The organism is Embleya sp. NPDC008237, from assembly GCF_042956465.1.
Taxonomy (GTDB): domain Bacteria; phylum Actinomycetota; class Actinomycetes; order Streptomycetales; family Streptomycetaceae; genus Embleya.
The window spans coordinates 288,358-342,987 of the sequence record NZ_JBIBGL010000009.1; the positions used below are offsets into that span (position 1 = coordinate 288,358).

Here is a 54,630-nt window from a genome sequence, read left to right on the forward strand (position 1 = left end):
TGCTCGGGCTGGTCCGGCACATGGCCGAGGTCGAGCGCAACTGGTTCCGGCGGGTGATCAACGGCGAGGACATCCCGCTCGTATGGTCGGACCAGGGCGACTTCCAGGTGGCGTACGACGCGAGCCGGTCCACCCGCGCGGAGGCGTTCGCCGCCTGGGAAGCCGAGGTCGAGCACTCGCGCCGGATCGAGGCCGCCGCCGAATCCCTCGACGTGATCGGCCGCAACGCCAAGTGGGACCAGGACGTGTCGCTGCGCCTGGTCATGTTCCACCTGATCCACGAGTACGCCCGGCACAACGGCCACGCCGACTTCCTCCGTGAGGGCATCGACGGGACGGTCGGTCCCTGACCCCCCGCCGACCGCGGCATCCGCCGTCGCGGCCGGCCCGCTCGCCACGCCCGTTCCACCCACGGCGGCGGTGGGCATCCGGGCCCGAGGGCTCGGATGCCGACCGCCACCGAGTCGTTCCCGGCCGCCGAAACCGGGGGCACTTCCGGCCTGCCCAACGAGACACTTCACGCCGGACCAACCGGACCCATCACACCGGGCCAAGGGGACACTTCACGCCGAACCAAGGGGACACTTCACGCCGAGTAGGGGACCATCCACGACACCTCCCGTATCTGTATTGCGCTTGACCGTCCGGATATGCTCCGCCCGTGATCGACTACACGGTTTCCTCGCACATGGCACACGTTGTGCGAGATGCCGCGCTCCGGGCCGGGGTGGCCCACAGTGAACTCGCGTACCTGCCGGGCCTGGAACCCGAAACCCTGGCGGATCCGCTGTTGCGCGTGCCCACCGCGACCCTGATCCGGATGTGGGAACTGATCGCGCACAGCAACCCGACGGGTGCGGGCATCCGGGCCGCGGAGACGGCCGCGCGCGGGCGGCTGCACGTCTGGGACTACCTGTTCACCACCGCCGGGACGTTCGCCGAAGGCTGCCGCGACGCCGCCCGCTACCTGCCGACCATGACCGACCCGGGCGTCGAGATGACGGTGATCGAGGAGGATCGGCGGCTGACCATCACCTACGGCATCGCGCTCTACTCGCCGGCCGCGGTGACCGCCATCGACGAGTTCGCCATGGCGCTCATGCTCAGGCGGGCCCGGGACGCACGTGGACCGGGGGTGGTCCCGGTCCACGTCGCCCTCGCACACGAGGCCCCGAAGGACCATCGGCACCTGATCGAGGCCTTCGGCACCCGGTCCATCGACTTCGGCACCCGGGCGAACTCGATGACCTTCCTCGATCTGGACGCCGGGCCGCCGCGCCCGGCCGGCCCGGACGACGAACTCGGCCTGATCCTGCGCCGCTACGCGGACAACGTGCTGGAGAACGCCCGCCCCGCATCGGGCTGGCACGGCAGGTTCCGGTCCGAGGTCGCCCACGCCCTGGGCGAGGAACTCAGCCTCGAACTGGTCGCCCAACGCATGGCGATGAGCCCGCGCACCCTACAGCGGCGACTGAGCGACCTGGAGACCACCTGGCGCGACGAGATCGAATCCGTCCGCCACGAACGCGCCGGCACCCTCCTGCGCGAGACCGACCTGCCGATCCAATCCATAGCCGGTCGACTCGGCTACACCGACGCCCGCGCCCTACGCCGTGCCTTCCAGCGCTGGACCGGCCAAACCCCCGACGCCTACCGCCGCGCCACAGCCCCCCGCCCGTAGCCCGGGAAGGTGATCCGGCCCCACCGGCGTTCGATTCACCAACAGGTCGCCGCCGTCGGCACGCCGCGGCCACGTTCTGCCACGTACGACGGCCGAACAGCGGCGCCTCGGCCGAGCCGCTCGCGTGGCATCGACGCATCGCGCCCCCGGGAACCCACCCCACAACGGACGCGACCCCGCCCGAGGCCACCACCGCGACCGTCGCCACCACGGCGCGCGGCCGACGACCGCGATGTCGTCCGCGGCCCGTAGGGTCGACCGCCATGGCAGCACTCGGTATCGACGACCCCGTGGCCGCCCGCCCGGCCCGGCTCCCCCGCACCTACCTGGTCTGGCTCGCCGGCACCCAGGCCTCGCTGCTGGGCGACGCCGCCCTGTACTTCGCCCTCGGCTGGGCCGCAGCCGCACACGGCGGCAGCACCGCGGCACTGGTCCTCACCGCCGTGACGCTGCCACGCACCCTGCTCCTGCTGCTCGGCGGTGCGGTGGGCGACCGGTTCGGCGCGCGCCGCGTACAGATCGTCGGCGACGCCGCGATGCTCGTGGTCACGCTCGGACTCGCGATCGCGGCCTACCGGTTGGGCACGCCCGTCTGGCTGCTCGTCACGATCGCCGCGCTGATCGGCGTGGTCGACGCGTTCCACCTGCCGGCCTCCGGCTCGATGCCGCGCCGGTTGGTCGGCCCGGCGCAACTCCCCCGGGCCTTGGCCATGCGCCAGGCCGGTGGTCAGATCGCCGCGCTGCTCGGCGCGCCGCTGGGGGCCGTACTCATCGCCTCCGGCGGACCGGCCGGCGCGGCCCTCCTCGACGCGGGAACCTTCGCGGTCGTCCTGGTCGTACTGGTCTGCGTCCGGCCCGCCTTCGACGTCGAACGCGCCCCCCGGGACGAGCGCCTGACGACCGGAGCCGTCGCCGGGGTCAAGCTCGCCTTCGCCGACCCCGTCCTGCGCCCCGCACTGCTGATGACCGCCGTCGCGGCCGGATTCCTGCTGCCCGTGGTGTCCCTGTTGAACCCCTTACTGGCGCGCCGCCACGGGTGGGACGCGGGCGCCGCCGGGCTGGTGGCCGGCGGCCAGAGTCTGGGGATGATCGCGGTGGCGCTGCTGGTCACCCGGCGGGGCCAGATGCAGCGCATCGGCGTGGGCGCGGCCGCGGGGTTGTGTGTCGCCGCGGTCGGGATCGCCGGAGTCGCCTTCGCCCCGACCGTCGTGGTCGCAACGGTCGCGGGCATCGTCGTCGGCGTCGGCTCCGGGATGTTCGCCTGCCACATCGGCCCCTTGGTCCTGACCGGCGTGCCCGACACCCATCTGTCCCGGATGCAGGCACTGCTCACCCTCGTCCAGAGCGCGGCACTGCTCCTGGCCAACAACGCCCTGGGCGCACTCGCCGACGGCACCGGCCCGACGACCGCAACCGCTCTGTGCGCCGCCGCGATCGGGGCCGCGGGCGTCGCGGGCCTGTTCAACGGACCGATGCGCGGTCTACTGCGGTCGGCGTAGGGGACACGTTGTTTCCGGTTCTGTGTCCGCTTCCGGCCGGCTGATCGCGTAGTGCTTGAGGTCGGCGTCCTCCTTGGTCAGCCGCATGCCGACTGCCGTCATCACGTGTTGGGAGGCGATGTTGTCGTGCGCGGTGTCGCCCTTTACCCGGGAGACGCCCGCCTCCCAGGCGAAGCGCAGGAGTTCGCGCAGGGCCTCGGTCGCGTAGCCATGGCCCCGGGCCGCCGGGATCAGGCCGTAGCCGATGGTGACCGTACCGCTCGCATCGGGCGCTCCGTGAAAGCCGAGCCCACCGATCGCCCGTCCGTCGGCACGGCGGCGGATCTCGTAGTTGCCGAACGGCCCCGGATCACCGCTGCGCGCACACGTGTCGAGGAACCGCCGACCTCCGGCGACGTCGCCCTGCGTCGGATAGTCGGACGCCCAGTGCGCGTCGTCGGCCGGCGTACCGGCCACCACCCGCTCCGTCTCCGCGACCGTCAGCGGATGCAGCACGAGCCGTGTGGTTTCGAGGTCTCCCATGGGGGTCCGGGCTATCACGGCGAAGTACCGGGCCGCATGCGAATTTCGGGCCCGGCTCCCGCCGCCGCGCGCTCGGGCGGCGGCACCCGGGACCCGGTACTCCGGTACCACTCGGTCACAGAGCACCGGCTCACTCGACAGCTCGGCCACTCGGCTGCCCGGCCCCGGGCGCCCGGCTGCCCGAGCGGCCCCCGCGCGCCCGAGCACGGCGCACCGAGGTGTCGGGCCCCTCGAAGGCGAACAAGCGTCGTCCGTCACTCCTTGCGCGCCACCAGCACCTGCATGCCGCGCCGTCCGGGTTCGTTGCGTTCGAGGGTCAGGCCGACCGCGCGACAGCGGTCGGCGAGCCAGGTCGGGTCGATCCGGAGCTTGGAGTAGCTGCCGACGTGCTGGGTCCAAGCGGTGCCGTCGTGGATGTGCAGGAGGTCGTATACGAGGACGGTGTCGTCGTCCGGATACTCCAGGAAGCACGTGAGCACCCGGTTGTCGGTGCTTCGGACCGGGATGAATCGGTCTATTCCGTGCAGTGTTTCGGTCAGGTCCCGATACGTGACGACGAGCCGACCGCCGGGCGCGAGGGCCTTCGCGATGTCGCCGAGCAGCGCCGTCACGTCGTCCTTCGAGGGCAGGTGGGTGAGGGTGTCGCCCATGCATACGACGGCTGCGACCTCGCCCGGCGCGGTGAGCCCGGGCAGTACGGTGCGGATGTCCTCGTGGACCGGCTCGATCGCCGGCAATCCGGCCGCGTGTTCGGCGAGTTCGGCGAGCAGGATGCGACTGGTGTCGACCCCGAAGACCCGGGTGAAGCCCAGGCCCGCCAGCGCCAGGCTCTGATTGCCCGGCCCACACCCCAGGTCCACCGAGACCGCGGATGTCTCCGTCGGCGCGATACCCAGTTCGGCGAGCAACTCGGTCTGCTCGGCGACGATCGGCGCCAGTTCGCCGCCCAACATCCAGGTGTAGTTCTCGGCGAGTAGCCGCTCGTAGTGGTCGGCGGCGGCGCTGGTCATACCGGGACTCCCGTTCGAACGTTCCAGGAAACTTCGAGACCTACGCGGTGGCGACGAGCGAGGCGCGGGTGAGCACGGCCTGCTCCCCGCTCGTCGGGAGCGCAACGGTGGTGGCGGACACCCAGGTCGGCGCGGCCGCGGGCACGAGCACGGGGGTCGGGATCGGCATCGGGATCGGCATCGGAGCCGGAATCCGAGTCGACGTCGGCGCGTCGGTCGAGACAGCGGCGGCGGCAGCCGTACCGGCCACGACCGTCGGCTCCACGGTCGGCGTGTCGACGCCCGCGCTCACGACCGCCGGAACGACCGTCGCCGCGACCGCCTTGGGCGTCACCACGAACCGCAGGAACAGGAACCGGGCGATCCCCGCGGCACCGGAGGCCGTCAGGTAGACCGCCTGCTCCTTGAGCACCCCCGGAGCGGACTGCAGCGCGTGCAGCGCCAGCATCGCGCCGGTGGTGAACAGGTAGGAGACCCCCGCCGAGAACGCCGACTGCAGGTGGACCCGACCGCGGGCCCGACCCGCGCCGAAGGTGAACCGGCTGTGCAACTCGGTGGCCAGCAGCGTGAAGACCACGGTCACCACGGCATTGGCGACGACGATGGACATGTGACCGGACAGGGCCACGAGCACCGCGCTCGACGCCAGCCCGGTGCCACCACCGAAGAAGACGAAACGCATGAACGCGGCTACTGTCCCCGACTTGGTTGCGGCGTTCATGGGTCCCCCGGTCGTCTTCTTCGACTGATCCTCGTCTTCGGCTCCTTAAATCTAGGGGCGATCAAGGGGCAGGGAATCAGTCGTGTGTAGGTACTGCCGTTACTGCTTGGGGAGGACTCGCCCCTAGGGGTACTACTCCCGACGACGCACTGAGGGGGTGACCAAAGTACGCCCTCGCTCCTACCCCGAGCGTCACCTACGTCCCCGGGATCAGCACCCCCCGACCGGTCGTCCCTCTCTCGCCCCGGAACGGCCGCGGCGCGACCGACTGTTCGCTCCGGCACGTAAACAGCCCGGTCCCCGGGTGCGGCCCGTACGTTGCAAGGGTCTACCGAACCGATCGGGGCAACGCCGGCGGCCGGTGAGTACGGGCAGCGCCACGCGGAGTTCCACGTCGTCCTCGGGGCGGGGATCGCCGATCGTGCCGGGAGTTGCACCTCAGGGTTCGAGTAAGGGATGTCGCGGTGAGGGGTGTCCTCGGCGCTGGTCGATCCGAGGGACGGGCGGCAAGGGGGCGGTGCTCGGCCGAGCCGGCATCGAAGCCGACGCCCCTGGCCGCATGTCCGCCCGCGCGATCCGGCCCGCCCCTGCCCAGCGTCGCCCGCTCAGCCTGGCCTGCGCGGCCCACCGCCACGGCCGCACCGCCCACGGCCACGCCCGCGGCGCACGGCCCGTGCAGCCCCCATGATCATCCCGATCCCGCCGCCCGGAGAATTGGCGGGCGACGTACCGGCCGCCGCACTCGACGAGGAACAAGGAATGAGGACCCCGGCATGCCCTTGAGCGACCTGCCCTTGACCGACCTGGAAGATTTTCGCCCGGTGATACCGCGACCGGACGACTTCGACGCCTTCTGGGCCCGCACGCTCGCCGAGGCCGACATGCACCCCCTCGACCCGACCTTCACACCCGAGACCGGCCCGCTGACCGAGGTGGACGTGTACGACGTGTCCTTCGCGGGATACGCCGGTCAGCGCGTACACGCCTGGCTGCTCCTGCCCACCCGTCGAACCGGTCCACTCCCGTGCGTTGTCGAATTCCCGGGATACGGCGGCGGGCGCGGTCTGCCTCACGAGCAACTCCTGTACGTCGCGGCCGGGTTCGCCTACCTCGTGGTGGATGTACGCGGTCAGGGCGGCGTTTGGCGCAGCGGCGACACCGGCGACGACGCCCCGGCGGGCAGCGGCTCCACCCATCCGGGTTTCATGACCCGTGGCATCATCGACCCGGACCTGTACTACTACCGCCGGGTGTTCGTCGACGCGGTACGCGCCGTCGCCACGGCCCGCAGCCATCCGGCCATCGATCCGACCAGGATCGCGATGGTCGGCGAGAGTCAGGGCGGCGGCATCGCACTCGCCGCTTCCGGCCTGGTCCCCGACCTGACCGCGGTGGTGGCCGAAGTCCCGTTCCTGTGCCACTTTCGGCGGGGCGCCGACATCGCCGCGACCGGCCCGTACGGCGAACTCGCCCGCTACCTCGCGGCCCACCGTGACCACACCGATCAAGTGTTCCGCACACTGGGCTACTTCGACGCGGTCAACCACGTCACCCGCGCAACCGCACCGGCGTTGTTCAGCGTGGCGCTGATGGACACCACCTGCCCGCCGTCCACGGTGTTCACCGCCTACCACCACTACCCGGCGGCCAAGCGGATCGAGGTCTACCCCTTCAACGACCACGAAGGCGGCGGCGCCTTCCAGGACGGGGTACGCCTTACCTACCTCCACACCGCCTTCAACGCCTGACCACCGGTCGGGCACGCCATCGAATCAGCGGTGGGGGCCGTGTCGACCGAGGGTCTGCACGGGGGTCGCGTCGGGGCGGGTCCACTGCGGCACCGGGCGGCTGGTCGGGCCCCAGGTGGCGTTCCCCTCGTGGTCCGAACGCCAGTACCAACACGGGCTGTGCCCCTCGGGCCGGTCCTCGGGGTTGTCCTCCCACGCCTCGCCGCGGCCGTAGGGCGTCATGTCGAGCAGGCCGAAGGACCCGGTGACCGGCTCGTTGCCACGGCCCGTCGTGGAGTAGGTGAGGAAGGCACGGTCGCCGTCGCGCAGGAAACCGGTGATGAAACCCATCGGGCCGCCGACCGGCCCCTCCACGTCGCGAACCGAGTACCAGGGCTGGGTGTAGCCCATGAACTCGACGTACGAGGCCACCTCGTCCCAGCGACCCGTGGTCAGGATCGCGAACGAAACGCCGCGGGCGTTGAGGTAGACGGCGTCCTTCAGGTGCCAGGCCACCATGGTGCAGCCCTCGCACTGCCCCTGGTGCGGTGCGCCGTCGTACCACATGTGCTTGTAGACCACGAGTTCGTCGCGGCCCTGGAACAGGTCCAGGAACGGGACCGGGCCGTCGGGTCCGACCACCTCGACCGTCCCGTCGAACTCCACCATCGGAAGCCGGCGCCGGGCCGCGGCCAGGGCGTCGCCTTCGCGGGTGTGGGCCTTCTCCCGGACCAGCAGCTCGTCACGGGCGGCCTGCCAGGTGGCCGGATCGACGATGAGCGGGCGGCCGGGCAGCGCGGCGGCCGGATCACTCGGCGTGTTCGTCATGGTGTCCTCCGTGGTGTCTCGTGCCGGTGGCGTCGTCCGACGTCCTACAGCCGTCCCCGGTCGACGTCTTCTTGCAACGGTCAACGGTCACCGGAAGAGACTCCCGACCCGACCGAAACTCATCGGCGTCGGGCCGACGGGTGCACGGACACGCTCTCGATGCCGAGGATGGCGGCGCACTCGACGCGGTGTCGGCGGTAGCCGGCGTCGACCCGGATCTTGCGGATGCACGGGTCGGCGCGCTTCCGGTCCCGCGCGTTCCGGGTGACGCCGACGCACCGACGGGCCGACGGCAAGCGGGCACGGCCAAGGGCCCCGGTCGGGTCAGGGATCCCGAACGAGGCCCTTCAGTGCGGCGGCTCAGCCGCAGCAGCCGCCCGCCGATTCGCCGGCGCCCGCGGCGACGGGCACGCCGGAATCGGTGCCGGCGGGGAGGCAGCAGGCGCTGTCGGTGTCCTTGGTCAGGGTGTCGGCGTCGCCCTTGACGACGTAGACCTCCCACGGCTCGTTCCCGGGGCCGTGCACCCACACCTTGTCCTGCACGGCGTAGCAGCAGGAGGTGTCGTTCTCCTCCAGGGTGATCAGGCCGGACTCGGTCAGCCGGGTGGTGGCGGCGTCGACCTCGTCGGTGGTCTCGACCTCGACGCCGAGGTGGTCCATGACGGTGTCCTGACCGGCTTCGCCCTGGATCAGGACGAGCTTGAGGGGCGGGGTGGCGATGGCGAAGTTGGCGTAGCCCTCGCGGAGCTTGGCGGGCTCGGTACCGAAGAGCTTGGTGTAGAAGGCGATCGAGGCGTCGAGGTCGCCGACGCGCAGGGCGAGTTGGGCGCGGGACATGGTGATACCTCCGGGCATGGGGCCGGTCACGGGGATGCACGGCGAGAGGCCGCATCCCTGCTTCGACGGTTGTCGATACAGAAGAGCTTGGCTCCTGGATCGACATCTGTCAATATCGACGTATGTCGAATCAGATGGCGGTCGAGACGGTCGGACCAAGCGCGGCGCCGTGCTGCCCTCCGGTGGCGCGCGAGCCGCTGGCCGCACCGGCGGCCGAGCGGTATGCCGCGATGTTCAAGGCACTGGGCGACCCGGTCCGACTGCGGTTGTTCTCGATGATCGCCTCACGCGGCGGGGACGAGGTGTGCGTGTGCGACATCCTCGACGTCGGGGTCTCCCAGCCCACGGTCAGCCACCATCTGAAGAAGCTGCGCGAGGCCGGGCTGATCACCGGCGAGCGGCGCGGGACATGGGTGTACTACCGGCCCGTCGCCGGGACCACGTCCGCCCTGTCCGCGTTGCTGGCCACGGACGCCTGACCGGCGGGCGCGCGCGACCGGCCTTCGCGGGCGACTGCGGTTGCGGCCGGGCCGGCCGTTGCAACCGACGCAGTCGCGTACGACCGGCCACCGCGTCCGACCGGTCACCTGGCCGCCGGTGCCTGGTCCCGCCGTGCGCGGCGCCCCAGCGCCAGGGAGACGTAGACCAGCGCGACCAGGACGGGCACCTCGATCAGCGGCCCCACCACGCCGGCCAGGGCCTGTCCGGAGGTGACGCCGAAGGTGCCGATGGCCACCGCGATGGCCAGCTCGAAGTTGTTGCCCGCCGCGGTGAACGCCAGCGTCGCGGTGCGGTCGTACGGGAGGCCGATGCCGCGCCCGATGGCGTACGAGCCGAACCACATCACGGCGAAGTACACGAGCAGGGGCAGCGCGATCCGCGCCACGTCCCCGGGCTCGTCGGTGATGGTGTCGCCCTGCAGGGCGAACAGGACCACGATCGTGAACAGCAGCCCGTACAGGGCGACCGGTCCGATCCTCGGGAGGAACCTGTTCTCGTACCAGTCGCGGCCCTTCGCCCGCTCGCCCTGACGACGGGTCAGGTACCCGGCCAGGAGCGGGACGCCGAGGAAGACGATCACGTTGAGGGCGATTTTTCGGAACGACACGTCCAGGTGTTCGCCGTCGCCGAGTCCGAGCCGGCCGGGGAGCACGTCGAGGTAGAACCAGCCCAGGACACCGAACATGACGACCTGGAAGACCGAGTTGAGCGCGACCAGGACTGCGGCGGCCTCGCGGTCACCGCACGCGAGGTCGTTCCAGATGATCACCATGGCGATGCATCGCGCGAGGCCGACGATGATCAACCCGGTGCGATACTCGGGCAGGTCGGCCAGGAAGATCCAGGCCAGGGCGAACATGACCGCCGGGCCGACGACCCAGTTCACCACGAGCGACGACGCCATGAGCCTGCGGTCGCCGGTGACGGTGTCGAGCCGGTCGTAACGCACCTTCGCCAGGACCGGGTACATCATCAGCAGCAGCCCCAGGGCGATCGGCAGCGAGATCCCGCCGACCTCGACCTCGGCCAGCACGTCGTCCATGCCGGGGACGGCCTTGCCCAGGCCGATGCCGATCGCCATCGCCAGGCCGATCCACACGGGCAGGTACCGGTCGAGGGTGGAGAGCTTGCCGGCGACCGCGACGGACCCGTCGGGCGTGCCCGATCGGTTGTCGGCGGCGGTCATCGGACGGGCCGGTACGGCGCACGCGACCGGTTGTCGGTGGCGGTCATCAGCAGGGCCTCTTCCGGGCGTTGGCGACGGTGTCGCGTGCGGTGTCGGCGAGTTCGCCCAGGGCGGCGGCGACGACGCCGATGCCCTCGGGCCTGAGCCGGTAGTAGACGAATCGTCCGCACGGCTCGGTGTCGACAAGGCCGGCCTCGCGCAGCACCTTGAGGTGGTTGGACAGATTCGTCTGCTTGGCGCCGGTCTCCTCGATCAGGTGGCACACGCACAGCGACTCGCCCGCCAGCAGCGTCACGATCCGCAGCCGCAGCGGGTCCGCCAACACTTTCAACACATCAGCATCGACTGACATCATCATGGGCTGATACGTTACCGGCACCGGGTGCCGGAGCGAACCCCGCCCCCGCCGCTCCCCGCCGTTCCCTGCCGGCCGCGCCACGCGTCGGCGGCTCGTTTTTGGAAGGACCTCCCCGTGGCCGAGAAGCCGTCCGTGCTGTTCGTCTGTGTCCACAACGCCGGCCGCTCCCAGATGGCCGCCGGCTTTCTCGAACATCTCGGCGCCGGCCGCGTCGAGGTCCGCTCCGCCGGCTCGATCCCCGGCGAGCGGGTCAATCCGGCCGCCGTCGAGGCCATGCACGAGGTCGGCATCGACATCTCCGCCGCGACGCCGAAGATGCTGACCCCCGATGCGGTGCAGGCGTCCGACGTGGTGATCACCATGGGCTGCGGCGATGCCTGCCCGGTCTTCCCCGGCAAGCGATACCTCGACTGGGCCCTCGACGACCCCGCCGGCCGGGGCATCGAGGCCGTACGCCCGATCCGCGACGAGATCGAACGCCGCGTCCGCGCACTCGTCGACGAACTCCTGCCCACCCGCTGACCGCCCGGGGCGGCGCGGCCCTTCCGCATCTCCCATCCATCGACTATCGTCGATTGTCGATGAATGAAAATGTGCCGCGCCCTCGGACCCTGGATGCCGACACCGCGACGACCTACGCGACCTGGTTCAAGGCACTCGCCGACCCCACCCGAGTGCGCCTGCTCAACCTCCTCGCCGTCGAGCGCCGACCGATGACCGTCGGCGAGATCGTCGAACGCTCCGAGGTCGGCCAGTCCACCGTCTCGCACCACCTCAAGCAACTCGCGGAGGTGCGGTTCGTCCTCACCGACAAACGCGGCACATCCGTGTACTACCGGGTCAACGCCGCGTGCCTGTCCTGCTTCCCCTCCGCCGCCGACGCCGTCATGGGCAACCCCGTGCCGGACCCGGCCGCCACACCGTGCGAGGAGACACCATGAGCGACAGCCTCCCGGTCGACCTCTCCCCGGACGCCATCCACGATCGCTACACCGCCGCCGCCCGCCGAGCCGCCGCCGGGGAACACCTCACCGACCCGTGCGACATCGACCGTTTCGGCCCCGCCCTCTACGACGACACCACGCACGTACCCGCGGGCGCCGCCGCCGCGAGCCTGGGCTGCGGCAATCCGCTCGCCGTCGCCGACCTGCACGAGGGCGAGACCGTCCTGGACCTGGGCTCCGGCGCGGGCCTGGACGTCCTGCTCTCCGCCCGCCGGGTCGGTCCCACCGGCCGCGCCATCGGCCTGGACATCACCGACGAAATGCTCCACCTTGCCCGTCGCCACGCGGCCGAAGCAGGCGCCGACAACGTCGAGTTCCTGCGCGGTCGCATCGAGGACATCCCCCTGCCCGACGCGTCCGTGGACGTCGTCGTCTCCAACTGCGTCATCACCCTGTCCCCCGACAAACCGAGGGTGTTCGCCGAGATCACCCGCGTCCTGCGGCCCGGCGGTCGACTCGGCGTCAGCGACCTGATCGCCGACACCGAACCCGACGCCCGCCCCAACCCGGCCGACCCGACCGGCTGCCTCGCCGGCGCCATCACCGCGACCACCTACACCGCGATGCTCCGCGCGGCCGGCCTGAAGGAGGTCACCGTCACCCCCACCCACCAGGTCGCCCCGGGCATCCACGCCGCAATCGTCCGGGCCCACCGCCCACACCCCCACCCGGCCTGAGCCCACCCCCGTACCCGCGCCGGCCGCGCCGGCTCCCCGATGCGGCACGGCAACCTGCCGGGTTGCGCCCGCCGAAGGGGATGCCACGGCAGTGCGAGAACCTCGCCGGTCAGGCGTGGAGGTCCACCCGGGTATCGCCGGCCCGAAGCCACAGCACGCCATCCCGCCCCTGATTCGCACCCCAGGGCAACCGACCGGACGTTCGAATCCCGCGGCTGGGCTGATGGCATGATCTCGGGGTGGTCGGCGAACTTACGCAGCGGGGTTCCGCGAGGTATGTCCTCTTTGATGTCGACGGGACGTTGATCGACGCGGTGGCCAACCAGCGCCAAGTCTGGGAGGCATGGGCGGTGCGTCACGGACTCGACCCGGCCGCGGTCTACCAAGTGGCGCTGCGAACACGGCCATTGGAGACTTTCGCGGCGGTGGCCCCGGAGCAGGATCCGCAGGACAGCCTGGCCGCGTTGCACGAGCTTGAGGATGAGGATGTCCGGTCCGGTGTCTATACCGCTTTCGACGGCGCATCCGAGTTGCTCGCCGGCCTGCCCTCGGGGTGCTGGGCGCTGGTGACCTCGAACTACGAGCATCGGGTGCGCGGACGGTTTGCCCGGACCGGGCTACCGGTTCCGGACGTGCTCGTGGATGCCGCCGCAGTCGCGGAAGGCAAGCCGTCACCGGTTCCCTATCTGCTTGCCGCCGAACGACTCGGTGCCAGACCGGAGGACTGCCTGGTCATCGAGGACGCCCGATCCGGAGTCGAGTCCGGGCTGCGGGCCGGCATGACGGTGTGGGGAGTCAACGCCTCCGTCCCGCTGGACGGCGTGCACCGCCACTTCGCGAGCCTGTACGAGGCGGTGCCCGACATCCTCGCCTTCACCGCGGGCTCACACCGGGGTTGCCCGGCGCCTCCTTGCGCAAGCTCGGCCTCGCCGGATAGCCGACGAGTTCGCGCAGTGGCGACCGCATCCGCATCTGCATCCGCGTCACCTCGAAGATCACTTGCGGGACAGCCTTTGCACGATGCCTCGCCCGCACCCCAGCGACCCGCGCACCGCCAGGCCGGCCCGGCACGAATATGGGGCGCGATCGGGCGGATCACTGTGTGCGGGGCCTGGTTTCGCCGGCCAGGGGCGGCAGGTCGACGGTGTCCGCCGCGGGCGGCGCGGTGACGTCGACCGGTTTGCCGAGATCGGACCAGTCGATGGTGCCGTACTCCGGATCCGTCAGCCGAACGGGCACCGGATTGCCCGTGGCGGGCACGTACAGGCGCGATTCGTTGCCGTCGTCGCCGTTGGGGACGGCCACGACGATCGTTCGCGTACCACCGAGGGACTCCTCCGAGCGTCGTTGCGTGTCGGACTTCCAATCCGAGACGACCGTCGCGACGTTGCCGTACTCCGCGGTCTCGGTGACGTCCTCGAAACGCGAGTTGTTCACCTTGATCCGGACGTACTTGTCGTGGAGCAGGGCCGCGGCATTCGGGTCGGCGAGCCTGCCGGAGGCCGTCCAGTAGTTCCCGGTGGCCTTGAGGTACAGGTCCGGGCCGACCCGGCGCAGGTCCAGCCGATGTTCGCCGTAGGTCATGGAACCGACGTAGTTCTTCCTGCGGTGGTCGTAGCGAAGGTCGAAGCCGATACGCGTGTTCGGGTGCGAGGATCGGATGTCCCCGACGGCACGCACGGTCGAGATCCCGGTACCCGCCGCCTGGATCTTCGCCTTCAACGCCGTGTCGTCGAGCTTCGTGTTGTCCTCGCCGGGATCACCGACCGGGGAAACAGTGGGGGCACCGGTGGAGCCGACGGCCGACGGAGTGCCGACGATCGCGTTCGAGGTCGAGATCGAGTCGTTCCCGCACCCGGCCGCGAGCAGAATCCCGATTACCACCGTGACGCCAAGGCTGTACTGCCGTGTACGCAATTCATCGCTCCCGGGTGGATCCGTGTCGGCGTCGACCCGACGGTGTTCGGGCCCGCTCGGCGCTCCGACGCACCCCGAGGATTCCCGGTTCCCACCGCCGCGGTAATGGCCGCCCCCGAGCCGATGCCGGGCACCGAGTCCGGTGAAGGCTTCCGGTCACAGCACCGGTGCTCCCCGCCGGGTCGCGTCTCGGATGCCATTCCGGTCAACGGCCGCACCACACCCCGACACGCCGTATCGCGGTTCCGGTTCCGCTGTCGCCGCCGAAGGCAACGGCAACGTCGAGTCGAGGGCCCCTATCGGGATCAGAGCGCGAGATGCATGATGTGCAGCCCGACATAGCCGTGCTTCGGATGCTTGAAGCCCTCCGGCAACGTACCGACCACCTCGAACCCGAGGTCGCGATACAGCCGCACCGCATACACATTCGTCTCGACCACTGCGTTGAACTGCATCGCCCGATACCCCTGCGCACGAGCCCACTCGATCGAGTACTCGCACAGCGCCCGCCCGACCCCCTGACCCGAGCGAGCGGGATCGACCATGTAACTCGCACTCGCGATATGCGAGCCGTTGCCCATGTGATTGCGATTCATCTTCGCCGTACCGAGAACCGCCCCGCCCTCGTCCACCGCAACCACGGTCCGAGAAGGCGCCGGCAGGCACCACCACCCACGAGCTTCCTCCGCCTCCAGATCGAGCGGATACGTAAACGTCTCGCCTGCGGCAACAATCTCGTGAAAGAACGGCCAGATTGCCGCCCAATCACCCTCGGTGGCTTCCCTGATCAACATCGCCCCAGCATGCCGAGCCACCGACCGCCCTGCCAACCCGTTTCGAGCATCATCCGCAGCCTCCAAAAGCCGCCCGCCATCCGCTTCCCCCGCCGCATACAAAACGCCCGCCCTCGACCAGCGCTCCGCCTCACACATACGGGGATGCCTTCTTGGTGCCGTTGCGTTTGCCGGGCGTAGGTTTTTGGCGCCGTTTTCGGAGATGGGGCGATCGCCGGCACGCCTGCCCTGGTGTTCGCCGTGGTGGCCATCCGCTCATGACACCGGGACGCTGTCAGCAGTGGTCCTCGACGAAGAGCATGCGGCGACCCGGCTCGGCTCGGAACTCACGCGCCACGTAGCGCCCCATCGCCCCCGCTCCGCCCGGGCCCGAGTACTCGCCCTTGATCCGACCCCGGAGCGCGAGGCGTTCGCCGGAGCCGGCGACGGACGTGGTCGGTAATGTGCCGGGTATGAACAACGAACCCGCAGAGGCAGTCCCGGCGAGTGTCGAACAAATCGCGGCCGCGCTGATCGCGTTGGGCGCGTACAACGGCGCGAACACCCCGACCGGACACGCCCAGGAGGCCGCGCGCGTGGGCGGCGAGGACGTCTACCGCATACGGCTGCTCAACGCACTGCTCGGGGTGGTGCAGGGGCAGGCGATGTCGGCCGACAGCCGGCCGCTGGACGACGACGCCAAGATCGGCGCGTGGGACGAGCAGTACCACGTGATCGGCGCGGGCGAGAATGACCTGGCCCGGATGATCGCGTTCATGCAGTGGCAGGTACTGCGCGCCGCGATGCCGGTCCGAAGGTCCGCCCAACACCCGGAGACCGGGCCGATTCCCATCGCGGCCGCGCACGCCCTCGACGCCGTGCAGATGCTGCTCGGCGTCGTCGCGGTGAGCCGGGACGCGGCGGCAACCGGCGACGTGGACACCCTCACCGCGCAGGCCGATCGACTCCGCGACGCGCGCGTCTCACTGGAGAACACGATCGGCAACATCGACGCCCTGCTGAACATGCTCGACTCGGTCGACCTGTAGCGGGTGCCGGCCACGACGCCGGGGCCGCCGCATGCTCGTGATGGACTCCGTCGCGTGCGCGATCGGCGGCGTGTCTCGGCGTCGGCCGGCACCGTGCTGCCGCCGACCGAAACCCCGGGGCACGGCCCGGGCGGGAGCCGGCTCGCCCGGCGAGCGGCGCAGCCGAGACGCGGGACGAGCCACTGGCCGGGCGGAGGTGCGCGGCATACGCTGCGGGCATGATGCGAAAGGGGCGTACGTCTCCGCGTGGGCCGTCGACTCCGGACAATCCGGGGCGTCCGCCCGGGCCGAGGTCGCCGGACAAGAACCCGCCGGCGCCGCCCGAGCATCCGCCTCCCGAGCGTCCGCCGCCCACGGCACCGTGACGATCGCCCGGGTGGCATGGGATCGGCTTCCCGTCGAGGCACTCGACGCGGTGAGCGGACGGCTCGGAGCGGAGCCGGCGGCGGTGGATACGGTCGGCGGCGCGAACTGCGGTGCCTCGGCGCTGCTTTCCCTCCCCGACGGGCGAACCGTGTTCGTCAAGGCCCAGCGCGAGCGCGACGCCGTGCCCCTCGGTGGCGTTTCCGTCGGTGGCGTTTCCGGCGAGGAACTCGGCTGGTGGGGCTCGGCCTGGGGGCCGGTCGACGAACTCGGCCAGGAGGAACGGGTGAACGCCTTCCTGCCCGCGAGCGCTCCGCGCGTGCTGTGGCGGCTGGAGGTCGCGGGTTGGCATCTACTGGCGTTCGAGGGGATCGAGGGTCGACACGCCGACTACACGCCCGGATCGCCGGACCTGCCCCTGGTGGTTGCCGCGCTGGCGGAGTTGGTCGAATGTCCGGCACCAGGGCTGCGGTTGCCCAGTGCCTGGGATCGCTGGGGCTACTGGTGCGACCCGGCGCAGGAACCGCTCCTCACCGGAACGTCCCTGCTGCATACCGACCCCGCCGCGTGCAACGTCCTGGTCGACGGCGTGCGGGCCCGCCTGGTCGACTGGGCTTGGCCCGCCCTCGGCCCGGCCTGGATCGACCCGGCCCTGTGGGGCCTACGGCTCATCTCCGCCGGCGGCCACACTCCCGAACGAGCACGGTCCTGGGTGTCCCGAACCCCCGGCTGGCGTACGGCAACCCCGGACGCCGTACGTATGTTCACCCGGGCCGAGGCAAGGCGCTGGGCGGAGTACGCGACGGACGGCGTCCGGGGCGCACCCGAAATCGCCCACGCCGCCCACGCATGGGCGGAGCTGTGGGCATGACACCGCCACGCCGCGAACCCGCAACCTTCGAACACCGCCGACCCCGCACCACGAACTCCGGTCGTCGAACGAGCGGTCCCCTCGCATGCCCCAACGATCAGGGCAGGCGCGGTGGTGCGTACACGCCTCCCGCCCAGCGCCCTTCGCGATCCACGCCCGGCAACACCTCGCCGCCACCCTCGGGAAGCCCGGGGTGATTCCCGAACCCGGCCCGCCCACATCGACCCGCCCCCGCTCCGGATCGCTCCACCAGTGCGCGCATCAGGCCGATCGGACCCGCGGTTGCGGGGACATGCCCTACCGCCTCCGACCACTCTCGACTCCGGATCGCGCCGGGGGTGGTGTTCGACGTGGGGGTGGGACGGATGTCGGAGTCGGGTCAGCGGGTGGCGAAGTGGGCGAGGGTGGAGTGGATTCGGGATCGCATGGTGGAACTGCCGAGGTGGCCGGCGTCGGGGATTACCGTCAGGGTGGCCTTGGGCCAGGCTTTGGACAGGTGCCAGGCCGTGTCGAGTGGGCTGCCGAGGTCCAGGCGGCCGTGGATGAGGGCGCCCGGGATGTCGGCGAGGCGGTCGGCGTTGGCAAGGAGGATGCCTTCGGGGAGCCAGGCGCCGTGGGCGAAGTAGTGGGTGACGATGCGGACCAGGGCGACACGGGCGGCCGGGGGGCGCCCGGAGTAGGCGTCGGGGCGGCCGTTCGGTTCGGTGCCGACCACCGCGTCCTCCCAGGTGCACCAGGCGTTGGTGGCGTGTTCGCGGATCGCCGGATCCGGGTCTTCCACCAGGCGGGCATAGGCCGCGACGAGGTCGTCGCGATCGGAGGGTGGGACACCGTCGCGGAAGCGTTCCCATTCGGCGGGCAGAAAGCGGCCGACGCCGCGGTACAGCCAGTCGATTTCGGAGCGACGGGTGGTGGTGACGGCCGGGATGACGATCTCCGACACGCGTTCGGGATGGCGCTGTGCGTACGCCAGGATCAGTGTCGAGCCCCAGGAGCCGCCGTACAGCAACCACCTGTCCAGTCCCAGGTGTTCGCGTAGTCGCTCCATGTCGGCGAGCAGGTGGTCGGTGGTGTTGAAGCGCATGTCCGTGCTGGGGTCGCCTGCGTGTGGGGTGCTGCGACCGCAGCCCCGCTGGTCGAAGAGCACGATGTGATAGCGCTGCGGATCGAACAGTCGCCGCACTCCCGTCGAGCAGCCGGATCCCGGTCCCCCGTGCACGACCAGGGCGGGTTTGCCGACCGGATTGCCGCAGGTCTCCCAGTACACGTGATTGCCGTCGCCGACGTCGAGCATCCCGTGGGCGTAGGGCTCGATGGGGGGATGCGGAGGAAGCGGAGGATGTGGAGGAACCGGCAGACGCTGGGGCGATGCGGATGGGGACGAGGAGGTCATTGGTGGGTCCTTTGGGGGAAGGGCATTGCCCGGTCGGGTGGATTGCGCGAGTTGAGTGGGTGGGGCGGCCACCGGTCGCCCAACGATAACTACAACAGCGCTGTTATATTGTTCGGCATGACCTCCTCCGTCCCCGGCCCGGAGTTGCTGGGTACGCGTCTGCGGCAGTTGCTCGACCTGCTCGACGGGGATGTCGCCTCGGTCTACGCCGACCTGGGTCTGGCCGGGTTCCGCCCGCGCTACACACCGGTCGTCCGAGTGTTGGTCGCCCGGGGTCCGGCCTCGATTCGCGACCTCGCCGCTGCGATCGGTGTCACCCACTCGGCGGCGAGCCAGACCGTGGCGCACATGGTCAAGGCCGGCCTGGTCACGCTCACCCCCGGCGCCGATGCCAGGCAGCGGATCGTCGCGGTGACGTCGGAAGCCGAGCGCCTGCTGCCGATTCTGGACGCCGAATGGGCGGCCACCACCGCGGCTGCCCGCGCGTTCGAAGCCGAACTGCCTTATCCACTCAGCCACTTGATCGAGGACGCGCTCACCGCCCTGGTCCACCGCCCGATGCGCGACCGCATCGCCGACGAACTGCAGACCGCCCGGCAGCTTCCCGACCTCGGCCGCCCTACGCCGCCGCCGAAACCCGAGGCGGAAGCCCCTCCGGAGGGCTGAGCGTGTGGCCCCACCGCTCGTCGCGGGCCTGCGCCACCGCATCCGGGACGCCTTGCGGTTGGTGCTTGCGCGATGTCCGTGCCCGGGCGTTGCGTTCCGCGATGGCCACCTCGCCATCGCCGTCTCGGCACGGCTAGGCACCGCCCCGGCAGGACTGCTGCGCCGATCGTTCGACCCGTGGCGCGGGTGAAACGGGCGGCCCACTCCCGGACGAAGTCGACGAATTCGGGTGGCCGAGCACCTGGAAGCGGACGGGACCACGCTCGTGGGGCCCGGCCACGGAGCCTGCGCGAAAACCGTTGGCGGACCGCGGGGACCACTGCTACTTTTCCGGAGGCCGTGCGAGACAACGAGGAGGTGGTACCCGTGAACGCAGTATCGACATGGGTGCTCCCCTCCGGGGTCACGGTCGGGCGATAGGTCGTCCGGGAGCGCCGTTCAGGAGCACTCCCGAAAGGCACGATCATGCAATTCACTTCCGAGCAGCGCCTCGACGACGGCGTCCTGGAACGCGAATTCACCCTGGGCGAGATCCCCGGCATCCTGTGGACGCCCGCATCCGCATCCGCACCGGCGCCACTGATCCTGGTCGGCCACCCCGGCGGGCTGCGCCGGATGTACCCCCGACTGGTGGGCCGGGCCCGGCAGTCCGCGGCGGACGGCTTCGCCGCGGCCACCATCGAACTCCCCGGAAGCGGTGACCGGCCCCGTTCCGCCGCCGCCGAGCAGGCCCGCGCGGACCTGCGCCGGGCGCTGGAGGCCGGCGAGCCGGTCGGCGAGGAGATCGTGGACCGGCTCGTCCTCCCCCTGGTCGAAAAGGCGGTCCCGGAATGGCGGGCCGCCCTGGACGCCCTGCTTCTGCTGCCCGAGATCGGCGGCCCGGTCGGGTACTCGGGGGGAGTGATCTCCATCGGGATCCGGCTGGCGGTGGTCGAGCCGCGCATCTCGGCAGCCGTTCTGTTCGCCGGAAGTTTCGTGCCTCGCGCCCTGTTCGAGGAGGCCCGGCAGGTCACCATCCCGCTGCACGTCCTGTTGCAGTGGGACGACGAAGGGAACGACCGGCAGTCGGCCCTGGACCTGTTCGACGCCTTCGGCTCCAAGGAGAAGACCCTGCACGCCAACATGGGCGGGCACACCGGCGTCCCGCAGTTCGCGGGGGACGCCGCGGCCCGGTTCTTCACCCGGCATCTGAGCTAGCCACCGACCACCCCGGCCGTCGGGCCGGCAGCAGACGGTAGGCGGTGTCGGCCGGGGTGCCGCTCATCGAGGAGGGCCGCGACCCTCCTCGATGGCGGTGGCCGACAGATGCACGACCGCCCCGATCGCGGCGGCACCGGCCATCGGCCGTACCGCCGCGATCGGGGCGGCGCTCGACCCCAACAGCCTTACCGCCGAGGCATATCGGCGCAACCTCGGGCTGATCACCGACGGCGCCGCCGAAGTCGGGCGGGATGTCGCGGGGACACGAGTCTGGCCTACACGGTCGAGCCGATCGTGCGCTTCGTCCGCGCGTTCGGAGCACATCGTGTGGTCTTCGGCAGCGACCTGTACTCGCATCCACTCGGCTACACCCGCAGCCGCGTGCTCGCCGACCTGCGCGAGGCCGATCTGTCCGCCGCCGACAAGGCCGCGATCCTCGCCGGCACCGCCGAGACCCTCCTCGGCCTGTCGCCGCCGGCCCGGGCCCCGATCCCGACACCGCTCCCGCCGAATCGCCCTCGAGGCCGACCTCGGCCCCCTACTGCCCCTCCACGTACGACTCGACCCTGAACCCGGCGGGCAACACCCCACCGTCGAGGGTCCCGGCGAGTTGCCGTGCGTCGGCCTCGTCGTACGTGCCGGAGATCACCGCTTCGCCCGGAATCACGGACTGCACGCTCGGTGCGACCAGCACCCTGCCGTCGCAGACGATCGCGATGCGGTTGGTGGGCAGCCGACCTCCGGCGGCCTCGGAGGTGAGCTGGGTGAAGGCGTTCTGACCTTTGTTCGTCCACTTGACGGTCACGGTCCAGCCCGAATTGCCCGCTTCCGGCGCCCTGGCCTCGGCCCCGGCGACGTCGGTCCGGGTGATCACGGCGGGAGCGAGTACATACCTCTCCGTCAACTTGCCGTCACACGCCACGACTTCCGCGTCGGGTGGAACCGTCTGTCGTGCCTCCGCGTTTTCGCATTCGGGCCCGCTCGTGGAGGTGGTGGCGCCCCCGGGGCCTGCGTTCGCGGGCGGGAGTGCCGTCACCGCGGCCACCGGACGCACGGTCAGCTGCCCGATTCCGGCGATGGCCGCGAGGCGTTGCTTCGTATCCGCGCCGAACTTCGTCGACGAAATGCGCACCACGAGCGCGCCGTTCCGGACCGTGATGTCCTTCACCGGCAGGCCGGCCGAGGTCGCGCGCTTGCGAATGGTCTCTCCGGCGGTGGTCAACTGTGGTGCGCCCAGTGGGGCTTCCGGTGTCAACGTGGCCTCGGCGATGCTCCGGCCGGGGGTGCCTTCGACGGAATCGGAACGGTCGCCGTCCTTGAACCCGACCGGATCGTCCGATGAGCAGCCCGCCGCACCCAGCAACACGGCGGTGACGGCGGCCGTGGCGACGAGGGACCGGGCGAGTCGATGGCGCGAGGGCAGAGTCACCCGCCCCACAATGCCGGCTCGTCGGTCGACTCCGCAGCCGCTCGACACCTCCACGTTCCACCGCCGGGACCGGCCTCGATTCCCGCCGAACGGGCACATGTCCCCCATGACCCTTCGTGTCGGACCCACAGTGCTCACCACCACCGACCTTCCGCGCGCCGTCGCGTTCTGGACCACCGCGCTCGGCCTGCGCACCCGCGACGCGGTCGGCCCGGACACCGATTTCGTGGTCCTGATCGACCCGGGCGCGCGCCCCGACCAAGCCCCGGACGGCGACGCCGATCCCGGCCCGACCCCCGGCGCGGAACGACTCAGCCTCCAACTGGGCGAGGTCCGAGAGCGCACCGAACCGGTCCGGGTGCACCTGGACCTGTACGCCGACGACCAGGCCGGCGAGGTCCGGCGCCTGGTCGGCCTGGGCGCCCGCAAACTGCCGTGGGACTACCCGGAAGACCCCGACTTCGTGGTCCTGGCCGACCCGGACGGGCACCCCTTCTGCGTGGTGGCCAAGGGATGATCCGGCCCGAAAGGGGCAGTGGCACGGGGTGTGGTCGCCGCCGGTCCGCGCCGACGGCCGCATGAGCCGAGTCGACGCGCAAGGAGACAACCGTGCTGGACAACCGCAACCTTCGTGAGCTGATCCGCCGGTGGCGGGCCACCCCGCAGAGCACCGTCGCCCTCTTCGACGAGGCCGACGACGCGATCCGGGCGACCATCGCGACCAAGGAGCGCGTGCTGTATCCGGCGATCCGGGACGCCGACGGGCACCGCAGCGGGTACGTCGACGACGCCATCGCGCAGGGCCGCCGGATCGAGGGCTTCCTGGATGCGGCCGAGCGGCTCGGTCCGGAAGGCCCCGGATTCCACGACGAGGCACAGGACGCCGCGTCCGCGATGGACGGCCTCCTGGTCCACGAGCAACGCGACCTGCTGCCCGCGCTCGAGCACCTCTCCCAGGACGATCGGGACCGGCTCGAGCGCGAGTACGGCAACACCTGGGTCGACGTCTCCGCCGAAATCACCGCCGCCCGCACCACCCGCCGACGCCCGTACGGCGGCGCACCGGACGCGACCCACTGAGCGTCGACCATCCACGAACGGGACGCGACCCACGGACCGGCCACGGCCCACGAACGGGACGCGACCCACCGACGACCGGACGCGGCGCACGGATCGACCACGACCCGCCCGGCCGGACACGCTCCCGGCGGCCCGGTACCCCGAGAGCCTCGCCGACCCGCACCCCACGGCTCCGAGCCACCCCCCGACGGCACCCCCGTACGCCGCCGCCCCCGGCCGACATCCGCCCCCGGCCGGGCGGCTGCTCCGTCGGCCCACCACGCAGCCACCCGGCCGCACCCGCACCTTCGCCCCACCCCTCGCCTTCTCCCCGCCTCTCGCCCCACACGTCGTCCTCGGCCCCGCCCTCTCCCCGCGCGCCGCCCCCGCTCACCCCTGACCGCCGGCCACCGGCCGCCAACCGCGCCGATATTCGCAGGCAAGCTCGCTGCCGGCCCACTACCCTCGGCCGCGTGAACCATCGCGAGCGCAAGCGGCTGTCGAAACTGCTGGTGGGAGCGGCCGGTCTGGGCCGGCTGACGGAGGCGAGCGCCGCGCTCCGGGCCGGCGCCGATCCGGGAGGCGCCGACCGATACGGAACCACACCGCTGTACGCGGCCTCCGTCCACGGGGCCACCGACGTGGTCCTGCTCCTCCTGAACGCGGGCGCGGCACCCGACACCGAAAGCGGTACCGGGTCCGAGGGCACCCCCCTGTGCGCGGCGGCCTGCTGGGGCCACACCGACACCGTCCGCGCGCTGCTCGCCCACGGAGCCGATCCCAATCTCCGCGAGGATCACGGCACGGGCCATTCCCCGGTCGACTGGGCCGCCAGAGGCCCCTACCCGGAGACCGTGGCCGCCCTCCTGGCCGCAGGCGCAGACCCACCCCGCTCCGACTGAGCAATTCCCTTCCGGGACCGGCCTGCCGACGAACGGCCCGACCGGCGGCAGCCGTCGGAGCGCTTTCCCGCATTCACGTCGGAGAACCCTCCTCGCTTCACAACGCAATCGCGCGATGGGCCAACGCCATGTCGACGATCTCCTCGGCCGCCCCGAGCGGATCGTCGGTGGAATCGGTCGAACCGTCGGTGGACCCGGGCGGATCCTCCACCTCCGCAGGCCGACCGAAGATCAGGTCGCTCACCGCCGGGTGCGGTACGTTCGCCATCAACACCTGGAAATACCAGTCGAGTTCGGCATCGCCGGCCAGGATCCGCCGGACGATCTCCACCAGTTCGGCCCGGGTGATGTCGGCAACCCTGGGCCGGGCCGGTCGGGCCGCCTCCAGAGCGAACTCCGCAAGCGTGCGGGACCCGTGGTACTCGACGAAGTCCCCGATCGAGTAGTCGTGCCCCGTCGCCGCTCGGAAGGCGGCCATCGCCGCCTCCGCCGCGCCCGCTCCGCCGTCGCCCCGAATCAGCTCACCGATCCGCTCGATCTCGGCGGCCACCTCGGCCAGTCGCTCCGAACCGACAACCGGCGGCGACAACTCCGTCCGCAGGTCCATGCCCCTCCTCGCCCGACACATGTCACCGGCAGGCGACGGAGCCGCAGGCCCCGACCCGATCGAGCCCGCCTCCCCGCCCCTTCGCTCAGCCGAGTTGCTGCTTCTCCACCTCGTCGACCACCAGTTCGCACAACTCGTGCGTACGCAACGCGTCGTCCAGGTCGGGAAATACTCCCGTGCGGACCCCGTCCAGGAAGGTCAGCACGACCTGCTCGATCCCGCGTTGGCGTGCGATCGGGGTCCAGTCGCCGCGCCGGTGGGTGGTCGGGCGACCGTCCCGGTAGTCGACCACGTCGGCCAGGTTGTACACCTCGCGGGTGGCGTCCCGGCCGGAAACCTCCAGGATCTCCTCGTTCGATCCGCTGCGCAGGTTGAGCGTGCCGATCGCGCTGAAGCCCGCGCCGGACAGGTGCAGCACGAAGTGCTGGGCGAGACCGTCCACGACCCGGGCCCGCACATCGACATGCTCGATCTCGCCAGGGGCCAGGAAGCGCAGCGTGTCGACCACGTGGATCAGGTCGTCGAAAGCGACCGTACGCAACTCGCGTGCGGTGTCGACGCGGTTGCGGCGGATCATGATCAGGTCGCGCGGCAATGTGCGGCTCTCCACGTAGGCCGGCACGTGTCGCCGGTTGAAGCCGACCATCAGGCCGACGCCGCGCGCCCGGGACAGATCGATCAGCCGCGCGCTCTCGTCCAGGCTGTACGCCAGCGGCTTGTCCACGTACGTGGGCACGCCCGCCTCGATCAGCCGGGTCACGATCTCGGGGTGCACCGAGGTCGCCGCGTGCACGAAGGCGGCGTCCAGTCCCTCGGCGAGCAGCCCGTCCAGGTCGGCGTGCCGGTGCTCGACGGGCACCCGGTGGGTCTCCGCGACCCGGCGCAGCGTCGCGGGCGTGCGGGTGTGCAGGTGCAGATCCAGATCCGGCAGGGTCGAGACGACCGGCAGGTACGCCTTTTCCGCGATGTCGCCCAGACCGATGACGCCGACCTTCATCAGGCCACTCCTCCCGACGGTGCCGCCGGGCCACGCGTCCGGTTCACGGCCCCGTCAGCATATGCACACGCGTTCGGGTGGATCCTTCAGCGCCGACCCGGATCGTCGCGCTCGTGCGGGTCGACCGGGCCGCCCGGGGTGTGCGATGTCGGCCCCGTTTCCCGCCCGTACCGCCGCCGGGCGGCGATCTCGACCACGGCGGACCGCTCGGTGGAGCGGTGCCGGACCACGACGTCGTCCGCGGCCACGTAGTGATCGTCGCCGGTCACCACGACCGTGATGCCGGTACCCGGTTCGGCGGCGAACGCAGCGGGCGCGGCCGGTGCGGCCGGTCCGTCGAGCGCACCGGGTACCGCGGGTCCGCCGAGCGCACCGGGTACCGCGGGTCCGCCGAGCGCACCGGGTACCGCGGGTCCGCCGAGCGCGGCGGGTACGGCGGGTCCGCCGAGCGCGGCGGGTACGGCGAACGCAGCGAATGCGGCGGGCACGGCGAACGCCGCGGGTACGAACGCGACCCACGCGGCTGCCACGGCGAGTCCGGCGGCCATTACGCGGCTGGGGTTCATCACGTTCGGACCAACGACCGGGGAGGCCGGAGGCGACGGGCGGATGCCGGCGGCCACCCGAATCGGCGACGGTGGGTGCGCGCCTGCGGATCGCCCGGACGGAATACCCCCGAATGGCGGTTCGGGTGCCGCCGAATGCCCGTCGGCGGGGCGGACTGACTTGGAGTCAGCTTCCGTCGACACCACGTGAGTTGCCTGCCGGCCCGGGCGGCGGATCGGTCCCGGCCGCAGGCGTGCGGCGCCGGGCGCGGTTGCGCTCCCCCGCCGGCTCGACTCTCCTGGAATCAGGCCCTGCCTCCGACCTCGTCGAACACCCGACGGACACCCCCGAACCGACCCGCCACGCACGCCCCCGCCCCACCCGCTCCGCACAGCCCCCATCCCGATCCGCCCCGGACGCGCGCCCCCTTCACGCGAGCCCGGGTTTCCGCCATGACCGGGGCCGATCCGCGAGATCGCGCGGCGCATCCGTACCGCCGCTCTCCGAAGTCGTCCCTCGATCCGTGGCCGGGTTCGGTGAACCTCCCGGCCATGCCAGCAGAGACCACCGAGAGCCAAGGGAGAGTCTCCGTGAGCGTGCCACGCACCGCGATCATCATGCCCGGCGTTGGCTCCTATGTGCCGGGCGCACTGCGCCGGCTCCAGGATCGGCCCGCCGTTCGGGACACCCTGGCCGAGGTCGACGACGCGGTCGGCGATCGGGCCACGCTGTCGCCCTCGCGTCTGCTCGTCGATCCCAAGGCACCGGATGCGCACGAGTTGATGGACCGGCACGAGTTGTCGTTGCATCTGGCCATCTATGCCGGTGCGCTGGCCGCGTTCCGGCTGCTCGAGGACGATTTCGGGATCCGTCCCGACGTGCTGCTCGGGCACAGTCTGGGCGAGATGGCGGCGTTGGCCGCGGCCGGCGTGTACACGGCGGGCGACGGTGCCCGGCTGTACCTGGCCCGGGCGGCGGCGTGCACGATCCATACCAGTGATCCGGGTGGCCTGCTCACCCTGCGCCTGGCGCCGGGACACACGCTCGAACTGTTGTGCTCGGCGCAATTGCCGGGCCTGGACCTGGCATGCGACAACTCCGCCGAGCACACCGTGGTCTCCGGGCCGGACGAGTCGCTGGCCACCTTCGCGGCGCTGGCGGAGCGCAAGGCGGTGGCCTCCAAGGCGTTGACGGTGCGCACGTTGTTCCACAACCGGTTGCGCGAGTCGGCCGCCGGCGAGTGGCGCCGGCTGGGGGCGGAGATCGACTTCCGGGCTCCGCGCTATCCGGTGTTGTCGCCGCTGTTGGGCCGGGACTACGCCGACGAGCGCGAACTCCGCGACGGTGTGGTGGGGCAGTTGCGGCACCCGGTGCGCTATCGCAGTGCGGTGACCACCTTGCGCGAGCGCGGCATCGAGGTGTTCGTCGAGGCCGGCGCCCGGGACGTGCTCGGCCCGTTCGCGCGCTCCGCCGACGCCCGGGTGCGCACGGTGGTGCCGGTCGCGGCCGGCTCCGACCTGGCCCGGGTCGCCGGTGCGCTGCGGGCGGCCGGCCTGCTGCACGAGGACCTGGCCGCCCTGGCCGAGCCGTCGGACGTACCCACCGGCTGACCGGCACCCGCCCGCATCCGCCCGGCGGCGCTCCGGCGAGACCCCACGGCGGTCGCGCCGGAGAGCGACAACGGCGACCACAGGCCCCACCGGCTCGACGACGAGGGCGGTCCCCGCAGGAGATCCGGGGGCGGATCGGATGGGCGGGGAGGCGGGGCTGGATCGGGTGGCCACGTGCCTGCCGGTGCCGGTGGATCCGGGCGCCGATCCCTCGGTGCCAAGCTTCGTGGCGCCGGTCCGCACGGCGCAAAGCCTCGTAACACCGGACCTCACCGCGCCGAACTCCGCGGCGGCGACCCGTGCCGGTAAACCCCCGGGCGGACCCGGTCCACTCCGACGGCCGACGTGATCCACCGTTCGGCGCCCAGCGGTGGCGGCGGGTCGAGCGGCTTTTTACGTTCCTTGTAGCGGAACTTCCCCTGTAACCCGGTCTGTCGGGTTCGGTTCCGCATGTCCATTGGAGGACGAAATGCGCTGTGCCCGTCTCGCAGTCGTCGGCACCATCGTGGGTCTCACCGTATGCGGTTCCGCAGGCGCGGCGTTCGCCGCCACGCCGATGCAGGCCGACTCCGGCCGTCCCGGCGACACGGTGTTGCTGTCGGACGACAAGCACTGCACCGCGAACACGGCGACCGCTTCCTCGGACGCGTTCACGGCCGCGGCCACCCTGACCCGTGACGGCGACGAGGTCAAGGGTCAGGCGACCATCAAGGACGTGGCCACCGGCGACTACGAGGTCAAGGTGGTCTGCGGCGAGGGCCAGGAGCTGATCGGCAGCCTGCACGTGATGGGCGCCGCGCCGACCACGGCGTCCACGGCCGGGTTCGGCGGGGTCGATTACGGCGACCCGGCGCTGCGCGTGGTGGGTGGTCTGGTACTCGCGGGCGCGGCCGGCACCGGCTTCGTCGCGCTGCGCCGCCGGGCCTCGAACCTCGCCTGACCGATGACCCGTTCCGCACCCGAGGCACCCGTGAGTGCCGCGGATCGGCAGCACCGACCCGCCGGCCGTCGCCTGCTCTGGGCGGCGGCCAGTGGCGTGCTCGCGATCGGCGGCACAGGTCTGCTGTACGCCGGGTACGACACCTCCGCACCGCCACCGCGCCCGCCCGCCGCCGCGGCCGTGCCGATCGCCCCGCCCACGATGCCGGCCCCGGATGCCCCGGCGCCCGCGGATCCCGGCGATCCCGCGGCGCCCGCCCCGCCTGTCCCGCCTGCCCCGCCGGCCGAGGCACCGCCGATGCGCGCGTCGATCCCGACCCGGATCCGGATCCCGGAGTTGGGCATCTCGGCCCCGCTGGCCCGGGTCGGCCTGGACGAGGCGGGCGGCATCGACGTGCCGGCGCAGGGGGATCGCAACCTGGCCGGCTGGTACCAGGGCGGCGTGACGCCCGGACAGAAGGGCACCGCCTCGATCGCCGGCCACGTGGACACCGCCGCCGGACCCGCCGTCTTCTATCCGCTGGGCGCGCTGCCGCGCGGCTCCCGGATCGAGATCGACCGCGAGGACGGCAGCGTCGCGGCCTTCGTGGTGGACGGGGTCGAAATGTTCGCCCGGAACGAGTTCCCCGCCGCGCGGGTATTCGGCGACGCGGCCCGGCCGGAGTTGCGGCTGCTCACCTGCGGCGGCACCTACAGCAAGAAGAGCCACTACTCCGGCAACGTCGTGGTTTTCGCCCACCTCGTCCCGTAAGCCCGCCGAATCCGCGCGGGCATGCCATTTCCCGGGCATCGACGCATGTCGGCGCCCGGGCGGGGCCGGAAGCGACATATCGAGCCTATCCGTCGATTCGGCGAATCGCACCGATTCACGGGCGTAGGTCGTCGGGAATTGGGCGGGTCGCCCATTTCTTGATCATCTCCGATGGTTGGTGATTTGGGTCTTGCGAATAAAAAGGGGGACTGGCAATAATCCAATTACCAATCCAAACGGCCCACCCGGCCGGGAGAGGAGACGTCATGATGCGTCTCGCCGATCGCCTGCTGAACCGACTGACCCAAAAGGCCACGGTCGAGGCAGGCTGTAGCAACACCTACTTCTGTGGTGGGGGCGTGCTCTTCCTGTACCAGTGCTGCAAGGACGAGGGCTGCACCACCACGCGCGTCGGCAACTGCTGACCTCGGCCCGGGAGCCGTCGACGGGCGGGGTTCGTCCGCCTTGTCCCGTCGCGGTCGTTGGTGATATTCCGCGATGCAATATCGCACTGCGGGATTGACCACAGCGGGATTCATTATCCCGCCGTCGTTATCGGCGCGGATCACTCACAAGGTGGCCGCGCCGAGGATCGCATCGACAACCTGCGTCCGACGTCGGTACGACACGTATCCTCGCCACGATGAATCCGGCGAATTTGCGTGGAGTAAACCCTCGGAATGCGTCGGGCGATCCTGCCGGACTCGACGGCGGGCGGCGAGCTTTCGCCGCCCGCCGTTTCCGCGCGCCCAAAAAGGGGGATAGCCGTGGGCTACATATATGTGGGCTGTGCCGGTCTGATCGGCCTCGTATTCGCCGCCTCCGCGGTCACCAAGCTCCGCGATTTCACCGGCTTCGTCGACTCGATCCCGGGCCTGGTGCCCATGCGGGCCCGGTCGACCCGGCCGATCGGTTGCGCGGTGGTCGCCGCGGAGACCTCGGTCCCCGTACTCGTCCTGCTCCCGCCGACCCGCGGCCCGGGCTTCGTGGTCGCCGGCGTGCTGCTCGCCGCGTTCACCGCGGCCGTCGGAGCGGCGCTGCGCCGCGGTCGGCGCTCCCCCTGCCGCTGCTTCGGCGCCTCCGACACCCCGCTGGGCGCGCGCCATCTGGTGCGCAACGGCGTCCTGCTCGCCGCCTCGATCGCCGGGTTGTCGGCGACCGGCCTCGACCCCTCCGCCGATCTGCTGCCCCCGCTCGCCGGCAGCGCGGTCGCGGCCGTGGCCGGACTGGTCGGCGCGCTCCTGATCATCTCCCTGGACGACATCGTCGATCTGTTCGCGAGGAATGCCTGATGCCCATACTTGTCGTCGCCGTCGTGCTCGTCGGCCTGGTGACCGCGTTGAACCTGGTGCTTGTGCTCGGCGTGCTGCGCAGGCTGCGTGGCCAACAACCGCAGACGCCGCACTCCGCGGGGCCGCCGATGGAACTGCGACCCGGCATGCGCCCCGGCGTGTTCACCGCCACCACGACCACCGGCGAGCAGGTGGGCGACCACGACATGGGCGGGCTGGTCGGGTTCTTCTCCGCCGGCTGCGAGCCCTGCCACGTGCAGGCACCGCGCTTCGCCGAGCGGGCCCGCGCACTGGGCCGCGAGCGCACGCTGGCAGTGATCGCCGGCGACGATGCCGAACTGCTCGCGCTGTTGACGCCGGTGGCCCGGGTGGTCGTGGAGGAGTACGACGGGGTGGTCCAGGCGGCGTTTCGCAATGCCTGGACGCCGGCGATGTACCTGCTCGGCGAGGACCGACGGGTGGTGGCGGCCGGCCTGAAGACGACGGACCTGCCCACCACCGATCTGCCCACCGGTCACCGGGCCGGCAAAGCGCACGCGTGAGTGCGCGGATCGCGGCCCGCGACCTGTTCGCCGCCGCCCGCGAGGCGGTGTCGCTCACCTTCCACGCGGCCCCCGCCCAGGCGGTCGGATCGCTGGCGGTGACGCTGGGTTCGGCAGGCGTGCCGATCACCATCGCGTGGCTGACCAAGCTGGTCATCGACCGACTCACGAGCGGACACGGCGCCATCGGCGGCCTGGCCGTGGCACTTGCGATCACCGGACTGGTCGCCACCATGCTGCCGGGAATCGGCCGCTACCTGCGCGCCCAGATCGGCCGGGCCACCGGCGTCGTGGGCACCGACCGCCTGTTCGCCGCGGCCGAACGCCAGGTGGGGCTGCGCCGGTTCGAGGACCCGGCGTTCCTGGACCGACTGCGCCTGGGACAAAGCAGCACGTCGAGCTTCGGCGTCCTGGTGGACGGCGCGGGCGGCACCCTCCAGGGCGCGCTGACCCTGGTCGGCTTCGTCGGCTCGCTGCTGATCCTCAGCCCGATGATGACCGGCCTGGTGCTGCTCGCCGCGGTCCCGGTACTGGTCGCCGAGCTGCGGTTGTCCCGGCTGCGCGCCACGATGCAGTGGGACTTCGAGCAGGTGCACCGCCGGGAGTTCTTCTACGGCCGGCTGCTGACCGACGTCGAGGCGGCCACCGAGATCCGCCTCTTCGGCATCGGCCCGTTCCTGCGCACCCGGATGATGCACGAGAGGCGCCGCGCCAACGAGGCCGAACGCCGGATGGACCTGCGGGAGTTCGCCACCCAGGCGGTGCTTGGCGCAGTGGGCGCCGCGGTCGCCGGCGGGGGTCTGTGGTGGGCCGTCGCCGCCGCCCGGCGCGGCACGCTCAGCGTCGGCGACGTGACCATGTTCGTGGCCGCGGTGGGCGGCATCCAGGCGGCCCTGGACCGCCTGGTCTCCTCGATCGCCTCCGCGCACGGCCAACTGCTGGGCCTGACCCATTACGTGGCGGTCGCGCATGCCGAACCCGATCTGGTCTCGGCGACAACGACCGTCCCCGCGCCGGAGCCCGGTGCGGGCATCGAGTTCCACGACGTGTGGTTCCGCTACAGCGACGACCACCCCTGGGTGCTGGGCGGTGTCGACCTGCGCATCCCGCGCGGCCGGGCGGTGGCACTGGTGGGACTCAACGGCGCGGGCAAGAGCACGCTGGTCAAGCTGCTGTGCCGGATGTACGACCCGACCCGGGGTCGGATCACCTGGGACGGCGTGGACCTGCGCGACATCCCGCCGACCGAACTGCGCGGGCGGATCAGCGCGGTGTTCCAGGACCACATGAACTACGACATGACCGCCGCGGAGAACATCGCCCTCGGCGACCCGGACAGCCTGACGGACCGGGCCCGGATCGAGGCCGCCGCCGAACGCGCGGGCATCCACGACAGGCTCGCCGCCCTGCCGCGCGGCTACGACACGCTGCTGACCCGGATGTTCTTCAGCGAGGCCGACAAGGAGGACCCGGACACCGGCGTGGTGCTCTCCGGCGGCCAGTGGCAACGCCTGGCCCTGGCCCGGGCGTTCGTGCGCACCGGGCGCGAGCTGATGATCCTGGACGAGCCCAGTTCGGGCCTGGACCCGCAGGCCGAACACGAGGTGCACGCCCGGATGCGCGAACACCGCGAGGGACGCACCAGCCTGCTCATCTCGCACCGGCTCGGCGCGGTGCGCGACGCGGACCTGATCGTGGTCCTGGACGGCGGACGCATCGTCGAACAGGGCCCGCACGAGATGCTGCTCGACCGCGAGGGCCACTACGCGAGCCTGTTCCGGCTCCAGGCGGCCGGCTACCAGGAGGCGAAGTGAAAACCCGACGGCTCGCGCCCGCCCTGTTCGCGACCACCGGACTCGGCGCCGCGGCGCTGTTGTGGGTGCAACGACGCTATCTGGTGGCCACGGTCGAGGGCCCGAGCATGGAGCCCACGCTGTTCCCGGGCGATCGTTTGCTGGTGCGCCGCACCGGGCGGGTGCGCGCCGGTCAGGTGGTGGTCGTCCGCGTCCCCCATCCCCCGGTGGTGGCCGGACTGCCGCCGGGGCTACGGGGGTTGCCGCCGAACGCGCTTGCCGCCGTCCCGGAGCGCACCGATCTGGCCCCGGCGCCGCACGGCCGGTTGATGGTCAAGCGGGCGGTGGCTGTGGCGGGCGATCCGGTGCCGGTGGACCGGTTCCCGGTGCTGCGCGACGCCGCCGGGCAACCGGTGCCCGCGCACGCCATCGTCGTGCTGGGCGACAACGCGGCGTCGAGTTGGGATTCGCGCGCCTACGGCTTCGTGCACCGCGACCAGGTGGTCGGGGTGGCGGTGCGACGGATCGCGCCGCCGGGTGGCCCACGAACTTCCCGTGCGGGGCTGGTGTGGGAGGCGCCGACGGACGAGAATCGCAGCGGATCGGAAACGGGTGCACCGGACGGTGAACGAAGAGGGACCTGATTCTCTCGGCTTCGCAAAAAAATCAAGCACCGTTTCCCTCGACGTTTCGGTGAGGGATCGCGCAAGGATCTTGGGCGTCCCGAAGCGAAAGGTTGTGTCCCACATGCCCACCTCCCACCGCCTGCGCATGATTGCGCCGGCCGTGGCCGGAGTCGTCGCCGCCACCGCCCTGCTCTCCGGCTGTCTCGGCGACGACAAGGACGACAAGGGCAGCAAGTCTCCCGTCGTCCCTTCGACCGCATCACCCACGGGGAAGGCCACCACGAGCCCGACCGGCAAGCCGGGCGGCACCACGAAGCCCACCGGCACCGCGAGCGGCACGTCCACGGCCGACATCATCGACGCCTTCACGTACAAGACCGGCCAGTGCATCAACCAGGACGGCGCCAAGACCACCGACGTCTCCTGCGCCAAGCCGCACAGTGGCCAGGTCGGCAAGGCCTTCGACCTGCCGGCGACGGTCACTCCGACCACGCCGGGCTACGAGGACAAGGTCGGTGATCTGTGTGAGCAGTACATCGGCCCCCTCCTGGAGCGGCAGCCCGCGTCGCCCAAGCTCACCTTCTCGTACTCGTACCCGCTCGACATGAAGTCCTGGAGCAGCGGCAACCACCAGGCCGCGTGCATCATCCAGCGCGAGGACAAGCAGCCGCTGACCACGATCGTCAAGTAGCGGACGGCGGCCACACGGCAGCCGACCGCCGCTCGCGACCGGCCCCGGAGGGGCCGGGGCCGGTCGCGGGTCGGGGACGGGCGCCGTCGAGCGCCGGGCGTGCGGTGCTCGGGTCAACAGGCGCCCTTGTAGAGGTACTTGCTCACGTCGGGCTGGTCCACGTTCTCCTTGGTGACGGCCACCAGGTCGGTGGAAATGGACTTGGGGACCGGCTTCTTGTCGAGAGCTGCGACCGCCTGTTCGACGCCCTGGGAGCCGATGTCGAACGGCTTCTGCGCGATCAGGCCCTGGATGGAGCCCCTGCGCAGGGCCTCGACCTGTTTCGGGGTGGCGTCGAAGGCGACCAGTTTGACCTGGCCGGCCTTGCCGGCCTGTTCGATGCCGGTGGCCGCGCCCTCGCCGCTGAACACGTTGGCCGCGAAGACGCCGACCAGGTCGCGGTGCGAGGCGATCGTCGAGGTGACGATGGAGGCGGCCTTGGCCGGGTCGTCGTCGTTGTACTGCACACCGAGGTAGGTGATGCCCGGGTGCTTCTTGATCTCGGTCTCGAAGCCCTTCAGGCGGGCGTCCGTGGTGGAGATGCCCGGTTTGACGCTGATCGCGGCGACCGTGCCGCGGTCCTGGACCAGGTTGGCCAGAGTCTGTGCGGCGAGCATGCCGCCGCGTTCGTTGTCGGAGGAGATCGCGGTCTCGCGAATCGAGCCGTCGTCGAGCTTGGTGTCCACCTCGATCACCTTCGCACCGCGGGACTTGAGCTGCTGTTCCGGCCGGCGCAACGCCTGGGTGTCGGTGGGCGCGATCAGTACGGCGTCCGGGCTCTTGGCGGCGACGGCGTTGACCACCGGAGTCTGGAGCGAGGCGTCCCACTTGTCCGCACCGGTCACGTCGAGCTTGACGCCGAGTTCCCTGGCCTTCTGCTGTGCGCCGCAGGCCATCGAGATGTAGAACTCGTCGCCCTTGACGCCCTGGACGAAGGTGATCTTGCGTCCGCCCCCGGAGCCGCTGTCGCTGTCGCCGCCGCACCCGGCGAGGGTGGCGGCCGCGCTCAGGGCGATGGTCACGGCGACGTACGTCGGTGTCTTCATCGGGCAGTGCCTCCTGGCGGTGGTGGGGCGAAGCGATCGGCCGCGGCCGGCCGGCGGCCGGGACGGATGACGGGTCGGGCCGGATGGCGGGTCGGGCCGGGCGGGCCTCCGGGTGCGGCCCCGGGTGGTCAACGGCGTTGCAGGCTGCGGCGGCGCAACTGGTCGGCGTACACGGCCGCGATCAGCACGGCGCCGACCGCGACGCTCTGCCAGAACGGCTGCACGCCCAGGATGACGAAGCCGTTCTGCAGGATGGCGGGGATGAAGACGCCGATCAGCGTGCCGACGACGGTGCCGACACCGCCGAACAGGCTGGTGCCGCCGAGGACGACGGCCGCGATGGCGCCGAGCGAGTCGTTGGCGTGGCCGCCGATCGTGGTGGTGGTGAAGCGGGCGAGGGACAACACGCCGGCGAGTCCGGCCAGGGTGCCCGACAGGGCGTACACCTTGATCATGTGTCGGTCGACCGCGATGCCTGCCCGGCGGGCCGCCTCGGCGTTGGAGCCGACCGCGTAGGTGCGCCGGCCGAATCGGGTGGTGGACAGCGCGAGTGCGCCCAGCGCGGTGACCACCAGGGCGATCACCACCAGCCAGGGGATGCCCAGGAATCGGCCGTTGCCGATCGTGTCGGTGAACCGGGTGGGCACGCCCCGGACGTCCTGACCCTCCGTCAACACCTGGGCCAGGCCCAGTGCCATGCCCAGGCTGCCGAGCGTGACGATCAGCGCGGGCACCTTCGCCTTGGCGATCAGGAATCCGTTGAACGCGCCCCACGCGGCGCCCGCGGCGAGACCGGCGAGCACGCCGAGCAGGATCGCGCCCCAGCCTGCGTCCGGCCCGGCGACGGCGGTCATCGTCTTGGCCGCCGCGACGCCGGCGAACACCAGGACCGAGCCGACCGAGAGATCGATGCCGGCCATGATGATCACGAAGGTCATGCCGACGCCGACGATCAGCAACACCGCCGCGTCGGTGGCCACGTTGCGCAGATTGAACGTGGTCGGGAACTGCTCGGGTCGCATGATGGAGAAGGCGGTCACCAGCACCATCAGGACCAGGAAGGTCCACCACGAGTTGCTCCGGGCGAGCCGGCGCCACAGCACGCGGCGGATGAACGATCCGGCGTCCGGGGAGTCGGAGCCGGGGTGTCGCGGGTGCTCCCGGGATTGTGCGCCGCCCCGGTCCACGGGTTGTTCGTCGGCTCGGTGCGCATCCGGGTCGGGGTGCCCCGGCGGGGTGTCCGTCTTGTCGAGGTTCATGCCGGTGCTCCTTGCACGTCGAGTCCGTCCAGGGCGCCGGTCATCGCGCCGACGAGTTCCTCCACGGTGGTGTCCGCGGCGGTCAGGCTCGCCACCCGCCGACCCAGGCGCAGCACTTCGACGCGGTCCGCGACCGACAACACCTCGGGCATGTTGTGGCTGATCAGGACGACCGCGATGCCGTTGTCCCGGACCCGGCGGATCACGTCCATCACCCGGCCGCGCTGGAGCACGCCGAGCGCGGCGGTCGGCTCGTCCATGAAGATCACCTTGTCCGCCCAGGCGACCGCACGGGCGATGGCCACGCTCTGGCGCTGACCGCCGGAGAGCGTCCCGATCGGGGCGTCGATGTCCTGCAACTCCACGCCGAGCCGGGCGAACGCCTCGATCGCGCGCTCGCGCATCGTCGCCTTGTCCAGTACGCCCAGCCGCCCGGCCAGGCCGCGGCGCAACAGTTCGCGGCCCAGGAAGAGGTTGGCCGCGCCGTCCAGGTCGGGCGCCAGGGCGAGGTCCTGGTAGACCGTCTCGATGCCCAACTCCTGCGCGTCCGTGGGTCGTTCCATGCTCACCTGGCGGCCCTCGAAAAGGATTTCGCCGGCGTCCGGCCGTTCGGTGCCGGCGAGGGTCTTGGTGAGCGTGCTCTTGCCCGCGCCGTTGTCACCGATCAGCGCGACGACCTCGGCCGGGAAGACGGTGAAGTCGGCGCCGCGCAGGGCCTGGACCTGGCCGTACCGCTTGACCAGGCCCCGACCTTCGATCAGGGGTTGCACGTGCCCAACTCCTTCGGGTTGTCGGGTCGTTCCCCGCGAGCCGTCTCGGCCGGCGGCCGGGGCGCCACGAGTTCGCACGTGTGTCAGGACGGGGACGAGAGGGGTCGATGCCGCCGACCGTCTGACAACGGTGTCAGTACAGTGCTGGCCAGCTGGACGAGTGTCAAGAGTTTCGCGGATCTCGACCTTCACTCGGAACTCGCGCTGATCTGTCGGGGATTGAGGTGATTGCCCCGACGGGCTCAGCCTGCGCGGGCCGTCGACGAGGATGTTCACGGTCCGGATGTCGACAGCTCATCGGCGGCCCAGTACGGTCTGAATGACAACGATGTCAGAGGGAGTGTGCGGCACATGGTGGCTGAACCCCTGGGGGGCTCCCCCGAACACGCGGCGTGGCTCGACGCGGAATGCGACCGGCTGCTCCGGTTCGCCCGGGGCGCACGGTTGGCCGAGGGCGGGTTCGGGTGGCTGGACGACACCGGTCGGCCGGTCGCGGACGGGGTGCTGCACACGTGGGTGACGGCCCGGATGACGCATGTGTTCGCGTTGGCGCAGTTGCGGGGGGCCGGCGGCGGGGCGGCCCGGGGAGCTGCGGACGGCGGGGGCGTGGGTGGTGGCCGTACGGAGGGCGGCGGTTGGCAGGGTGGCGGTGTGGACGGCGACGGTACGGAGCCTGCCGGTGCGCACGGCGGCACCGACCGGGCCGGTGCGGACCCCGGCCGGGCCGGTGACGTCGGCCCGGACGAGGCGGCGGCGCTCGTGGCGCACGGGCTCACCGCGTTGACGGAGCTGCTGCGGGACCGCGAACACGGCGGCTGGCATCCGGTGGTGGACCGGTCCGGGCGACCCGTACTCGACGCCGAACGCCTCGACGGGAAGCGCATGTACGACCACGCGTTCGTCGTGCTGGCCGCCGCGAGCGCGTGCGCCGCAGGCCATCGCGGCGCCCCTGCCCTGCTCGCCGAGGCCCTGGACGTGGTCGAACGCCGGTTCTGGGAGGCCGACCGGGGCGCCTGCGCCGAATCCTGGGACCGGGCCTGGACCACCGGCGAGGCCTATCGGGGCGCCAACAGCAACATGCACGCCGTCGAGGCGTTCCTGGCCGCCGCCGACGCCACCGGCGAGCATCGATGGCGCACCCGCGCACTGCGCATCGCCGGCCGAGTCGTGCACGAGCACGCCCGGGCCAACCACTGGCGGCTGATCGAGCACTTCGATCCGGGCTGGGCGCCGCGCCGCGAGTACAACCGCGACCGTCCCGCCGACCCGTTCCGCCCGTACGGCGCCACCGTCGGCCACGCCTTCGAGTGGTCCCGGCTGCTGCTCGCCCTGGCCGCGTCGTTGCCGGATCCACCCGAGTGGCTGCGCACCGACGCGGTGGCGCTGTTCGCCGCGGCGGTCCGCGAGGGCGGCCACGCGGACGGCCGGCCGGGCTTCGTGTACACGCTCGACTGGACCGGGCGACCGGTGGTCCGTACCCGGATGCACTGGGTCCTGGCCGAGGCGATCGCGGCGGCGGCGGCACTGCATCGGGCCACCGGGGTCGCCGACTACGATGACTGGTACCGAGCGTGGTGGGAGCATGCCGACGCCGTGTTCCTGGACCGGAAGCACGGCAGCTGGCACCACGAACTCGACCCCGACGCGCGGCCCTCGGCCACCGTCTGGCAGGGGAAACCCGACGCGTACCACGCGGTACAGGCCACCCTGCTGCCCCGGCTGCGGTCCGCCCCGACCCTCGCCGAGGCATTGCGTCGGGCCGCCTGCTGAACCGAACGACCCCCGCCCGACCCGACTTCCCGCTTCCTGCCCCGCCGTCCGCCTCACGCTTGCCACCGCGGCTTCCCGCTCCGATCCGACCCCGGCCCACGTGCCGGTCCCACGTCCCGGTACCGGTACCACTCCCCTTCCCGCTCCCGGTTCCGGTTCCGGGAACAACGCACCATGGGTGCCGGGTGCGAGCCCGGCCGCTCGAAAGGTAGGACCCCGATGGCCGGCCCGACGACCCCGGAACGACCGCGTGGGCGCGGTCGCACCACGATGAAGGACGTGGCCGCCCTCGCCGGCGTCGGCATCAAGACCGTCTCGCGGGTGATCAATGGTGAGCCGAACGTCAGCGCCGTGAAACAGCAGGCGGTGTGGGCGGCCGTCGCGCAGACCGGGTTCCGCCGCAACGACAGCGCGGCGCAGCTGCGCTCGGGTCACACCTCCAGCATCGGCCTGGTCCTGGAGGACGCCGCGGATCCGTTCTCCTCCGCGCTGACCCGGTCCATCCAGGACATCGCCCATCAGCACGGCACGGTGTTGTTCAGCGCGTCGTCCGCGGAGGATCCGGACAAGGAGCGCGATCTGGTCCTGGCGTTGTGCGCCCGCCGGGTGGACGGGCTGATCGTGGTCCCGGCCAGCGGCAGTCACCGCTATCTGCTGCCGGAGATCGAGGCCGGGATGGCGTGCGTGTTCGTCGACCGCCCACCGGGCGACATCGAGGCGGACACCGTCCTCGTGGACAACGTCGGTGGCGCCCGCAACGGCGTCGATCACCTGATCCGGCACGGACATCGGCGGATCGCGTTCATCGGCGACCGGCTGGAGATCTTCACCGCCCGCGAACGCCTGCGCGGCCATCGCGAGGCATTGACGGACGCGGGCATCGATCCGGACCCGCGGCTGGTGTACAACGGGCCGCCGTACGGGGAGGAACTGCGGGCGTGGTTGCGGGCGATGCTCGGCGGGTCCGATCCGGCGACGGCGGTCTTCTGCGGCAACAGCCGGTTCACGGTGGAGACCCTGCGCGAGATACGCCGCTCGCCGGTGCAGCCCGCCCTGGTCGGTTTCGACGACTTCGAACTCGCGGACATGCTCACCCCGGCCGTGACCGTGGTCGCCCAGGACCCGTTCGGCATCGGGCAGGCCGCCGCGCACCTGCTGTTCCGTCGCCTCGGGGGCGATTCGACCCCGGTGCAGCACATCCACATGCGCACCCGTCTGATCCCGCGCGGTTCCGGCGAGGTCGGTCCGTGACCGGCCCCGCACGCACCGCCGCCCGGCCGGTCGAGGCCGGCTCGTGCGTCACCCGTCCGAACTTCGGTCCAGCCAGGAAGGCCACCGCATGATCACCGTGATCGGCGAGGCGTTGATCGACCTCGTATCCGTCCGGGGCGGTGATCCGGTCGCCCATCCCGGGGGCAGTCCGGCCAATGTCGCGGTGGGGCTGGGGCGGCTGGGCGCGCCGGTGCACCTGATCACCCGTTACGGGGCGGACCCGCACGGCGAGTTGCTGGCGGCGCACTTGGCGGCGAGTGCGGTCGAGGTGGCACCGCAGAGCCGGTCGACGGGGCGCACCAGCGTGGCGCGGGCCGATCTGGACGCGGCGGGTGCGGCGACCTACACCTTCGACATCGTCTGGGAGTTGCCCGATGCGGTCGGCGTCCCGCCCGGGTCCCGGTGTGTGCACACCGGTTCGATCGCGGCGACGCTCGCTCCGGGCGCGGACCCGGTGCGGCGCGTACTGGCGGCCGAACACGCGCGGGCGCAGGCGGTGGTCTCCTACGATCCGAACTGCCGGCCGTCCCTGATGGGCGATCCGGAGCCGGCCCGAGAGCGGATCGAGTCCCTGGTGGCCCTGTCGGACGTGGTCAAGGTCAGCGACCAGGACCTCGAATGGCTGCATCCGGGAAGCGACTTCGCCGACGTGGCGGATGCCTGGCTGGCACTGGGCCCGGGGCTGGTGGTGGTCACCCGGGGCGCCGAAGGCTCGTACGGCGTGTGTCCCGCGGGTCGGGCCTCGGCGCCGGCCCGAGCGGTGCGGGTGGTGGACACGGTCGGTGCGGGCGACGCGTACACGGCCGGTCTCCTGGACGCGCTTCGCCGTCGGGGTCTGCTGGACCCCGCCGGCATCCGGCGCCTCGACCCGGCGACGCTCGGCGCGCTGCTCGCGGACGCGTCGCTGGTCGCGGCCCTCACGTGCTCGCGAGCGGGCGCGAACCCACCCACCGAAGCGGAGCTCGGCGCGTATCGCCGCGAGCACGGGCTCGCGTCCGCGCCGGAGTAGGGGCGCGGGCTCCGATCGACGCGCGCGGTCCGGCCGGGACCCGATGCCGCCGCGGTCCCTTCCCCGAAGGTCGGGCGGAGGGTCGTTTTCGGTCACGGGTGGATGACGGCGTGGCGAAGACCGCCCCGGGGCCGGTTGCGCGAGCCCTACGGTAATCCCATGACTGTGTCGTCGGATGCCGACCGGCAGCTCGCACTGATCGTCGAAGTCCAGGACCTGGCCCGGGAGTTGGGTATACAGGTCTGGTTGCGTGGCGGATGGGCAATGGATTTCTTCCTGGGCCGGACAACCCGGGAACACAATGATGTCGACTGGTTCGCGTGGGCTCGGGACGCCCCGGCGCTGACCGCAGCGTTCGCCGCGCGAGGATTCGTTCGCTTGGCGCGGGCTCCCGCCGAGCAACAACTCGATTACACGGCGGGCGGCGTGGAGTTGGGTTTCGCCTTCTTGGCCCGTGATCCGGACGGCCACGTGATCGTGGCCGGCGGGCCGTGGGCGGGCTCCCGCTGGCCGGAGGGGATGCTGGAGACGCCTCCGGGCAAGCTGGGCGGGGTGTCCTGCCCGATCATCTCGCCCGAGGCACAGATCGAGATCAAGCTGATGACGCCCACGTGGATGCCGCATCGGCCACGTCGGGCCAAGGACCTCGAGGACATCGAACGACTGCGGGAGGGGTTGGCCGGGTAGACCGCGCGGACGGGTCGTCGTGATTGCAGTGGGGGTGCGACGGCCGCGTGGGAGTGGGGGCGGTGGGGCGACCGACGTGGGGTCGGCGTCCGGAGGCGACCGGCGTGGGGTCGGCGCCTCGGGGGTGTGGTCGACAGAACGATCCGTCCGGGCATCCGCCCCCGCTTCGCCGTGCCCGCATCGGCCGGCCGGATTTCGCGGGTCGTCGGGCATGGGGTATCCCCCACGGCGGGCGATCCGGCGGGCTATCCGACCGGTTCCAGGTGGGCCAGGAGCCGTGCCGCCTGGCGTGTCAGCGTGCCGGGTGGGTTGCGGTGATACCCCGGGCTGTCCGGCAGCAACATCAGCAGCCAGACGAGGGACAACAGGGTCCGGAAGTCGCGCAGTCGTTCGATCTCCGGATCGGTGAGTTCGAAGCAGGACAGGAGGAACTCCGTATCGGCGTCGGTGCCGGCGGGCCACATCGAGACGTGCTCGACGAGCTCCGCCAGTTCGAACGCCCGGTCGCTGCGGCCGGAGATCTCGAAGTCGACCAGGCGTACCCGCGTGCCGTCCCACAGGTAGTTGGCCAGGTTTCCGTCCGACAGGCCGAACACCGGCCGGATTCCCGGTCCCGGTTCCGGCGGTGTGTGCCACGCGGACAACCACGCGCATCCGGACTCGAAGGCTCGCGCCACGAGCGGGTCCGAGCCGAGGTCGCGCCCGCCGGTGCTCCACGCCCGCGCCTTGCCCTCGACCACGGGCGGATACCAGGTACAGGCCGGCAGTGTCACGACCTCCGCCGTGGGGATCGCGTCGTGCAGCATGCCGATCGCCTCGGCCAAGGCTTGCAGTTGCTTCCGGTCGAGGTCTCGTCCGCGCAGTGGCACGCCCGCGAGTCGGGACATGACCACGACGGGTGGTTCGCCGTCGAGGTCCTCCCGGATCGGTTCCGGCGCCAGGCCCGGCGCGTATCTCGCCAACAGGCCCAGCGCCCGCCATTCGCGCAGCGGCTCCGCCCGCTCGCGCGAACGGAATCTCTTGACGACCACGTCGTCACGAAACTCGATGTCGTGCGTGCTCCACGTCTCGCTCACCGCCGCACGCTACCCCCCCGGGGGCCGACGGGTCGGGTACCGGTGATCGGGAGGGGTGGACCGAAGCGGACCGGGACGCCGGGCGAGTAGAGCACGCTGTCCGGTTCGCCGGTCGCCTCGGGCAGGCCGGCGGCGGCGACCAGGTCGTCGTCGAGATGCAGCAACTCGGCGTGGCGGAGCGGCCATTGCGGGTGCGCGTTGGGCAGGTAGAGGGTACGGCCGGCGACGCGGGTGTGCAGGCCCCAGCGGGCGGTGACGAAGTGTTCGAGCGGGCCGGGGTCGGTCACCGGTGCGCCGACGCGCACCTCGACCGTGCCGCCCCGCGGGGCGCCCTCCAGGCGGTGTCGCCGCGTCGTGTAGCGCACCCGGTCGCCGGTCCGGTCGATGCGCATGCGGGCCCATCGGTACGGGAGTCGCAGCGTGGCCCGGGCGGTCAGCACGGGCAACAGGCGGGCCGCCTCCAGCGAGCGGAAGACGACGCCGCGCCGGCCGGCGCCGTCCACGGAGTACAGCCGCACGTTGGTCTCCGCGAAGGTACCCAGCCACGGCACGCCGGGCAGGCGCAGGAATCCCACGCCCACCATCCGGAACGGCACCAGCCCGACGTAGGTCACGCCGTCCAGGACGTCCGGCCGGGTCCCCTCCGGGAGCAGCGGGGCAACTACGTCGGGTGGCACGGCCCAGTGCACGAAGGTGAGTTCGCTCCAGCGCTGGGTGAGCAGCACGTGCCGGATGCCGCGCGGCGACAGCGCGGTGACGGGTTCGGTCCTCATCCGGTCATGGTGGCCCATCCCGCCCGCCCGCGCGGACCGCCTCGCCGCCGACGGTGCGCGGCTCGGCGCCCGGTCGGCCCGATCGGGGGGCGGGGTCGCCGTCGGGCCTGCACGGCGCGGGCCCGGTCGCGGCGACGTCGGGCCCGGGGGTTCGGGGCGGATTCGGGCCGGTCGGCTCGGCGACCGCGGTGTGTGGTCGGTCCGGGGTCTGGGCGGCGATCAGGGCTTCGCCGGTGGGTGAGCGGTAGTACAGGACGGAGCGGCCGGAGCGGCGGCGCAGGACGAGGTGGGCGTCCAGGAGGACCTTGAGGTGGCGGCCCACCGAACCGAGGCCCTGGCCGGTGAGGGCGACCAGTTGGGTGGTGCTCTTGGGGGTGTCCAGGCGGCTCAGGACGCCGGCCCGGGCCGGCCCGAGGAGGCGGGCCAGCGGGTCGGGACCGGCCGGGCGGTGGGCGTCGGCCAAGGCGCCCGAGCACGGGTAGATCACCGCGTAGTGCCGCTCCTCCTCCCAGGCCACCCAGCCGCGGCCGGGGGTGACCGGCACGAACGACAGGCGGGCGCTGCCGAGTTCGCGCGGAGGGTAGTCGTTCGCGTTGATCCGCAGTCGGCTCGCGCCCAGCCAGCGCATGCCCGGGCGCAGGTCGTCCAGGGCCGCCGCCCAGCCGCCGCGGCCGAGTTGGCCGGTGCGGGCGACGATGTCGGCCTCGATGATCCGCCGTCGGCGTGGCCAGTCCGGTCGGACCACCCGCGTCCACACCCAGTCCAGGATGTCCGCGGCGCGTGGGCCGAGGTCGGTCCGGCGCAGCGCGGTGGGCAGTGGGCCGCCCATCGACACCTCCAGATCGGCCCGGGCGACCGGCTCCGATGTGCCGCGGATCCCGGCCAGTTCCGCGGCGAAGGCCGGTTCGCCGGTCAGCGGCGGCGGGGGCGTGAGGAAGTCCGCGTTCCAACTGCCGCCGAGGCCGATCCGCAGCAGCAGGGCGGTGACCGGATCCTGGGCCAGCCGGGCCCGATAGGCGGGCAGGTGCGCGTCCAGCCAGGTCCGCTCGCCGGGATGCGCGGCCGTACCCCGTTGCAGCGTCTTCAGCGTCGCGGTGACCTCGGCCAGCGGCGAGATCGCGAATCGGCTGCCTGCGAGGGTATCCGCGTCGACCCGCCACCACCCCATGCTTTCGCCTCCCGGCGAAACAGTAACGCCCGGGCCCCGCCGGGCTCGAAGCTCTGGACATGCGCACCTACCGAGAGCTCTTTCGAGCGCCGGAATACACGCCGCTGTTCGCCACGTCCTCCGCGCAACTGGCCGCGACCAACGTCGGCGGACTGGCGTTGGGCACGCTCGTCTACGACCGGACCGGCTCGCCGTTGCTGGCCGCGTTGGGCATGTTCGGCGGTTCGCTCGCGCAGGTGATCGGGGCGACCGCGCTGATGTCGGCCGCGGACCGGTTGCCGCCGCGGGCCGCGATGACGGTGATCGGGCTGATCTTCGCCGCGGGCACCGCCGCACTGGCGATTCCCGGACTGCCGCTGTGGGCGGTGTTCGCCATCGTGTTGGGCGAGGGCGCGGTGGCCGCGGTGGGCGGCGGCGTGCGCTACGGGCTGCTCAACGAGATCCTGCCGAGGGAGGGTTTCCTGCTCGGGCGCTCCGTGCTCAACATGAGCAGCGGGGTGCTCCAGATCGTCGGGTTCTCGCTCGGTGCCGTGCTGGTCACGGTGCTGTCCGCGCGCGGCACTCTCCTGGTGGCCGCCGGGTTGTACCTGCTCGCGGCGATCGTGGCCCGGTTCGGCCTGGCCCGACGGGCTCCGCGTGCGTCCGGTCGGCCGTCGGTCGCCGAGACCTGGCGCAACAACACGGTGTTGTGGTCGGTCAAGCCGCGCCGCTACATCTATCTCGCGCTGTGGGTGCCCAACGGGCTGATCGTCGGCTGCGAGTCGTTGTTCATCCCGCTCGCACCCGACCACGCGGGCCTGCTCTTCGCCTTCGCGGCGCTGGGCATGCTTGCCGGGGACGTGCTGGGCGGGCGATTCGTGCCCGCGCCGTGGCGGCGCCGGTTGGGGGCGCCGATGTTGCTGCTCCTGGCCACGCCGTACCTGCTGTTCGCGGTACACCCCCCGCTGCCGCTCGCCCTGGCCGTGGTCGCGGTGGCCTCGGTCGGATATTCGGCGACGCTGTTGTTCCAGGAACGGTTGATGGCGATGACGCCGGACGAGCTGAGCGGGCAGGCGCTGGGGCTGCACTCGTCCGGGATGGTCGCGATGCAGGGCGTCGGCGCCTCGATCGCCGGCGGGATCGCCCAGGTCACGTCGCCGACGACGGCGATCACGGTGCTTGCCGGGGCGTCCATCGCGGTCACCCTGACGCTCGCGGCGGGGCTGCGGGCGCACCCGGGGTCGGTGCTCCGGGAGGCGTGAGGGGCGGGCGGCCTTCGCCGGGTCGGGGTGACGCGAGGCGGGCGGCGGGCCGGGTCGGGCGTCGCGCCGGACCGTGCCGATCAAGGTGATGTCGGTCCCGTTCGAGAGGATGTGCGCATGACCGACACCCCGGCGCCGGCCGCCGTTCTCGCCGACTTCGACGCGTACGCCCAGGCCGTCGAGGCAGTGACCGCCGCCGCGCGGGCCTACTACGGCGGCGCCGACTCGACCGTCGACGACGACACGTACGACCGACTGCTGCGCGGGATCGGCGCGTACGAGCGCGAGCACCCCGACCGGGTGCTCGCCGAGTCGCCGGTCGGCAAGGTCGCGGCGGGCGCGCTGCCGGGCGGGGACGTGCCGCACACCGTGCCGATGCTCAGCCTGGACAACGTCTTCGATCCCGAGGGGCTGGCCGCGTGGGCCGCGTCGCTGGAGCGGCGGATCAAGCGGCCGGTCGCGGCGCTGACGGTGGAGCCGAAGATGGACGGCCTGGCGGTGGCGGTGCGCTACCGCGAGGGCCGGCTCGACCGGCTGGTCACCCGCGGCGACGGCATCGCCGGTGAGGACGTGTCGCACGCGATCGGCACCATCGTCGGTCTGCCGGACCGGTTGAGCGAGCCGGTCTCGATCGAGGTGCGCGGCGAAGTCCTGCTCACCGCCGAGCAGTTCGAGAGCGCCAACGAGATCCGTCGGGAGCACGGCGCAACCGTGTTCGCCAACCCGCGCGGTGGTGCGGCGGGCACGCTGCGGGCCAAGGATCGGCCGTACGTGATCCCGATGACCTTCTTCGGCTACGTGGCACTGCCGCTGCCGGACGACGAGAGCACGTTCGCCGAGGAGTTGCGCACCGCCGACCACTCCGCGGTGATGGCCCGGGTCGAGGCACTCGGCGTGCTGACCACCGGGCGCACCTCGGCGCGGCTGCGCGTGTGTACGAGCATCGAGGACGTACAGGCTGCGGTCGACGAAATCGCCGCGGCGCGGGCGGAACTGCCGTTCGGCATCGACGGCGTGGTGATCAAGGCCGATGCGGCGGCCGACCAGGCCGACGCGGGCAGTGGAACGCGCGCGCCGCGCTGGGCGATCGCGTACAAGCTGGCCGCCGTGCACAAGATCACCCGACTCGTCGGCGTGGACTGGGCGGTGGGCCGGACCGGGGTGGTCGCGCCGCGCGCGATCCTGGATCCGGTGGAGATCGACGGCAGCGTCGTCGGCTTCGCGACGCTGCACAACCCGGCCGACATCGAGCGCCGCGGGCTGATGATCGGCGACCGGGTCAGCGTGTACAAGGCGGGCGACATCATCCCGCGGGTGGAGGCGCCGCTGGTGCACATGCGCACGGGCGACGAGACGCCGATCGAGTTCCCGACCGCGTGCCCGCAGTGCGGCGGCGAGTTGGACACGACACAGCAGCGCTGGCGGTGCGCACAGGGCCGCGCGTGCGGTCTGCAGGCCGGGATCCTGTACGCGGTGGGCCGCGACCAGCTCGACATCGAGGGCATCGGCGGCCGGATCGTCACGCAACTCGTGGCCTCCGGCGCGGTCGCCGACATGGCCGACCTGTTCACCTTGACCCGCGAACAATTCCTGGCCCTGGACCGGGTGGACAAGATCGCCGACAAGCTGCTGGCCGGCATCGAGGAGGCCCGGGGGAAGCCGCTCAGCCGGGTGTTGTGCGCGCTCGGCGTACGGCTGACCGGTCGGTCGATGTCCCGCCGGATCGCGCGGCACTTCGGCACGATGGACGCGATCCGTGCGGCCGACGTGGAGGCGATGACGCAGGTCGAGGGCATCGGTCCCGGCAAGGCCGCGGTGATCGTCGCCGAACTCGCCGAACTCGCCGAGGTGATCGACAAGTTGGTCGCCGCCGGGGTGAACATGACCGAGCCCGGCGTGCGACCGGGAGCCGGTGCGCCGGCTGCGGATGCCGGTGCCGCTTCCGGTGCCGAGCAGGCGAGCGATGCGGCACCGGTCGAGGCCGGCCCGCTGACCGGGAAGTCGGTGGTGGTCACCGGTTCGATGTCCGGGCCGCTCGCCGCGCTGTCCCGCAACGAGATGAACGAACTGATCGAGCGCGCCGGCGGCACCGCGTCCTCGTCCGTGTCCGCCAAGACCGCCCTGGTCGTCGCCGGGGACAAGGCCGGGTCCAAGCGGGCCAAGGCGGAGAAGCTCGGCGTGGCGATCATGACTCCGGAGGAATTCGCCGATCTGGTGGGGGCATTGCTTCCGACATGAGCGACGGGGAACGGCGGGTGACCGGGTGGCGTGCACCGGTCGCCGTCGTCCCGACCCAGGGAGCTTTTCCGACGATCCATAGCAGATCGACTATCGCCCCGAGGTGGAAACGGGCGATATCGGTGTGCGGTGCGTCGGACTCCGGCATCGTCGCGTTCGGGAGCCGGTGGTGGCCGAGAGGGTCCGCAACATGCGAAAACCCCTTGGCCGCACCACCCTTCGACGACGAATGGAGTCCCCATGGTCGAGGCACATCCCCCGCGAATACCGCTGCCGTTCGCCCTCGACCGCAATCCGCACGCGCCCGAAGCGGAATGCCGGCTGCTGGACTGGGCCCGACGGCACCGGCTGCTCGATCGCCCCGGCATCGAGAAGCGATTGGTCGGCGCGCGACTGGGCGACCTCGCCGCCTACACGCATCCCGATGCCGCGCCCGAACTGCTGTGCCTGTACGCACAGTTCATCGCATGGCAGTTCCTCGCCCACGACCGCTACGCGGAACCCGAGGAACACCCCGCACATCCGGGTGAGCCCCTGATCGGCCAGATCGAGTCGGTGTACCGCACCGGTCGGGCGGACCCGGCGGCCGGAGCGATGGCGCACGCGCTCGCGGACATCCTGGGGCGGGTCTATCCGGCCATGAGCGCCGAGTGGCGGGATCACTTCGTCGTCGAGTGTGTGCAGACGCTGCATCGGGTGGCCCGTCCACCGGCCGGCGCCTCGCCCGGGGCGGCCCGCGAGCACGCGTGCGGCGTGGACGCGTACATCCGGCATCGTCGGTTGGCCGGCGGGCAGTTCCCGTGCCTGCTGCTCGACGAATTCATCGCCGGCGGCGAGCTTGCGGCGGCGATCCGGGACGGCGCCGCGTACGACGACATCCGCAACGCCGAGGCGGACGTGGTGTCCTGGACGAGCGACTACTACGCGTCCCGGGACAGCGCCGGCACCGACTCGCCGGTCGACCTGGTCGGGCTGTTGGCGTACACCGAGCATGTCGGACGCGAGCACGCGGAGGCGGCGGTGGCGGCGCGGATCCAGGATCGGGTGGCCGACTTCATGGCGGCCCGGCGCGCCTTGCAGGGTGCCGCCGGCGGTGCGGCCACGGCCGATCCGGAGGCCGAACTGCTGCTGCGGCGCTGCGTTTCGGCGATGCACCATCGCATGGCCGGGACGGAGGCGTGGGCGTGGGAGAACGTGCGCAGCGTCGGCCGTCGACCGGGCATCGGCCGGGGCCGCACCGCCGGGGGCGGGCTGCACGTTCCGGAGTACGTCGCGGACCTGCTCGATGTGCGCGGTCGGCCGCGAGGATGGGACGGGGGCGCCGCGGGGCATCGGTGGCCGTAGGGCCTGCCCCGGATCCCACGTCGGTCCACCACCGGGTACGGCGCGGGATGCGGGCGCGGGTCGGGAGACCCCGGCGCGAGCCGCGCTCGGTGTCGGGTAGTCTTGCCGCCGCGCCCAACCCTGGGCGGACCGGGTTCGAATTCGAGGAGGTGGCACCGATTACCGCTGTATCAGGTCGGGTGCTCTCCTTCCACGACCGTGCGGTCCACTTGGCATAGGTGAGTCCGCGAGAGCACCCTTCGGCATCCGAAAGGCTCTCATGTCGGTTTCCGCATCACCCTGCCCCACGTCCGTGATCGTCACCAGGCTGCGTACCGCCGGCTGTGTCTTCGCCGAGGACGAGGCCGAGTTGCTCATCGCCGGTGCCGCCGACCCGGTCGAACTGGCCGTCATGGTGGATCGCCGCGTCGCCGGTCTCCCGCTGGAACACGTGCTCGGTTGGGCCGAGTTCCGCGGCCTGCGGATCGCCGTCGACCCCGGCGTGTTCGTACCGCGCCGGCGCACGGAGTTCCTGGTCGAGCAGGCCGTCGCGGCGGCCCGGCCGGGGGCCGTCGTGGTCGACCTGTGCTGCGGCTCGGGCGCTCTGGGCGCGGCCCTGGTCGCGGAGGTGGACCGGGTCGAGTTGTACGCCGCCGACATCGACCCGGCGGCGGTGCGGTGCGCGCGGCGCAACATCGCGGCCGACCGGGTCTTCGAGGGGGACCTGTTCGCGCCGCTGCCGACGACGTTGCGCGGGCGGATCGACGTGCTGATCGCCAACACGCCCTACGTGCCGACCGGGGAGATCCCACTCCTGCCCTCGGAGGCCCGGATCCACGAACCCCGGGTGGCCCTCGACGGCGGCTCCGACGGGTTGGACATCCAGCGCCGGGTCACCGCGGCGGCCCCGCGATGGCTCGCGCCCGGCGGCCGGCTGCTGGTCGAGACGAGCGAGCGCCAGGCACCGCACGCCGTCGAGGTCTTCCGCGCCGCGGGCCTGATTCCGCGAGTCGTCGAGTCCGAGGAGTGGTACGCCACCGTGGTGACGGGCACCCGACCCCCCGACCGTATGCCCGATTCCCTGGGTTGATCGGCAGGCCGTGCAGGCTCGCCCCGGCGCCCGGCGTCACGATCCGCTAACCGGCGTCGCCATTGCAGGCGGTGTCGTCGAGCGGACAGTCCATCCCGGTGTCGATCTCCTCGACGTCCGCATCGCCGCCCGTCCCCTCCACCGCGGCGGCTGCCGCTGCTCGTGCGCTCGCGCAGACCACGCCCAGGCCGTCCTGGATCGCGCGCCCGATCTCGGCCAGCGCGACCACCTGGGTCGGCGTCAGCACATCGAACAGGTGCTGGTGCACCGTCGCCGCGTGGGTCGGCCCCGCGGCGGCCAGTGCGGCCAGCCCCTCGTCGGTCAGGCGCGCGACCCAGCCCCGGCGATCGCCCTGGACCGGGCAGCGGGAAACCCAGCCCGACTTCTCCAGTGCGGTCACCGCGTGCGAGACCCGGCTGGTCGACGACAACGCCGCCGCGGCCAGCTCGCTCATCCGCATCTTCCGGTCCGGTGCCTCGGCGAGCAGGCCCAGGATCTCGAAATACGTCATCGGCATGCCCGTCTCGCGGCGCATCCGCCGGTCCAGATGGGCCGCGAGTTCCCTGGTCCCGGTGAAGTACGACTGCCAGATCTCTTGCTCGGAAGGAGTCAGCGAATCGTCGTCGGTCATGACGACAGCATAAGACTTGTTGAATCATCAACTTATAGCTGCTATGTTCCTGAGCGTTCAACAAACGTCGCGGCGGTCCACGGTCCGCGCCGGCGGACCCACCGAACGCCGGAACCGCACTGCACCGCACCCACACCGCACCCACACCGCACCAAGGAGCTCCCATGACCACCACCGTCGAGACCATCCCCGGCTACGTCGCGGGCACCTGGACCATCGACCAGGTCCACTCGGACGTCTCGTTCTCCGTACGTCACCTGGGCGTGGCCAAGGTCCGCGGTCGCTTCGACGACTTCGGCGGCTCGATCGTCACCGCCGAGAACCCGCTCGAATCGTCGGTCACCGCCACCATCGAGACCGCCTCGGTCAACAGCAACAACAAGATGCGCGACGACCACATCCGCAACGAGGACTTCCTCGACACCGACAAGTTCCCGCAGCTGACCTTCGTGTCCACCGGCATCCGCGCCGAGTCGTCCCTGGTCTACCGGGTCGACGGCGACCTGACGCTGCGCGGCGTGACCAAGCAGGTCACCCTCGAACTCGAACTCAACGGCTTCGGCACCGGCTTCGACGGCAACCCGGTCGCGGGCTTCACCGCCACCACCGAGATCAGCCGCGGCGACTTCGGCGTCACCGGCGGCCCGGCCGGCGCAGCGGTCGGCGACAAGATCACCATCGTTCTGGAGATCGAGGCCAAGCAGGAGGCGTGACACCCGCGTGCCGACCGGCTCGCGATCCGAGCCGCTGTCGGCACACCCCGCGCATCGAGGCGAGCCCAGACTCCGGTCCGCCGACGCCCCGACCCCGGTCGGACGTCGGCGGACCGTTGCCGTATCACGGCCCCAGCCGTCGGATCCGCCCGTCGACCCGCCGTTCGATCCGCCCGCGAGGGCCACGCAGGCGGCGACCGTCGCGCCGGGTGGGAACGTCGGGACTTCGGCGGGCACTTCGGGGTGGGCCTGCCGCCCGAGGGTGCCGGATGGGGCGCCGCCCGGGGCGTCGGCCGCGGTGCTCACCGGACCGATCCGGTGGCCCGGGTCCGGTCGAGGTCGGCGCGCAGCGTGGGAGTGTCGGTGAACAGGAGCGACTCGATGCCCACGGCCCTGGCCGCGTCCAGGTTCTCCGGGCGGTCGTCGATGAACAGGAGTTCGCTTGGCTGTGCGTCCAGTTGCGCGCACAGGTGGTGGTAGATGCGCGGGTCGGGCTTGGCCAGGCCGAGGTCGGCGCTGAACACCCGATGGCGGAACACCCGGGCCCACGGCTGCTCGTCGATCCGGCGGGCCATTTCGATGGGGGCGTTGGACAGCAGCGCCAGGGCCACTCCCCGGTCGGCGAGCCCGGCCAGTTCGGCCAACAGGTCGAGGGTGTCCTGGTTCAGGTGCATCCAGGCGGCAAGGTCGCCGGCCACCAGCAGGTCGAGCCGGTCCCGGTCCGGTACCGGACGATCCAGGCGGGTGCACAGGCCGCTCCAGAACTCGGCGGCGCCGAGCGTGCCCGCGTCGTAGGCCGCACGATCGGGCCAGTAGGCGGACCAGAACTCCGCCGGGGTGACCCCGACGGTGCGGGCCAGGGCCTCGCTCGCGTGGTCCGGCGGCGGCAGGCAGATGACCCCGCCGAAGTCGAAGACGATCCACTCGGTGCGCATGGGAGCTCCTTGATCGAGTCGCCGGGACGGCCTGACGGGTGTGGACGGCTCCGGGCCGCCGGGCACGGCTCCGGATGACGGTGGACGCCTGACGGACCCGCACCGCATGCGCCGGTCACACCGCTCGCGTCGATTGACTTTCGAACATACAACACGTTTGATTGAACACATGGAAGGTTCGGAACGCCAGCTTTTGCTCATCGAGAGAATGCGCACAGCGGAACGCGTCACCGTGGCCGAGCTGGCCGAGGAGACCGGCTGCTCGGAGATGACCATCCGCCGGGACCTCGACCAGCTCGCCGAGCAGGGCGTGCTGCGCCGGGTCCGCGGCGGCGCGGTCAGTCTGGTGTTGCGCGGCGAGGTGTTGCCGTTCGGAGTGCGCGAGCACGAGGCGCCCGAGAGCAAACGCCGGATCGCCGCGGCGTTCGATGCGCTGGTCACCGACGGCGAATCGCTGATCCTGGACGGCGGCACCACCAGCCTGGCCATCGCCCGGGTCCTGGCCCGGCGCCGGGTCACCGTGGTCCCGCTCGACCTGCACGCGGCGTACGTCCTGGGCAACGCGCCCGACGTGCGCCTGCTGGTCCCCGGTGGCCAGACCACGCCCGGCGCCCTGACGCTGGGCGGGCATCTCACCGAGACGTCGCTGCGCACGCTGCGCGTGGACACCACCGTGCTGGGGGTCTGCGGCCTGTCCGTCGGCCACGGTCTGACCGCCAACGACCTGACCGAGGTACCGATCAAGCAGGCGGCCATCGCCTCCGCACAGCGCGTCGTCGCGGTCTGCACCGGAACCAAGTTCGGCCGCACCGGCCTGGGCCACGTCTGTCCGGCCACCGATCTCGACATGGTCATCACCGACGAGAGCGCACCGATCGAGGCGGTGTCGGGCCTGCGCGACCTGGGCGTGGACGTGCGGGTGGTGTGACCGGACCCCGCTTCGAAAGTGCTCTGCGCGGAGGATTGACTTCAAGTTCCCTTGAAGTTCCATACTCCTCTGCGGAGGACGCTCGGTCCTCGGCA

Annotated in this window: 57 protein-coding genes and 1 pseudogene (1 of these 58 only partly in view); 36 read left to right on the forward strand and 22 right to left on the reverse strand. The window is 71.6% G+C overall.

What is annotated here, in order from left to right; translation table 11 throughout:
* The 3 genes from ACFZBU_RS24435 to ACFZBU_RS24445 all read left to right on the forward strand — a co-directional run.
* Nucleotides 1–350 carry the 3' portion of a DinB family protein gene (locus tag ACFZBU_RS24435; RefSeq protein WP_391585742.1) on the forward strand. 157 nt of this gene lie to the left of the window's left edge, so 350 of the gene's 507 nt are visible here — the last part of the coding sequence; the start codon falls outside the window, past its left edge; the stop codon is at nt 348–350.
* Between the two features lie 311 nt (nt 351–661).
* Nucleotides 662–1,681: an AraC family transcriptional regulator ligand-binding domain-containing protein gene (locus ACFZBU_RS24440; RefSeq protein WP_391585743.1), complete on the forward strand. Its 1,020-nt coding sequence runs from the start codon at nt 662–664 to the stop codon at nt 1,679–1,681.
* 263 nt (nt 1,682–1,944) lie between these two features.
* Complete coding sequence (locus ACFZBU_RS24445; protein WP_391585744.1) at nt 1,945–3,180, forward strand: MFS transporter; 1,236 nt, start codon at nt 1,945–1,947, stop codon at nt 3,178–3,180.
* On the opposite strand, the gene ACFZBU_RS24450 is transcribed toward ACFZBU_RS24445, so the two are convergent.
* The 3 genes from ACFZBU_RS24450 to ACFZBU_RS24460 form a co-directional block, all read right to left on the reverse strand.
* Nucleotides 3,163–3,702: a GNAT family N-acetyltransferase gene (locus ACFZBU_RS24450; protein ID WP_391585745.1), complete on the reverse strand. Its 540-nt coding sequence runs from the start codon at nt 3,700–3,702 to the stop codon at nt 3,163–3,165. The genes ACFZBU_RS24445 and ACFZBU_RS24450 overlap by 18 nt on opposite strands.
* A 254-nt stretch (nt 3,703–3,956) precedes the next feature.
* On the reverse strand, nt 3,957–4,712 hold the full coding sequence (locus tag ACFZBU_RS24455; protein WP_391585746.1) for a class I SAM-dependent methyltransferase: 756 nt from the start codon (nt 4,710–4,712) through the stop codon (nt 3,957–3,959).
* A 40-nt stretch (nt 4,713–4,752) separates the two neighbouring features.
* Nucleotides 4,753–5,433 (reverse strand): hypothetical protein, encoded by a 681-nt coding sequence (locus tag ACFZBU_RS24460; RefSeq protein ID WP_391585747.1) that lies wholly within the window; start codon nt 5,431–5,433, stop codon nt 4,753–4,755.
* A gap of 773 nt (nt 5,434–6,206) precedes the next feature.
* Between ACFZBU_RS24460 and ACFZBU_RS24465 the strand changes: the two genes are divergently transcribed.
* Nucleotides 6,207–7,181 carry an acetylxylan esterase gene (locus ACFZBU_RS24465; protein ID WP_391585748.1) on the forward strand — a complete coding sequence of 325 codons (975 nt, stop codon included), beginning with the start codon at nt 6,207–6,209 and terminating at the stop codon, nt 7,179–7,181.
* Between the two features lie 24 nt (nt 7,182–7,205).
* Here ACFZBU_RS24465 and ACFZBU_RS24470 read toward each other — a convergent pair whose 3' ends face one another.
* Both ACFZBU_RS24470 and ACFZBU_RS24475 read right to left on the reverse strand, forming a co-directional pair.
* Nucleotides 7,206–7,988, reverse strand: coding sequence for a DUF899 domain-containing protein (locus tag ACFZBU_RS24470; RefSeq protein WP_391585749.1), 783 nt, complete (start codon nt 7,986–7,988; stop codon nt 7,206–7,208).
* Nucleotides 7,989–8,348: 360 nt separating this feature from the next.
* Nucleotides 8,349–8,825: an ArsI/CadI family heavy metal resistance metalloenzyme gene (locus ACFZBU_RS24475; protein WP_391585750.1), complete on the reverse strand. Its 477-nt coding sequence runs from the start codon at nt 8,823–8,825 to the stop codon at nt 8,349–8,351.
* A gap of 122 nt (nt 8,826–8,947) precedes the next feature.
* Between ACFZBU_RS24475 and ACFZBU_RS24480 the strand changes: the two genes are divergently transcribed.
* Entirely contained in the window at nt 8,948–9,304 is a 357-nt protein-coding gene (locus tag ACFZBU_RS24480; protein WP_391585751.1) for an ArsR/SmtB family transcription factor, read from the forward strand.
* Between the two features lie 104 nt (nt 9,305–9,408).
* Here ACFZBU_RS24480 and arsB read toward each other — a convergent pair whose 3' ends face one another.
* Nucleotides 9,409–10,512: an ACR3 family arsenite efflux transporter gene (gene arsB, locus ACFZBU_RS24485; RefSeq protein WP_391585752.1), complete on the reverse strand. Its 1,104-nt coding sequence runs from the start codon at nt 10,510–10,512 to the stop codon at nt 9,409–9,411.
* A 46-nt stretch (nt 10,513–10,558) separates the two neighbouring features.
* Entirely contained in the window at nt 10,559–10,870 is a 312-nt protein-coding gene (locus ACFZBU_RS24490) for an ArsR/SmtB family transcription factor (protein ID WP_391585753.1), read from the reverse strand.
* 114 nt (nt 10,871–10,984) lie between these two features.
* Between ACFZBU_RS24490 and ACFZBU_RS24495 the strand changes: the two genes are divergently transcribed.
* From ACFZBU_RS24495 to ACFZBU_RS24510, 4 genes and pseudogenes are all read left to right on the forward strand, one after another.
* Nucleotides 10,985–11,392 carry an arsenate reductase ArsC gene (locus tag ACFZBU_RS24495; protein WP_391585754.1) on the forward strand — a complete coding sequence of 136 codons (408 nt, stop codon included), beginning with the start codon at nt 10,985–10,987 and terminating at the stop codon, nt 11,390–11,392.
* A 59-nt stretch (nt 11,393–11,451) separates the two neighbouring features.
* Nucleotides 11,452–11,811 (forward strand): ArsR/SmtB family transcription factor, encoded by a 360-nt coding sequence (locus ACFZBU_RS24500; protein ID WP_391585755.1) that lies wholly within the window; start codon nt 11,452–11,454, stop codon nt 11,809–11,811.
* Nucleotides 11,808–12,551: a methyltransferase domain-containing protein gene (locus ACFZBU_RS24505; protein WP_391585756.1), complete on the forward strand. Its 744-nt coding sequence runs from the start codon at nt 11,808–11,810 to the stop codon at nt 12,549–12,551. The genes ACFZBU_RS24500 and ACFZBU_RS24505 overlap by 4 nt, the downstream gene beginning before the upstream one ends.
* A 239-nt stretch (nt 12,552–12,790) precedes the next feature.
* Nucleotides 12,791–13,435: pseudogene (locus ACFZBU_RS24510) on the forward strand (HAD family hydrolase); the annotation flags it as partial.
* 211 nt (nt 13,436–13,646) lie between these two features.
* Here ACFZBU_RS24510 and ACFZBU_RS24515 read toward each other — a convergent pair.
* A complete protein-coding gene (locus ACFZBU_RS24515) occupies nt 13,647–14,468 on the reverse strand; it encodes a hypothetical protein (protein WP_391585757.1) in 822 nt (273 codons plus the stop codon).
* Between the two features lie 305 nt (nt 14,469–14,773).
* Nucleotides 14,774–15,262 carry a GNAT family N-acetyltransferase gene (locus tag ACFZBU_RS24520; protein WP_391585758.1) on the reverse strand — a complete coding sequence of 163 codons (489 nt, stop codon included), beginning with the start codon at nt 15,260–15,262 and terminating at the stop codon, nt 14,774–14,776.
* Between the two features lie 452 nt (nt 15,263–15,714).
* Between ACFZBU_RS24520 and ACFZBU_RS24525 the strand changes: the two genes are divergently transcribed.
* Nucleotides 15,715–16,290, forward strand: a complete 576-nt coding sequence (locus ACFZBU_RS24525) for a DUF6245 family protein (protein WP_391585759.1) — start codon at nt 15,715–15,717, stop codon at nt 16,288–16,290.
* Nucleotides 16,291–16,666: 376 nt separating this feature from the next.
* On the forward strand, nt 16,667–17,524 hold the full coding sequence (locus ACFZBU_RS24530) for an aminoglycoside phosphotransferase (RefSeq protein ID WP_391585760.1): 858 nt from the start codon (nt 16,667–16,669) through the stop codon (nt 17,522–17,524).
* A 379-nt stretch (nt 17,525–17,903) separates the two neighbouring features.
* Here the strand turns inward: ACFZBU_RS24530 and pip are convergent, their stop codons facing one another.
* Nucleotides 17,904–18,917, reverse strand: a complete 1,014-nt coding sequence (gene pip / locus ACFZBU_RS24535; RefSeq protein WP_391585761.1) for a prolyl aminopeptidase — start codon at nt 18,915–18,917, stop codon at nt 17,904–17,906.
* A gap of 117 nt (nt 18,918–19,034) precedes the next feature.
* Here pip and ACFZBU_RS24540 point away from each other — a divergent pair, with 117 nt between their 5' ends.
* The 3 genes from ACFZBU_RS24540 to ACFZBU_RS24550 all read left to right on the forward strand — a co-directional run bounded on the left by ACFZBU_RS24540 (nt 19,035) and on the right by ACFZBU_RS24550 (nt 21,353).
* Entirely contained in the window at nt 19,035–19,583 is a 549-nt protein-coding gene (locus ACFZBU_RS24540) for a MarR family winged helix-turn-helix transcriptional regulator (protein WP_391585762.1), read from the forward strand.
* Between the two features lie 465 nt (nt 19,584–20,048).
* Nucleotides 20,049–20,780 (forward strand): alpha/beta hydrolase, encoded by a 732-nt coding sequence (locus tag ACFZBU_RS24545; RefSeq protein ID WP_391585763.1) that lies wholly within the window; start codon nt 20,049–20,051, stop codon nt 20,778–20,780.
* A gap of 108 nt (nt 20,781–20,888) precedes the next feature.
* Entirely contained in the window at nt 20,889–21,353 is a 465-nt protein-coding gene (locus tag ACFZBU_RS24550) for an amidohydrolase family protein (protein ID WP_391585764.1), read from the forward strand.
* Here ACFZBU_RS24550 and ACFZBU_RS24555 read toward each other — a convergent pair.
* The gene (locus ACFZBU_RS24555) at nt 21,322–22,212 is read right to left on the reverse strand and encodes a hypothetical protein (protein WP_391585765.1); all 891 of its coding nucleotides are present in this window, start codon (nt 22,210–22,212) and stop codon (nt 21,322–21,324) included. The two genes, ACFZBU_RS24550 and ACFZBU_RS24555, sit on opposite strands and share 32 nt — an antisense overlap.
* A gap of 106 nt (nt 22,213–22,318) precedes the next feature.
* On the opposite strand from ACFZBU_RS24555, the gene ACFZBU_RS24560 reads away from it, so the two are divergent.
* From ACFZBU_RS24560 to ACFZBU_RS24570, 3 genes are all read left to right on the forward strand, one after another.
* Nucleotides 22,319–22,729, forward strand: a complete 411-nt coding sequence (locus ACFZBU_RS24560; protein ID WP_391585766.1) for a VOC family protein — start codon at nt 22,319–22,321, stop codon at nt 22,727–22,729.
* A gap of 92 nt (nt 22,730–22,821) precedes the next feature.
* A complete protein-coding gene (locus tag ACFZBU_RS24565; protein ID WP_391585767.1) occupies nt 22,822–23,292 on the forward strand; it encodes a hypothetical protein in 471 nt (156 codons plus the stop codon).
* A 452-nt stretch (nt 23,293–23,744) separates the two neighbouring features.
* The gene (locus ACFZBU_RS24570; protein WP_391585768.1) at nt 23,745–24,173 is read left to right on the forward strand and encodes an ankyrin repeat domain-containing protein; all 429 of its coding nucleotides are present in this window, start codon (nt 23,745–23,747) and stop codon (nt 24,171–24,173) included.
* Nucleotides 24,174–24,270: 97 nt separating this feature from the next.
* Here the strand turns inward: ACFZBU_RS24570 and ACFZBU_RS24575 are convergent, their stop codons facing one another.
* From ACFZBU_RS24575 to ACFZBU_RS24585, 3 genes are all read right to left on the reverse strand, one after another.
* Nucleotides 24,271–24,780 (reverse strand): hypothetical protein, encoded by a 510-nt coding sequence (locus ACFZBU_RS24575; RefSeq protein WP_391585769.1) that lies wholly within the window; start codon nt 24,778–24,780, stop codon nt 24,271–24,273.
* A gap of 85 nt (nt 24,781–24,865) precedes the next feature.
* Nucleotides 24,866–25,777 carry a Gfo/Idh/MocA family protein gene (locus ACFZBU_RS24580; RefSeq protein ID WP_391585770.1) on the reverse strand — a complete coding sequence of 304 codons (912 nt, stop codon included), beginning with the start codon at nt 25,775–25,777 and terminating at the stop codon, nt 24,866–24,868.
* Nucleotides 25,778–25,863: 86 nt separating this feature from the next.
* Nucleotides 25,864–26,346, reverse strand: coding sequence for a hypothetical protein (locus ACFZBU_RS24585; protein ID WP_391585771.1), 483 nt, complete (start codon nt 26,344–26,346; stop codon nt 25,864–25,866).
* 567 nt (nt 26,347–26,913) lie between these two features.
* Between ACFZBU_RS24585 and ACFZBU_RS24590 the strand changes: the two genes are divergently transcribed.
* The 9 genes from ACFZBU_RS24590 (at nt 26,914) to ACFZBU_RS24630 (ending at nt 34,567) form a co-directional block, all read left to right on the forward strand.
* Nucleotides 26,914–27,933, forward strand: a complete 1,020-nt coding sequence (locus ACFZBU_RS24590; RefSeq protein ID WP_391585772.1) for an ACP S-malonyltransferase — start codon at nt 26,914–26,916, stop codon at nt 27,931–27,933.
* A 469-nt stretch (nt 27,934–28,402) separates the two neighbouring features.
* A complete protein-coding gene (locus tag ACFZBU_RS24595) occupies nt 28,403–28,873 on the forward strand; it encodes a hypothetical protein (protein ID WP_391585773.1) in 471 nt (156 codons plus the stop codon).
* Between the two features lie 3 nt (nt 28,874–28,876).
* Nucleotides 28,877–29,623, forward strand: a complete 747-nt coding sequence (locus ACFZBU_RS24600) for a class F sortase (RefSeq protein ID WP_391585774.1) — start codon at nt 28,877–28,879, stop codon at nt 29,621–29,623.
* A gap of 266 nt (nt 29,624–29,889) precedes the next feature.
* A complete protein-coding gene (locus ACFZBU_RS24605) occupies nt 29,890–30,048 on the forward strand; it encodes a hypothetical protein (RefSeq protein ID WP_020554395.1) in 159 nt (52 codons plus the stop codon).
* 342 nt (nt 30,049–30,390) lie between these two features.
* Nucleotides 30,391–30,915, forward strand: coding sequence for a MauE/DoxX family redox-associated membrane protein (locus ACFZBU_RS24610; protein WP_391585775.1), 525 nt, complete (start codon nt 30,391–30,393; stop codon nt 30,913–30,915).
* Nucleotides 30,915–31,457 carry a peroxiredoxin family protein gene (locus tag ACFZBU_RS24615; protein ID WP_391585776.1) on the forward strand — a complete coding sequence of 181 codons (543 nt, stop codon included), beginning with the start codon at nt 30,915–30,917 and terminating at the stop codon, nt 31,455–31,457. Before ACFZBU_RS24610 ends, ACFZBU_RS24615 begins: the two co-directional genes overlap by 1 nt.
* Nucleotides 31,454–33,271, forward strand: coding sequence for an ABC transporter ATP-binding protein (locus ACFZBU_RS24620; protein ID WP_391585777.1), 1,818 nt, complete (start codon nt 31,454–31,456; stop codon nt 33,269–33,271). The genes ACFZBU_RS24615 and ACFZBU_RS24620 overlap by 4 nt, the downstream gene beginning before the upstream one ends.
* On the forward strand, nt 33,268–33,894 hold the full coding sequence (locus ACFZBU_RS24625) for a S26 family signal peptidase (protein WP_391585778.1): 627 nt from the start codon (nt 33,268–33,270) through the stop codon (nt 33,892–33,894). The genes ACFZBU_RS24620 and ACFZBU_RS24625 overlap by 4 nt, the downstream gene beginning before the upstream one ends.
* 103 nt (nt 33,895–33,997) lie before the next feature.
* Complete coding sequence (locus ACFZBU_RS24630; RefSeq protein ID WP_391585779.1) at nt 33,998–34,567, forward strand: septum formation family protein; 570 nt, start codon at nt 33,998–34,000, stop codon at nt 34,565–34,567.
* Nucleotides 34,568–34,680: 113 nt separating this feature from the next.
* Here the strand turns inward: ACFZBU_RS24630 and ACFZBU_RS24635 are convergent, their stop codons facing one another.
* The 3 genes from ACFZBU_RS24635 to ACFZBU_RS24645 all read right to left on the reverse strand — a co-directional run bounded on the left by ACFZBU_RS24635 (nt 34,681) and on the right by ACFZBU_RS24645 (nt 37,681).
* Complete coding sequence (locus ACFZBU_RS24635; RefSeq protein WP_391585780.1) at nt 34,681–35,652, reverse strand: ABC transporter substrate-binding protein; 972 nt, start codon at nt 35,650–35,652, stop codon at nt 34,681–34,683.
* 128 nt (nt 35,653–35,780) lie between these two features.
* Nucleotides 35,781–36,911 carry an ABC transporter permease gene (locus ACFZBU_RS24640; RefSeq protein ID WP_391585781.1) on the reverse strand — a complete coding sequence of 377 codons (1,131 nt, stop codon included), beginning with the start codon at nt 36,909–36,911 and terminating at the stop codon, nt 35,781–35,783.
* Nucleotides 36,908–37,681 (reverse strand): ATP-binding cassette domain-containing protein, encoded by a 774-nt coding sequence (locus ACFZBU_RS24645; RefSeq protein ID WP_391585782.1) that lies wholly within the window; start codon nt 37,679–37,681, stop codon nt 36,908–36,910. The genes ACFZBU_RS24640 and ACFZBU_RS24645 overlap by 4 nt, the downstream gene beginning before the upstream one ends.
* Before the next feature lie 351 nt (nt 37,682–38,032).
* Between ACFZBU_RS24645 and ACFZBU_RS24650 the strand changes: the two genes are divergently transcribed.
* The 4 genes from ACFZBU_RS24650 to ACFZBU_RS24665 all read left to right on the forward strand — a co-directional run bounded on the left by ACFZBU_RS24650 (nt 38,033) and on the right by ACFZBU_RS24665 (nt 42,419).
* Nucleotides 38,033–39,451, forward strand: a complete 1,419-nt coding sequence (locus tag ACFZBU_RS24650; RefSeq protein ID WP_391585783.1) for an AGE family epimerase/isomerase — start codon at nt 38,033–38,035, stop codon at nt 39,449–39,451.
* 219 nt (nt 39,452–39,670) lie between these two features.
* On the forward strand, nt 39,671–40,702 hold the full coding sequence (locus ACFZBU_RS24655) for a LacI family DNA-binding transcriptional regulator (RefSeq protein ID WP_391585784.1): 1,032 nt from the start codon (nt 39,671–39,673) through the stop codon (nt 40,700–40,702).
* Nucleotides 40,703–40,790: 88 nt separating this feature from the next.
* Nucleotides 40,791–41,732 carry a carbohydrate kinase gene (locus ACFZBU_RS24660; RefSeq protein WP_391585785.1) on the forward strand — a complete coding sequence of 314 codons (942 nt, stop codon included), beginning with the start codon at nt 40,791–40,793 and terminating at the stop codon, nt 41,730–41,732.
* Between the two features lie 159 nt (nt 41,733–41,891).
* The gene (locus ACFZBU_RS24665) at nt 41,892–42,419 is read left to right on the forward strand and encodes a nucleotidyltransferase domain-containing protein (protein ID WP_391585786.1); all 528 of its coding nucleotides are present in this window, start codon (nt 41,892–41,894) and stop codon (nt 42,417–42,419) included.
* A gap of 245 nt (nt 42,420–42,664) precedes the next feature.
* On the opposite strand, the gene ACFZBU_RS24670 is transcribed toward ACFZBU_RS24665, so the two are convergent.
* Genes ACFZBU_RS24670 through ACFZBU_RS24680 form a run of 3 tightly spaced genes read right to left on the reverse strand, consistent with a single transcriptional unit; the run spans nt 42,665 to nt 45,436 of the window.
* Nucleotides 42,665–43,495, reverse strand: a complete 831-nt coding sequence (locus ACFZBU_RS24670; RefSeq protein WP_391585787.1) for a phosphotransferase family protein — start codon at nt 43,493–43,495, stop codon at nt 42,665–42,667.
* Nucleotides 43,492–44,268, reverse strand: a complete 777-nt coding sequence (locus tag ACFZBU_RS24675; protein ID WP_391585788.1) for a YqjF family protein — start codon at nt 44,266–44,268, stop codon at nt 43,492–43,494. Before ACFZBU_RS24675 ends, ACFZBU_RS24670 begins: the two co-directional genes overlap by 4 nt.
* A gap of 4 nt (nt 44,269–44,272) precedes the next feature.
* Nucleotides 44,273–45,436, reverse strand: a complete 1,164-nt coding sequence (locus tag ACFZBU_RS24680; RefSeq protein WP_391585789.1) for an ArsR/SmtB family transcription factor — start codon at nt 45,434–45,436, stop codon at nt 44,273–44,275.
* A 59-nt stretch (nt 45,437–45,495) separates the two neighbouring features.
* On the opposite strand from ACFZBU_RS24680, the gene ACFZBU_RS24685 reads away from it, so the two are divergent.
* From ACFZBU_RS24685 to ACFZBU_RS24700, 4 genes are all read left to right on the forward strand, one after another.
* Nucleotides 45,496–46,677: an MFS transporter gene (locus ACFZBU_RS24685; RefSeq protein WP_391585790.1), complete on the forward strand. Its 1,182-nt coding sequence runs from the start codon at nt 45,496–45,498 to the stop codon at nt 46,675–46,677.
* Nucleotides 46,678–46,794: 117 nt separating this feature from the next.
* Nucleotides 46,795–48,915 carry an NAD-dependent DNA ligase LigA gene (ligA, locus tag ACFZBU_RS24690; RefSeq protein ID WP_391585791.1) on the forward strand — a complete coding sequence of 707 codons (2,121 nt, stop codon included), beginning with the start codon at nt 46,795–46,797 and terminating at the stop codon, nt 48,913–48,915.
* 240 nt (nt 48,916–49,155) lie between these two features.
* Nucleotides 49,156–50,259, forward strand: coding sequence for a hypothetical protein (locus tag ACFZBU_RS24695; protein ID WP_391585792.1), 1,104 nt, complete (start codon nt 49,156–49,158; stop codon nt 50,257–50,259).
* 259 nt (nt 50,260–50,518) lie between these two features.
* Nucleotides 50,519–51,328, forward strand: a complete 810-nt coding sequence (locus ACFZBU_RS24700; protein WP_391585793.1) for a putative protein N(5)-glutamine methyltransferase — start codon at nt 50,519–50,521, stop codon at nt 51,326–51,328.
* A 46-nt stretch (nt 51,329–51,374) separates the two neighbouring features.
* Here the strand turns inward: ACFZBU_RS24700 and ACFZBU_RS24705 are convergent, their stop codons facing one another.
* Nucleotides 51,375–51,959, reverse strand: coding sequence for a MarR family winged helix-turn-helix transcriptional regulator (locus ACFZBU_RS24705; protein ID WP_391585794.1), 585 nt, complete (start codon nt 51,957–51,959; stop codon nt 51,375–51,377).
* A gap of 164 nt (nt 51,960–52,123) precedes the next feature.
* On the opposite strand from ACFZBU_RS24705, the gene ACFZBU_RS24710 reads away from it, so the two are divergent.
* Entirely contained in the window at nt 52,124–52,672 is a 549-nt protein-coding gene (locus ACFZBU_RS24710) for a YceI family protein (protein ID WP_391585795.1), read from the forward strand.
* A gap of 302 nt (nt 52,673–52,974) precedes the next feature.
* Here the strand turns inward: ACFZBU_RS24710 and ACFZBU_RS24715 are convergent, their stop codons facing one another.
* On the reverse strand, nt 52,975–53,607 hold the full coding sequence (locus ACFZBU_RS24715) for an HAD family hydrolase (protein ID WP_391585796.1): 633 nt from the start codon (nt 53,605–53,607) through the stop codon (nt 52,975–52,977).
* Between the two features lie 169 nt (nt 53,608–53,776).
* On the opposite strand from ACFZBU_RS24715, the gene ACFZBU_RS24720 reads away from it, so the two are divergent.
* Nucleotides 53,777–54,535, forward strand: a complete 759-nt coding sequence (locus tag ACFZBU_RS24720) for a DeoR/GlpR family DNA-binding transcription regulator (RefSeq protein WP_391585797.1) — start codon at nt 53,777–53,779, stop codon at nt 54,533–54,535.
* The last annotated feature ends 95 nt before the right edge of the window (nt 54,536–54,630 follow it).

What these genes read in the sequence shown, in the direction of transcription:
- ACFZBU_RS24450 (WP_391585745.1), bottom strand. Translation starts at nt 3,702, where the DNA reads ATGGGAGACCTCGAAACCACACGGCTCGTGCTGCATCCGCTGACGGTC.
- ACFZBU_RS24460 (WP_391585747.1), bottom strand. Translation starts at nt 5,433, where the DNA reads ATGAACGCCGCAACCAAGTCGGGGACAGTAGCCGCGTTCATGCGTTTC.
- ACFZBU_RS24595 (WP_391585773.1), top strand. Translation starts at nt 28,403, where the DNA reads ATGCGCTGTGCCCGTCTCGCAGTCGTCGGCACCATCGTGGGTCTCACC.
- ACFZBU_RS24490 (WP_391585753.1), bottom strand. Translation starts at nt 10,870, where the DNA reads ATGATGATGTCAGTCGATGCTGATGTGTTGAAAGTGTTGGCGGACCCG.
- ACFZBU_RS24700 (WP_391585793.1), top strand. Translation starts at nt 50,519, where the DNA reads ATGTCGGTTTCCGCATCACCCTGCCCCACGTCCGTGATCGTCACCAGG.
- ACFZBU_RS24680 (WP_391585789.1), bottom strand. Translation starts at nt 45,436, where the DNA reads ATGGGGTGGTGGCGGGTCGACGCGGATACCCTCGCAGGCAGCCGATTC.
- ACFZBU_RS24605 (WP_020554395.1), top strand. Translation starts at nt 29,890, where the DNA reads ATGATGCGTCTCGCCGATCGCCTGCTGAACCGACTGACCCAAAAGGCC.
- ACFZBU_RS24480 (WP_391585751.1), top strand. Translation starts at nt 8,948, where the DNA reads ATGTCGAATCAGATGGCGGTCGAGACGGTCGGACCAAGCGCGGCGCCG.
- ACFZBU_RS24500 (WP_391585755.1), top strand. Translation starts at nt 11,452, where the DNA reads ATGAATGAAAATGTGCCGCGCCCTCGGACCCTGGATGCCGACACCGCG.
- ACFZBU_RS24545 (WP_391585763.1), top strand. Translation starts at nt 20,049, where the DNA reads ATGCAATTCACTTCCGAGCAGCGCCTCGACGACGGCGTCCTGGAACGC.
- ACFZBU_RS24600 (WP_391585774.1), top strand. Translation starts at nt 28,877, where the DNA reads ATGACCCGTTCCGCACCCGAGGCACCCGTGAGTGCCGCGGATCGGCAG.
- ACFZBU_RS24665 (WP_391585786.1), top strand. Translation starts at nt 41,892, where the DNA reads ATGACTGTGTCGTCGGATGCCGACCGGCAGCTCGCACTGATCGTCGAA.
- arsB (WP_391585752.1), bottom strand. Translation starts at nt 10,512, where the DNA reads ATGACCGCCGCCGACAACCGATCGGGCACGCCCGACGGGTCCGTCGCG.
- ACFZBU_RS24525 (WP_391585759.1), top strand. Translation starts at nt 15,715, where the DNA reads ATGAACAACGAACCCGCAGAGGCAGTCCCGGCGAGTGTCGAACAAATC.
- ACFZBU_RS24705 (WP_391585794.1), bottom strand. Translation starts at nt 51,959, where the DNA reads ATGACCGACGACGATTCGCTGACTCCTTCCGAGCAAGAGATCTGGCAG.
- ACFZBU_RS24455 (WP_391585746.1), bottom strand. Translation starts at nt 4,712, where the DNA reads ATGACCAGCGCCGCCGCCGACCACTACGAGCGGCTACTCGCCGAGAAC.
- ACFZBU_RS24715 (WP_391585796.1), bottom strand. Translation starts at nt 53,607, where the DNA reads ATGCGCACCGAGTGGATCGTCTTCGACTTCGGCGGGGTCATCTGCCTG.
- ACFZBU_RS24720 (WP_391585797.1), top strand. Translation starts at nt 53,777, where the DNA reads ATGGAAGGTTCGGAACGCCAGCTTTTGCTCATCGAGAGAATGCGCACA.
- ACFZBU_RS24475 (WP_391585750.1), bottom strand. Translation starts at nt 8,825, where the DNA reads ATGTCCCGCGCCCAACTCGCCCTGCGCGTCGGCGACCTCGACGCCTCG.
- ligA (WP_391585791.1), top strand. Translation starts at nt 46,795, where the DNA reads ATGACCGACACCCCGGCGCCGGCCGCCGTTCTCGCCGACTTCGACGCG.
- ACFZBU_RS24520 (WP_391585758.1), bottom strand. Translation starts at nt 15,262, where the DNA reads ATGTTGATCAGGGAAGCCACCGAGGGTGATTGGGCGGCAATCTGGCCG.
- ACFZBU_RS24635 (WP_391585780.1), bottom strand. Translation starts at nt 35,652, where the DNA reads ATGAAGACACCGACGTACGTCGCCGTGACCATCGCCCTGAGCGCGGCC.
- ACFZBU_RS24575 (WP_391585769.1), bottom strand. Translation starts at nt 24,780, where the DNA reads ATGGACCTGCGGACGGAGTTGTCGCCGCCGGTTGTCGGTTCGGAGCGA.
- ACFZBU_RS24445 (WP_391585744.1), top strand. Translation starts at nt 1,945, where the DNA reads ATGGCAGCACTCGGTATCGACGACCCCGTGGCCGCCCGCCCGGCCCGG.
- ACFZBU_RS24695 (WP_391585792.1), top strand. Translation starts at nt 49,156, where the DNA reads ATGGTCGAGGCACATCCCCCGCGAATACCGCTGCCGTTCGCCCTCGAC.
- ACFZBU_RS24660 (WP_391585785.1), top strand. Translation starts at nt 40,791, where the DNA reads ATGATCACCGTGATCGGCGAGGCGTTGATCGACCTCGTATCCGTCCGG.
- ACFZBU_RS24650 (WP_391585783.1), top strand. Translation starts at nt 38,033, where the DNA reads ATGGTGGCTGAACCCCTGGGGGGCTCCCCCGAACACGCGGCGTGGCTC.
- ACFZBU_RS24675 (WP_391585788.1), bottom strand. Translation starts at nt 44,268, where the DNA reads ATGAGGACCGAACCCGTCACCGCGCTGTCGCCGCGCGGCATCCGGCAC.
- ACFZBU_RS24540 (WP_391585762.1), top strand. Translation starts at nt 19,035, where the DNA reads ATGACCTCCTCCGTCCCCGGCCCGGAGTTGCTGGGTACGCGTCTGCGG.
- ACFZBU_RS24560 (WP_391585766.1), top strand. Translation starts at nt 22,319, where the DNA reads ATGACCCTTCGTGTCGGACCCACAGTGCTCACCACCACCGACCTTCCG.
- ACFZBU_RS24470 (WP_391585749.1), bottom strand. Translation starts at nt 7,988, where the DNA reads ATGACGAACACGCCGAGTGATCCGGCCGCCGCGCTGCCCGGCCGCCCG.
- ACFZBU_RS24465 (WP_391585748.1), top strand. Translation starts at nt 6,207, where the DNA reads ATGCCCTTGAGCGACCTGCCCTTGACCGACCTGGAAGATTTTCGCCCG.
- ACFZBU_RS24580 (WP_391585770.1), bottom strand. Translation starts at nt 25,777, where the DNA reads ATGAAGGTCGGCGTCATCGGTCTGGGCGACATCGCGGAAAAGGCGTAC.
- ACFZBU_RS24685 (WP_391585790.1), top strand. Translation starts at nt 45,496, where the DNA reads ATGCGCACCTACCGAGAGCTCTTTCGAGCGCCGGAATACACGCCGCTG.
- ACFZBU_RS24505 (WP_391585756.1), top strand. Translation starts at nt 11,808, where the DNA reads ATGAGCGACAGCCTCCCGGTCGACCTCTCCCCGGACGCCATCCACGAT.
- ACFZBU_RS24630 (WP_391585779.1), top strand. Translation starts at nt 33,998, where the DNA reads ATGCCCACCTCCCACCGCCTGCGCATGATTGCGCCGGCCGTGGCCGGA.
- ACFZBU_RS24640 (WP_391585781.1), bottom strand. Translation starts at nt 36,911, where the DNA reads ATGAACCTCGACAAGACGGACACCCCGCCGGGGCACCCCGACCCGGAT.
- pip (WP_391585761.1), bottom strand. Translation starts at nt 18,917, where the DNA reads ATGACCTCCTCGTCCCCATCCGCATCGCCCCAGCGTCTGCCGGTTCCT.
- ACFZBU_RS24655 (WP_391585784.1), top strand. Translation starts at nt 39,671, where the DNA reads ATGGCCGGCCCGACGACCCCGGAACGACCGCGTGGGCGCGGTCGCACC.
- ACFZBU_RS24550 (WP_391585764.1), top strand. Translation starts at nt 20,889, where the DNA reads ATGCACGACCGCCCCGATCGCGGCGGCACCGGCCATCGGCCGTACCGC.
- ACFZBU_RS24710 (WP_391585795.1), top strand. Translation starts at nt 52,124, where the DNA reads ATGACCACCACCGTCGAGACCATCCCCGGCTACGTCGCGGGCACCTGG.
- ACFZBU_RS24615 (WP_391585776.1), top strand. Translation starts at nt 30,915, where the DNA reads ATGCCCATACTTGTCGTCGCCGTCGTGCTCGTCGGCCTGGTGACCGCG.